A 57,671-nucleotide genomic window follows, 5' to 3' on the forward strand; every position below is an offset into this window, starting at 1 on the left:
CCCCGACGGGCAACTGGTCGTCCGCACCCCCTCAGGCGTCTCCCGCACCACCCGCCCACCCGGCTGGTGCCACGACCCCGAACCCGACCCACCCTGGCTCGACGAGCAAGCCCCACCCGACCCGCTGAGCCACTGAGCTGCTGCGCCGCTGCGCCGCCGGAACCACCGCGACCGGATGCGTTCCCAAGCAGCGCGACGGCGAGGACAGTGGACGGCGCAGCCGCGTCGCCCGGGCCCCGCCCGCTCGCCAGAGGAGCCGTCGCATGTACGCGCGTTCCACCACCATCGCCGGCATCCCCGAGCAGGTCGAGCGGGGCATCGTCTACATCCGGACCCGCGTCCTCCCCGCGGTCATGGGCATGGACGGCTTCATCGGTCTCTCCATGCTCGCCGACCGGAACTCCGGTCGGTGCATCGTCACCAGCGCCTGGGAGGACACCACCGCGCTGCACCGCAGCGCCCCCCAGGTGAAGGCCATGCGGGCCCGCGCCAGCGACATCCTCGGCGGCCCGGCGGTGGTGGACGAGTGGTCGATCGCCGTCCTGCACCGCAAGCACCCCGCGCCCGAGAACGCCTGCGCCCGCGTCACCTGGACCCAGGGCGACCCGGAGCGGCTCGACCGGATGACCGATGCCTTCGGCGTGAGCATGGTCCCGCGGCTCGAGGAGCTCCCGGGTTTCTGCTCGGTCAGCGTCCTCGTCGACCCGGCGAGCGGCCGCGCCACCACCGCCGTCACCTACGACTCCCGCGACGAGATGCAGGCCGCGCTCGACCGCGCCACCGGCCTCCGCGAAGAGTTCACCGCCCAGACGGGCGCCGAGGTGGTCGGGGTCGCCACCTTCGACCTCGTCGTGGCCGAGCTGCGGGTCCCCGAGACGGTCTGATCCGCGACGGTCAGCCCGGCCCCAGGGGCCGCACCGGCGCCGTCACCGACCGGGAACCGCCCGGCCACGTCGGGAGCAGCAGCATCTTCACCCCCGCGCCCCCGGTGACGACGACGTGCACGTCGGACGGTGACGCCGCCACGCGCAGCTCCTCCTCAGCCGAGTACTGCGGCAGCCCCGCACGGAAAGCCAGCGCCGGCGCCGACCCCTGCAGCAGCGCGCTGCCCTGCTCGAAGAGGAACTCCGCCATCCACTCGTACCCCCACCCGTGCACCGCCAGCAGCTCGGCCGGCTCCGGCGGCAGCAGCAGGAACTGCTCCCCCAGCGCGGCACGCCGCGGATCACCCGACGCCAGCGCGACCCCCGCCATCGCCGCCGCAGCCGGCCCCAGCACCGACGGCGGCTCCCGGTAACCTTCCCCGGGCAGCGCCTCCACCACGCTCCCGACGCCGATGACCGTCACCGCGTCGACATCCACCCCGAGCCCCCGGCGCTGCGCCAGCGACGGCAGCGGGCGCGCCGCCTCCGCGGTGCAGCAGGTGTACTTCGCCGGCTGCCCGATCGTCGCCATGTCGGTCAGCCCGGCCGTCGCTCCCCCGATGCCCGCCAGCGCCATCGACACCGCCCGCCCGATGCAGGCGTTCGCCCGGTTCCCGGTCCCCAGCCCGCCGGCACCCGACGTCATGCCCAGCCGCCTCGCCACCGGGCCGTGCACGAGCACCGCGACCGCCGGCGCACCCGTCGTCGTCGACAGCCCCAGCAGGTTGAACGGCTCCTCCAGGGCCGCCCGGCAGGCGGCGACCACCACCGGCAGCTCCCCGGGCCGGCACCCCGCGAGCACGGCGTACCAGGCCACCGACCGCACGGTCAGCGGGCCGAACAGCGGCGGCACGAGCCCGAGCTCCTCGTCGGGCGCCGTGACGCCGCCCAGCATCGCCCCGAGCCCGGCCGCGGTCGGCGGCACGACCGGCAGCCCGTCCCCGTGCCCCGCGGCCAGCAGGTCGGCCAGGACCGCACCCGGATCGGCATCGGCCTCGACCAACGGCAGCCCGCCCGGGTTCACGGTAGGTCCGGGGTCGGGAGATCCGGGTTCACGGGCGGACCGGCACCGCGCGCGTCACCGCCGCCGTCGCGCCGAACGAGGGGATCCACGCCGAGTGCTTCCCGGCCCCGCCCGCGACCAGGATGTGCAGCATGTCGGGGCCCGTGCTGACCGTGTAGAACTCCCCGTCCGGCTTCACGCCCCAGTCCTCGAACTGGCGCCGGTTCTCCTCCGACACCTTCGACACCGGCACCCGCGCCTGCTCCCACAACCGCTCGCGCAGCGACTCCGCGGTCCACCCGTCGCGGTGCAGCGTCGCGGCGTGCTCCGGGCCGAGCACCAGGAAGTGGGGCCCTTTCACGTACAGGTTGTTCGATCCCGTCTGCGCCATCGTGCCGGCGATCGTCATCAGCAGCCCCTCCCCGGTCGCGCTCCCGTGGTCGTTGATGTTGTGAGGCCCCTCGCACGCCGCCACCGTCACCGTCGACTCCCCCGGCGCGAACCCGCGCCGCACCGAGAACGGCTCGAACGGGCTCTCCTCCTCGTTTTCCCCGAAGCACCACGTGTACTTCGCCGGCCCACCCTGGGTCGACCGGTCCATCGAACCGGGTCGCGCACCGCCGACGTGCGTCGTCAGCAGCTGCACCGCCCGGCCGATCACCGCGTTGGCCCGGGTGCCCTGCCCGAAGCAGTTGGTGCCGCAGTTGACGCCCAGCGACCTCCGCACCGGCCCGTTCACGATCACCAGGGGCGCGCACGGGTGGGTCGTGGCCAGCACGCCGTGCAGGTTGTACTCGGGCGCCAGCAGCGCCCGCACCGCGGCGAGCACCACCGGCAGGTCGGCCGGCCGGCACCCGGCCATGACGGCGTTGGCCGCGAAGCTCTCCCGCGTCGGTACCAGCCCGGACGGCGGCACCGGCCCGAGTTCCAGCTCGATCCCGTCGAGCGCCTCGAGCGCCGCCGCCACCCGCTCCGGTGTCGGCGGCACCGTCGGCAGCCCGTCGCCCCAGCCGCGCTCCTCCGCGACCTCGTGCCAGCGCTCCTCGGTCACCCCGGGGAGCTCGACGACCTGCGTCTCGCTCACTGCCCCTCCCGCGCGGCGTCGGCCAGGGGCAGCAGCGCACCGGCCGCGACCTCGATCCGCTCCGCGAGCTCCTGCTCGTTCAGCCCACCCACCGGGTGCGGCACCACGATCACCCGAGGCGTCACCCGCCGGGCCTTCGCCTGCGCCTCGACCAGCGGCAGGAACGTCGAGGTCACCAGCAGCGGTGCCACGACGCCACGCTTCTCCAGTTCCACCGAGTCGTGGAGACTCCACGACGAGCACGAGCCCTAATCACCGACCGCCACCAGCACCACCTTGTAGCGCTGCGCCAGCCAGTCGATCACGTCCTTGTCGGCCGCCGCCGAGGCGTTGGGCTTGCTGGCGAACCCCAGCTCCGGCAGCGCCCAGTGCTCCTGCAGCCGGCCGCCCACCCCGCGCAGCAGCTCGGTCGCGTTCGGCTTGGAGTTGGAGAACAGCGCCACCTCGGTCCAGTCCGCGCTGCCGCCCACCGCCACCGCACCTTCGGCCTCGGCCGCCGGCACGCCGTAGGTCGGGTCGACGACGCGCAGCCCGCGCCCGGCCGCCGGCCCCTCCGGCGGCGAACCCGCCGCGGCCCGGAGTGCCGCGACCGCCGCCTCCCCTGCCGCCGCGCCGTCGTCGACCGCGGCCGCCACCGACTGCACCGCACCCGACCGCGCGTCCCCGGCCACCAGCACCACCGTCCCGGCGGTGGCGCGCACCCCGTCGGCCGGCAGCCGGCCCGCGGCGTCGGCGGGCACCTCCTCGACCAGCCCGCCCGGCCCCCGGCGTCCCACGTACGGGAAGAGCCCGTCCACGGCGAACTCCCGTGATCCACCGGGCGTCGCGACGACGACGCCCGCGAGCACGCCCTCGCCCCGCAGCGCGGTCACCCGCACCCCGGTCAGCACCTCCACCCGCTCCGCGGCGGCCAGCCGGCGGGCTCGCCCGGCGTCCCACCGCGGCTCGCCCGGCACCAGGAGGATGACCGCGGACGCCACCTCCGCGACCTCCAACGCCTCCTCGGCCGTCCACTCGTCGTCGCCCACCACCGCCACCGCGCGGCCGCGGAACAGCGGGCCGTCGCACCCGGCGCAGGTGGAGATCCCGCGGCCGACGAGCTGCTCCTCGCCGGGCAGGCCCAGCCGCCCCGGCCCCAGCCCGGTCGCGACGACGACCGCCCCCGCGGTCACCGCGCCCTCGCTCGTCTCCAGCCGCGCCGGCGTGCCGGGCCGCACCCGCGTCACCTCGGCGAACGCCATCGTCACCCCGGCCGCCTCGGCCTCAGCGACCAGTCGCGACAGCACCGCCGCCGACTCCACGACCTCCCCCGGTCGCGGGTGGTCGTGCACGGAGGTGAGGTTGACCAGCTGCCCGCCCGGGGCCATCCGGTCGTAGGCCACCACCCGCAGCCCGGCCCCGGCAGCCACCCGCGCCGCGGTCAGCCCCGCGGCACCGGCGCCGACGACGGCGACGTCCCAGTCGGTGCTCATGCGCTCACCAGCCCCGTCGAGATCGTCGGCCAGAGCTCGTCGGCACCGGCGTCGGCCAGCCGCCGCCCGAGCTCCCGGCCCCACGACCGCTCGCTGCCGAACTCGTCCCGCCACGACCACAGCCGGCGGCTGAGCTGGCCGAGCTCGTACTCCTTCGTCATGCCGATCGCGCCGTGCGCCTGGTGCGCGGCGCGGGCCGCCACGGTCGCCGCCTCGCCGGTCACCACCGCGGCCGCGGCGACGTCGGAGAAGACCGGGTCCGGCCGCGCGTTGCGGGCCGCCACCTCGACGGCCATGCGTGCCAGCTCCGCCTCCTCGGCGATCGTCACCAGGTGCGCCTGCACCGCCTGGAAGCGGGCCACCGGCCGGCCGAACTGCTGCCGCTCGCCGGTGTACCGGACGGTCAGCTCGCCCACCCGCTGCAGCGCCCCCGAGATCAGCGCCGCCCGGGCGAGCGCCCCGCGCAGCCGCAGCGCGTCGGGATCGACCCCGGCCGGCGCCGGTGCGACCGCCTCGTCGGCCAGCGGTGCGTCGTCCCAGGTGAGGGTGTCCCGGGGTTCCGCGGCCAGGTTGCGGCCGGGCTCCACCTGCGCGGCCGCCGTCGGCGCGGACACCACGTGCCGCTCCCCGCCGACCGACGCCAAGAGCACGACCCGGGTGCTCCGGCCGCCCCAGGGCACCCGCTGCACCCGCGCGGTCAGCCGCCACCGCCCCGGCCCGCCGGAGAGCTCGACCACGTCACCGGGTCGGCCGACCGCCACCGACGCCGGCCCCTCCGGCAGCTCCAGCCCGGCGGCCGCCAGCGCCCAGCCGGCCAGCAGCCCGCTCTCGCCCAGCGGCACCGGCGCGGCGAACCGGCCGGCCACGGCCAGCAGCGCGCACGCGTCGGCGACGTCGCCGCCCGGGCCGCCGGCCTCCTCCGGCACCGACACGTAGGGGAAGCCCGCCTCGTCCAGCGCCGACCACAGCCGGTCGCTCCAGCCGCTCGTCTCGGCCGCGACCACGTCGTCGGGGGTGCACAGGTCGCGCATCAGCCCCGCGGCCACCTCGGTCAGCATCGTGCTGTGCTCGCTCATGCCAGCCCCTTCGCGGCCACGGACCGCAGGATCTCGGTGGTACCCCCGCGCAGCGTGTACGACGGCGAGGTCAGCACGGCCTCGGCCAGCAGCCGCTGGAACAGCGTGCCCGTCCCCTGGTCGACCTCGGTCTCGGCGGCGCCCCGCAGCGCCTCGACCAGGTCCTGCTCGAACCGGGTGCCGACCTCCTTGACCAGAGCCGCCTCGACCACCGGCACCTGCCCGGCGTCCAGCGCGCGGGCCACCGAGAGCGACAGCCCCCGGATCGCCCACGCCCGCGCGGCCAGCCGCCCGATCACCACCGCCTCGTCGTCGGCGACCGCCTTTCCGGCCCCCTCGCGCACGAACTCCCGCAGCACCGGGAACGTCGACAGCCACCGGTCGGGTCCGCTGCGCTCGTAGGCCAGCTCGCTGGTCACCTGCTGCCAGCCCGAGCCGATCTCACCCAGGACCATGTCGTCGGCGACGAAGACGTCCTCGAGGGCGACCTCGTTGAAGTGGTGCGACCCGTCGAGGTACGGGATCGGCGAGACGGTCACGCCGTCGGCCCGCAGGTCGACGATCAGCTGCGACAACCCGGCGTGCTTGCGCCCCTCCTCCATGGGGGAGGTCCGGCACAGCACGGCGAAGTAGTGGTTGCGGTGCGCCTCGCTGGTCCACACCTTGGTGCCGGTGACCCGCCAGCCGCCGTCCACCCGGGTGGCGCGGGTGCGCACCGAGGCGAGGTCGGAGCCGGAGTCGGGCTCGCTCATCCCGAGCGAGAAGTAGATCTCCCCCGCCGCGATCCCCGGCAGGAAGCGGCGGCGCTGCTCCTCGGTGCCGAAGTGCAGCAGCGTCGGGCCGGTCTGGCGGTCGGCCACGAAGTGCGCCCCGATCGGGGCGCCGGCGGCGAGCAGCTCCTCGGCGACGACGAAGCGCTCCACCGCGCTGCGGCCGTGCCCGCCGTACTCGGGCGGGATCGCCATGCCCACCCACCCGCGGGCGGCGAGCTTGCGGGAGAAGCCGGGGTCGTAGCGGCCGGCGAAGCCGAGCGCCGGCCGGTGGTCGGCGGGCAGCTCCGCGGCCAGGAAGTCGCGCACCTCGGCGCGCAACGACTCCTCGGCGGGGGTGAGGGTGGTGGCACCGAACTGCATGGCCGGTCTCCTCCGGTCGGGGGTGCCCGCCGGGCCGCCGAGGTGCGGCGGCCCGGCAGGGTGTGCTCAGGCGGTCTCGCGCCGCCGCTGGGACCACATCTGCGTGGCCCGCTCGAAGTGCAGCGCGGCCTCCCAGCCGATCCCGGGCGGGCCGGACTCGGTGCGGAACGAGCGCGCCGCCTCGCGGGCGAGCTCCGGGTCCTTGGCGGCCCGGCCGGCGAGCTCCATCGCCAGGTCCTCGACCTGCTCGTCGGGCACCGCCTTCCACGCCATGCCGATCTCCGCGGCGCGGACCCCGTCGATCTCCTCGCTGAACAGACCCATGGCGGCGGTCGCCTCGCGGCCCGCGGTGCGGGAGCTGATGGTGAAGTAGCCACCGCCCGGGTGCAGGCCGATGCGCAGGAAGCCGGCCAGCAGCCGCGCGGTCTCCGACACGATCCGCAGGTCGGTGGAGAGGGCGAGGTTGATGCCGGCGCCCACGGCGGCACCGCGGACGGCGGCGATCGTCGGCACCTGCAGCAGGCCGACCCGGCGGAACGCCTGGTAGACCGCGCCCAGCTCCTTGTAGGTCTTGTCCTCGGCCTGGTCGGAGCCAGGCGTCCAGCGGCGGCGGTCGGCGCCCGAGCAGAACACGCCGTCCTTGCCGCGCACGACCGCGGCACCGATGGCGGGGTCGCGGTCCACCTCGTCGCACAGCTCCGACAGCTGCATGCCCATCTCGGGCGTCAGGCCGTTCTTCACCTCGACGTTGTCGACGGTGAGGACGGCGACGCCGCCCTGCTTCTCCAGGTGTACCTGTCCCACGCGGGAGTCCTGCCTCTCTGTGTGAGTGGTGCTATTCGCCGAGCGGGGCGCGGTGGCCGGTGGTGCGCACCAGCACGTCGACGGCGGTGGCCCCGCCGCCCTGCGCCCCGACGATCAGGGGGTTGACCTCGAACTCGGCCAGCCTGTCACCCCCGGCCACCGCAGCCTGCGACAGGCGCACCACCGCCTCGACGGCGGCGGCTACGTCGGCCGGTGGCGCACCGCGGAAGCCGGCGAGCAGCGGCCAGGCGCGCAGGCTGCGCAGCATCGACCAGGCCCGCTCGGGGGTCACCGGCGCCAGGCCGGAGGCGATGTCGCGGTACAGCTCGGTGGTGATCCCGCCGAGCCCCACGGTGACCACCGGGGGGAAGCCGTCGCGGCCGGCCGTCGCGGCGAGGATCAGCTCGGTGCCGGACGGGATGAGCTCCTGCACCTGCACCCCCTCGACGTCCGGGACGTGGTGCCGGCGGGCCGCCTCGACCAGCTCGGTGAAGACGGCGGCGGCCTCCTCGGCGGGGACGCCGACCCGTACGCCGCCGACCTCGCTCTTGTGCGCCAGGTCGCCGGCGGCCAGCTTGAGCACGCCCGGACCGGGCAGCGCGGCGACGGCCTCGCGGGCCGCCTCGGGCGTGGTCACCAGCGTGGCGGCGGGCTGCGCGATGCCGATGGATCGCAGCAGCTCCGGCCCGTCGACGACGTCGGCGTCCAGCAGCTCGCGGACCCGGGCGGCCGGCACCTCGGGGGCAGGCGGCAGCGCAGGGGCCGCCCCCCGGTGCGCCGGGGGCGCCATGCGCGCGGCGGCGCGGACGACCCCGCCGACCGAGCCGAAGACCGGGATGCCCGCGTCGCGGAGCACCCGCCGGCCCTCGGTGGTGAGCTCCTGGCCGGCGATCCAGCCGACGAGCAGCGGCACCGGCAGCTTGGCGGCGGTGAGCACGAGGTCCTCCGCCAGCCGGGCGCCGGCGTCGCCCACGACCATCGTCACGAACACCGCGATGGCGTCCACCGACGGGTCGTCGGCGACGATCCGGCAGACGTCGCCGAAGGCGTGCGCCCCCCGGTTGAACAGCTGCGCGGTGACGTCGACCGGGTTGGCCAGCGCGCCGAACGCCGGGATCAGCGGGCGCAGCCGGTCCTGGGTGTCGGCGGAGAGCTCGGGCATCTCGAGGCCGACGTCCTCGCACTGGTCGGCCGCGAGGCTCCCGGCACCGCCCGAGGTGGTGACGACGGCGATCCGCCGCCCTTCCGACCGCTTGCCGGTGGACAGCAGCGCCGCCACCGAGAGCAGCTCGTCGATGTCGTGGACGAGCACCACGCCGTGCTCCTCGGAGGTGAGCACGAACGCGACGTCGTCCCCCAGCATGGAGCCGGTGTGGCTGGCCACCGCCCGGCGCCCGGCGCTGGAGCGGCCGGACCGGAGCACCACCAGGTGCCGGCCGGTCTCGCGGGCCCGGCGGGCGAGCGCGGCGTAGGCCTCGCCGTCGTCGGTGGCCTCCACGTAGAGCATGAGGACCCGGATGGCCGGGTCCTCCAGCAGCTCCCGGGAGACCTCCAGCAGGTCCAGGTCGGCCTGGTTGCCGGTGCTCGCCCAGAACGACAGCCCCAGCCCCATGTCGGTGGCGAGGTCGAGCACCGAGCCGCCCACGGCACCGCTCTGCCCGACGTAGGCCACGCCGCTGTCGGAGGTGAGCGGCCGGTCGGCCGCCGCGGTGAAGGTGGCCACCACGCCGGTCGGCGCGTAGAGGAACCCCTGGCAGTTGGGGCCCAGCACCCGCACGCCGGTCTCCCGCGCCACCTCCGCGAGCCGCTGCTGCAGGGCCAGCCCCTCCGGGCCCACCTCCGCGAAGCCGGACGCGTAGACGACGGCGGCCGAGGCACCGACCGCGGCCGCCTGCCGGATCGCGTCCTCCACCCGGTCGGCGGCGACCAGCACGAGCACCAGGTCCACCGGCCCCGGGACGTCGGCGAGCGTCGGGTAGCACTTCTGCCCGACCAGCTCCTCGTAGTTGGGGTTCACCGGGTACAGCGCGCCGGTGTACCCGTGCTCGACCAGGTACCGCAGCGGCCGGGACATGAGGTTCTCGGTGCGGCCGGAGATGCCGAGCAGGGCGATCCCCCGCGGCCGCAGCAGGGCGCCGAACCCACCGGGGCGGGCGTCGGTCGACGAACCGGTCAACGGGATCCGCCTTTCGGGCGGGCGACGGGGTGGGCGCGACCAGCTAAGTTGACACCGACGTCAGTGTCAACAGTGCCCCGAGCGCTCCGGGAAGGAGGCCCCTGGTGCAGCTCCCTGGTCCCGCCGGCCGGCCGGGCACGGCCGCCGAGGCGCCCGCCGCACCGGTCACCGAGCGCGGCCGGGCCATGCGGCTGCGGCTGCTCGACGCGGCCCGGCAGGTCTTCGAGCGGGACGGCTTCCTCGACGCCCGCGTCACCGACATCTCCGCGGCGGCCGGCGTCGCGCACGGCAGCTTCTACACGTACTTCCGCTCCAAGACCGACGTCTTCCGGGCGCTGGTCGCCGCCACGATGGACGACCTCTACGCCTCCCTGGGCAGCGGGGCGGAAGCCGGCAGCGGGGCGGCCGACGGCGGCGCCCGCGACCGCCCCGCGGACCCGGTCGCCGCGATCGAGCGGGCCAACCGCCGGTTCGTCGCGATGTACCGGGAGAACACCGCGCTGATGGCGCTGTTCGAGCAGGTGACCACCTTCGATCCCGAGGTGCGCGCCGTCCGGCAGGGGGCCCGCGAGCGCATGGTCGGCCGGGTCCGGCACAGCATCGAGCGGTACCAGGCCGACGGGCTGGTCGCCGCCGACCTGGACGCCGAGTACAGCGCCCACGCGCTCGTCGCCATGGTGAACGGCCTGGTGCACTACTGGCTGGTGCTCGGCGGCGACTTCCAGCAGGAACGCCTGGTCGAGGCGCTCACCCGGCTGTGGGCGCAGTCCCTGGGGCTCCCCGCCCCCCGCTGAGCGGCCGGCTCGACCGGCGGCGGGTTCCGGCAGCCCGGGCGACCACGGGGAGGGCGACCGCGTCGGGGCCCGGATCGCGGTCGGCCCCGGGTCGAGCCTCGGGCGGGGAGGTCCACCCGGCGATCACCCCGCTGCGGACCTCAGCCGGCGATGCGGGTGGTCAGCGTGCCGATGCCCTCGATGGTCACCTCGATCTGGTCCCCGCGCTGCAGCGACCCGACCCCGGCCGGCGTGCCGGTCAGGACCACGTCGCCGGGCAGCAGCGTCATCGCCTGGCTCACCCAGGAGACGCACTCGGCGACGTCGCGCAGCATGTCCGCGGTCGTCCCGTCCTGCCGCACCTCGCCGTTGACGGTGGACCGGAGCGCCAGCGCGGAGGGGTCGACGTCCGTCTCCACCCACGGCCCCAGCGGGCAGGCCCCGTCGAAGCCCTTGCCGCGGGTCCACTGCCCCTCGCGTTTCTGCACGTCGCGCATCGTGAGGTCGTTGGCCACGGTGTAGCCGAACACCACGCCGGTGACCTCCTCCGCCGTGACCGCCTTGCAGCGCCGGCCGATGACGACCGCGAGCTCGCCCTCGTAGTGCAGGTCGGAGGTGAGCGCCGGGTACTCGACCTCGGCGTCCGGGCCGACGACCGAGGTGGACGGCTTGAGGAACACGATCGGCACCTCGGGCACCTCGTTGCCGAGCTCCTTGGCGTGCTCGGCGTAGTTCCGCCCGAACGCGACGACCTTGCTCGGCTCGACCGGCGCGAGCAGCCGCGCCCCGGCGAGCGGCAGCTGCTCACCGGTGCGGCGCAGGCCGTCGTAGGGCAGCCCCTCGAGGACGTGCAGGACGGCGTCGTCGCCGTCGCCCTCCACGACGGCGTAGGCGGGGTCGCCATCGGTGGCCTGGTAGCGGGCGATGCGCATCAGATTGCCTTGACCAGGCCGCCGTCGACGAGCAGGTTCTGCCCGGTCAGGTAGGTGTTCGCGCCGGAGACGAGGAAGGCCGCCACCCGGCCGAACTCCTCGGCCTCCCCGTAGCGGCCCAGCGGGATCGCCTTCTCCGACTGCGCCCGCACCTCCTCGATCGAGAGGCCGGTCTTCTCCGCCCGGTTGGCGTCCAGGGCGGCGACCCGGTCGGTGGCGATGCGGCCGGGGCCGACGGTGTTGACCAGGACCCCCTCGCGGGCGAACTCGATGGCCAGCGACTTGGCCAGGCCGACCACGGCGACCCGGTAGGTGTTGGACAGCAGCAGGTTCTCGATCGGCTGCTTGACCGACGACGACGTGACGACGGCGATGCGCCCCCAGCTCTGCTCCCGCATGTGCGGCAGCACGCCCCTGATCAGCCGCACCGTGCTCATCAGGTTGAGGTCGTGCGCCTGGTACCACTTCGCGTCGTCGACAGCGTCGAACCCGCCGGGCGGGGGGCCGCCGGCGTTGGCGACGAGGACGTCCACGCCCCCGAGGCGGCGCCGGGCCTCCTCCAGCAGCCGCTCGACGTCGGCGGCGTCCGAGACGTCGGCCGGGCAGTGCTCGACCTGCGCCCCGGTGGCCTCGGCGATCTCGGCCGCCGTCTTCGCCAGCTGCTCCTCACCGCGGCTGGAGATCATCACCCGCGCGCCCTCGGCGGCCAGCTGGGTGGCGGTCGCCCGCCCGAGCCCCTTGCTGGCCGCGGTCACGAGCGCGGTCCTACCGGTCAGCTGCAGATCCATCGGTCACTCCACGGGGTTCGAGAGGTCACGGAAGCCGGCGATCGAGCAACCGGCGGTGTCGCCGGGCCGGATGTGCACGGCACCGGGGGTGCCGGTCGAGATGATGTCGCCGGGCAGGAGGGTCATCACCCGCGAGTGGAAGGCCACCAGCCACCACGGCCGGAAGGTCATGTTGGAGACGACGTTGCGCCGGTGCACCTCGCCGTTGTGGACGGTCGCGACCTCGAGCGCGTCGACGTCGGGCACCTCGTCGACGGTGACCAGCTCCGGACCGAAGCTGAAGAACGTGTCGAAGCTCTTCGACCGGGTCAGGTACCGCGGGTTCTTCTCGAGGATGTCCTCGGCGGTCATGTCCACGATCGTGGTGAACCCCGCGACGACGCCCGGCGCGTCGGCCTCGTCGACGTCCTTGCACTCCCGGCCGATGACGACGCCGAGCTCGCCCTCGGCCGTGGTCCGCTGCGACTGCGGCGGGATCCGGATCGCGTCGCCCGGGCCGATGATCGCGGTGTCGGGCTTGAGGAAGCTCGCCGGCTCCGTCGACGGAGCCTTCTCGGACAGGTCTGCGGCGTGCTCGACGTAGTTCAGCCCGATGCCCCAGATCTTGCGGGGCCGCCGGTAGAGCGGCGCGTAGGCGAGCTGGTCCTGCGGGATGGTGAGCTCGTCGAGCACGCCGGCCGGGGCACCGCCCACCCACTCCCGCAGCGGCTCCACCTGGCCCTGCTCCAGGAGCTCCTGCACCGTGCCTGGCCAGGTGGTGCCCAGGGCCTCGTTCACGGCGGTGAGGAGCACGGCACCGGAGGGCCGGACGAGCGCCGCCGGCTCGGCGCCGTCGATGCGCAGGGAGGTCAGTCGCACTGGGGGATCCCGTCTTTCGGGGTGGCCGCCGGTCAGAGACCGACGGCCGCGATCAGGTCGTCGAGCTCGGCGAGGGTGACGTCGTCGACCGGCGGGGCCGGGAAGCGGGCGTGCGGCGAGCTGATCGCCCCCCGCCGGGCGAACACCTGCTTGCGGATCGTCACCCCGCCGACGCCCAGCTGGGCCTCGTAGCGGATCAGCGGCAGGTGCCGGAAGAAGTAGGCCTGGGCCTCCGCGCGCTCGCCGGCGACGAACTTCTCGTAGGTGCCCACCAGGACCTGCGGGAAGCCGAACCCGGTCATGATCCCGTCGGCGCCGCGCAGCAGCTCCTCGTACAGGTAGACCCCGCCGAGGCCACCGAAGATGCCCACCGGCGAGGTGACCGCCTTCCGCACCGCGGTGATCTTCGGCAGCGTCGGCGTCTCCTCGAGCTTGAGGTAGCGGCACCCCTCGATCTCCTCGAGCAGCCGCACCAGGAAGGGGGCCGGCATGGTGACCCCGGTGTTCACCGGCTCGTCCTGCACCACCACCGGCACCGACACCGCCTCGGCCACCCGGCGGAAGTGCTCGAAGACCAGGTCCAGGTTCCTGGTGTTGTCCGGGGGCGCGAGCATGACCGCCGCGGCGCCGGCGTCCTCGGCCCGGCGCGCGTAGTCCAGCGCCATGTGCGTCGCGCGGGCCGACACCCCGGCCACCACGGGCACCCGCCCGGCGGTCGCGCCGACGTAGCGCCGGAGCACCCGCTCCCGCTCCTCGTCCAGGAGCTTGGCGGCCTCCCCCATGATCCCGAGGATCGTCAGGCCGTGGGCCCCGGCGCCGAGGTAGTCCTCGACGAGGGAGTCGATGCTCCCCTCGTCCACCGCGCCGTCGTCGGTGAACGGGGTGAGGGTGATCGGCAGGACCCCGCGCAGCGAGGTCACCGCCGAGCACCCCGCGCGGACGCGCCCTGCGACGGGCTGCAACACTCGGTGATCGACATCACAAGGTCACCGTAACGGTTCCTCGGGCGATGCTCAGGGCGGGTCCCACCGAAGTGGGCCCAGATCGGAGGATCCATGTCTTCGGCTCGCTTCGCCGTCGTCGGCGGCGGCATCATCGGGGCGGCCGTGGCCCGGCGGCTGCTCCAGCTGCGGCCCGACGCCCAGGTCACCCTCCTGGAGAAGGAGGACCGCCTCGCGGCCCACCAGACCGGGCGCAACAGCGGCGTGGTGCACGCGGGCCTGTACTACGAGCCGGGCTCGCTCAAGGCCGTCCTCTGCCGCCGCGGCGTGGCGCTGCTCAAGGAGTTCTGCGCCGAGCACGGCCTGGGTTACGACGAGATCGGCAAGGTCCTGGTCGCCCTCGACGACACCGAGCAGCACCGGCTCGGCGCGATCGCCGAGCGGGCCCGCGCCAACGGGGTCCCCGGCATCCGCATCATCGGCCGGGACGAGCTCGCCGAGCTCGAGCCGCACGTCACCGGCGTCGGCGCCCTGCACTCCCCCAGCACGGCGATCGTCGACTACGCGGGCATCACCCGGCAGCTGGCGGCCGACGCCCAGGCCCGCGGGGCCACCATCCGCACCGGCTTCGCCGTCACCGACCTGCGGCACACCACCGGCGGGCCGGGCGAGGAGGTCGTCGTCCGCGGGGGCACGGGCGAGGAGGTCGTCGCCGACCACGTGGTCCTCTGCGCCGGGCTGCAGGTCGACCGGCTGGCGCAGCAGGCCGGCGACGTGGCGGCGCCGCGCATCGTGCCCTTCCGCGGGGAGTACTTCGCGCTCGTCCCCGGGAAGCGGGAGCTGGTCAACGGCCTCGTCTACCCGGTGCCCGACCCGCGGTACCCGTTCCTCGGGGTCCACCTGACCCCGCGGTTCGACGGCGAGGTGCTGGTCGGCCCGAACGCCGTCCTGGCGCTGGCCCGCGAGGGCTACCGCCGCCGCGACGTCGACCTCCGCGAGCTGGCCGAGACCGCCCGGTACGCCGGGTTCCGCCGGTTCGCCCGGCAGCACTGGCGCACCGGCGTCGCGGAGATGTACGGGTCGCTGAGCAAGCGGGCCTTCACCCGGGCCGCCCAGCGCTACGTGCCCGATCTGACCGTCGCCGACCTGGTGCCCGCCGACGCCGGGATCCGCGCCCAGGCCCTCGAGACCGACGGCAGCCTCGTCGACGACTTCCGCATCACCCGCACCGGCGCGGTGGTCGCCGTGCGCAACGCGCCCTCGCCGGCGGCGACCTCGTCCCTGGCCATCGCCGAGCACATCGTCGACGACCTGCTCGACCGCCGCTCCGGCGCGTGAGCGCGGCCCGGTGGGCGTGACCTCGGCGCGCCGGCGGCGGGACCGCGGCCCGGCGAGCTCGGCCGCGGCCGCGGCCGCCGCGGTGACCGTGACGACGGTGGGCGTGCTGCCCATCTACATGGTCGGCGTGCTGTGGGTGCAGATCCGGGAGGAACTGGGGTTCGGGCCCTCCCTCCTCGGCGTCCTGGTCGCCTGCTTCTTCCTCGTGTCGGCGGTCTCGGCGCTCACCGCCGGCGTCGTGGTGCGCCGCTTCGGCACCTCGCCGGTGGTGCGGCTCTCCGCCCTCGTGGGCGGCCTGTCGATGCTGGCCGTCGCCCTGGCCGCGCAGCACACCGCCGTGCTGGTCGGCGCGCTGGTCGTCGCGGGCTGGGGCAACGGCATCGGCCAACCGGCGAGCAACGACCTGATCGCCCGGGCGGTGACCCCGGGCCGCCACGGGCTGGCCTACGGCACCAAGCAGGCGGCGATCCCGCTGTCGACCATGCTCGCCGGGGTCGCCGTCCCGCTCGTCGCCATCCCGCTGGGCTGGCGCACCGCCTTCGTGATCGGCAGCGTGCTGGCCGTGCTGGTGCTGCTCGGCGTCCCCGGGGGCGCGCGGCTGCCGGCCCGCGACGCCGCCCAGACCTCGGAGGCGGCCGGCCCGTTCCACCGGGCCGCCCTGGTCGTGCTCGCCGTCGGGCTCATGCTGGGCGCGGCCACGGGCAACGCGCTCGGCTCCTTCTTCGTCGCCACCGCCGTCGACTCCGGCATCGCCCCGGCGACCGCGGGTGTGCTCGCCGCGGTGGCCAGCGGCGTCGGCGCGGCGGCGCGGGTGGCGTTCGGCTGGCTGGCCGACCGGGTGCGCACCCGGTGGCTGCTGGTCGTCGCCGCGCAGATGTCGATCGGCGGGCTCGCCTACGCCCTGCTCGGCACCGGCGTCGAGGTCCTGGTGGCCGCGGGCGCCGTGATCGGCTACTGCACCGGCTGGGCCTGGGCGGGGCTCTCCACCTACTCGGTGGCCCGCATGCACCCGGGCATGGCCGCCCGCGCCACCTCCATCACCCAGGGCGGGATGGGCGCCGGGGCGGCGCTCGGGCCGCTGGCGTTCGGCGTCGTCGTCGCCTCGACCTCCTACGCGGTCGCCTGGTACGCCACCGCCGCCCTCTCGGCGGTGGCGGGCGCGGTGGTCGTGCAGGGCCGCCGCATGCTGCTGCGGGACCGGCCGGAGCTCGTGGCGGCCCAGCGGCTGCGCCGGCAGGCCCGCCACGGCTGAGCCGGTTCACCCAGGCGGGTCGGTGGGCAGACGCGACAGGACGTCGAGGGCATCGGCCAGCGACCCCGGCACCTCGCCGGGTTCGTGGCCGGCCGCCGCCAGGCCGCGCGCGGTCAGCTCGTGGCGGGCCAGCAGCCCGCCGGAGAGCAGCGGCGGCACCCCTGTCCCGGCGACGGTGTCCCGGGCCATCCGCACCTCGACCTGGCGCCGCCCGGCGTGCCCGACGTGGGTGGTCACCAGCATCGTGGCGAAGTCGCGGGTCGGGTAGCGGTCCAGCGTCTCCTCGACCATGGCGATCAGCGGCTCGACGACGCCGAGCTCCCGGGCGGCCAGCAGCGCCTCCACCCAGAGCCCCTCCATGCCCTTGACGACGACGCTGCGCAGCATCTTCAGCGCCGCGGCCGCCCCGACCTCGCCGCCGACGACGCCGGCCTGCAGCCCCACCCCGCGCAGCAGCTCCGCCGCCCGCGCCGCCTGCGGGCCGGCCAGCGAGATGGGGATCGCCGCGCCGTCGAGCCGGATGCCGCCGCCGGTCATCACGCCGTCGACCACCCGGTCGCCGCCGAGGGCCTCGGCCACGGCGCGCTTCTCGCCCGGCGCGGTGGAGTTGAGGTCGACGTAGAGCAGGTCGTCCCGGGTGCCGACGGCGCACTCCACCGCAGCCGCCACCGCGGTCGCCGGGGTGACCAGGGACAGGACGACGTCGCGGTCGGCGAGGGCCGCGAGGTCCTCGGCCGCCCCGGCCCCGGCGGCCTCGATCGCCGCGCGCGCCGCCGGGCCCCGGTCAGGGTCCCGCAGGACGCGGTCGTGCACCAGCAGGTCGGCCCCCGCCGCGGCGACGGCCCCGCCGATGACCCGGCCGGCCTCACCGAACCCGATCAGGCCCCAGCGCGGGCTCACCGCGCGCTCCGTCCACCGGCCGGGATCTCGGCCAGCGCGGCGGTGACCCAGGAGCGGTCCAGCGTGCCCGTGGCGATCTGCCGGAACATCTCCTCCTCGGCGGCCAGCCGCTCCTCCCCGGCCGCCACCACCTCGGCGGCCCGCTCCTGCGGCACCACCACGACGCCGTCGCCGTCGCCCACGACCAGGTCGCCGTCGCGCACCACGGCCCCGCCGGCCTGCACCGGGCCGCGCAGCTCCCCCGGGCCGTCCTTGTAGGGCCCGAGGTGGTTGATGCCCCGGGCGAAGACCGGCACCGGGCCCTCGGCCAGGCCCTCCCGGTCACGGACGGCGCCGTCCACCACGAGCGCCGCCAGCCCGCGGGCGGCGGCGTAGCGCGCCATGATCTCGCCCAGCACCGCCCGGTCCAGCGCACCGCCGCCGTCGACGACGAGCACGTCGCCCGGCTCGGCGAGGTCGAGCGCCCGGTGCACCACCAGGTTGTCGCCCGGGCGGGTGCGCACGGTGAACGCGGGCCCGGCGACGCGCGGCCACGCGGCGCCCGGCACCCAGTGCAGGCCCGTCGCGCCCTGGGCGCGCTCCATGCTGTCGGACAGGATGCTGGTCGGCAGCGCGCGGGCCCGCGCGAGCAGCGCGGGGTCGGGGCGGGGGCCCGGCGGGTGCAGCCGGCAGGTGCTCATCGGGGTGCTCCTCTCGTGGTGCGCCCGGGCGCCGGACGGGGCCGGTCCGGGTGCGCCGATCAGGTCGGGGAGTGCAGGTCGGGCACGGCCGCCGGCCGCCACGGGTGCCGCAGCGACGTCACGGGCAGGCCTCGGGAGCGGCGGACCGTGCGGCGCGCCGAGCGGACCGTCAGCGCCGCCGCGAGGCTCAGCACCGCCGCCGTCGACCACGCCGCCCGGTAGGAGAAGGCCTGCGCGACCACCCCGAACAGGAGCGGCCCGCTGGCCGCACCGAGGGAGAGGCCGGTCTGCACGAAGCCGGTCACCGAGGCCGCCGCCGTCCGGTTGTCGCGGATCACCGCGAAGTGGAACAGGCCGGTCCAGGCCCAGCCGAGCAGGTACGCGCCGAAGGACCCGGCGACGAACAGCGGCGCGAGGCCGGTGGCCAGCAGCAGGTAGGCGACCGACCCGCCGGCCATGAGGTTGGCGATGAAGAGGTAACGGCTGCGGTCGGGGTACCGGTCGGCGAGCCACCCGAACCAGATCCGCGCGCCGAGCCCGAGCACCGAGCAGGCCGCGAACAGCAGCCCGGCGGCGCCCGGGCGCAGGCCCGCGGCGACGGCGGAGTCGACCAGGAACACCCCGGTGGAGGTCGCCGCCGCCGAGCCGAGGAAGCCGCCGACGGTGAGGACGACCAGCCCCCGCCGCGGGATGCCCTTGTCCGGCCCCCGGTCGGCGGCCGCGGGGGCGCGGGAACGGGCGTCCCGGCCGGTGACGACCGCCCACAGGAGCAGGCCCAGCGCCAGGCCGATCGCGGCGAGCACCGCCCACCGCCAGCCCAGCACCAGGGCGATGCCGGGCACGGCCAGGCCCCCGAGCAGCGTCGCCGCGGGGATCGACGACTGCTTGATCCCGAAGGCCAGCCCCAGCCGGGCCTCGGTGACCAGCTCGGAGATGCCCAGGTTGGCCGACGGCTGGGCGACGGCGTTGCCGAGGCCGCCGATCGCCAGCCCGGCCATCAACCAGGCCGCGGACTGGGCCAGCGCGATGACGCTCAGCGAGGCGATCGACAGCAGCGCCGCGAGCGCGGTGCCCCGGCGGGCGCCCAGCCGCTGCACCAGCCGGCCGCCCGGCCTGGCCAGGGAGCCGGAGACGGCGAAGAGCGTGGCGGCGGCGAGGCCGAAGACGCCGAGCCCGACCCCGAGATCGGCCCGGATCTGCACGGCCAGGGCGCCGACGAGGAAGGCCGGCAGCACGCCGAGCACGGAGACCGAGACGCCCTGGACGACGGCGCGGCCGGAGGCGACCGGGCCGGCGGTGGTCGCGGCCGACCCGGACGGGGCGGCGTCGGTCCCCTCAGCCACGGGCGGCGGCCCCCAGGGGCCGGCCCAGCCGGTCGCCGAGAGCGACGAGCGCCGCGTGCGTCTCCCGGTCCAGCGGCACGCCCTCCGCCCTCCGGCGCGCGCGCTCGGCCGCCGCCCGCTGGCCCGGGGTGCGCACCGGCAGCTCCTCGTCGACGGGCGGCAGCCCCCGCAGCTCGGCCAGCATCCGCTGCACCTCCCCCCGCATGCGGGCGGGGTCGCCCAGCCGCGCCGGGTCGAGGACGACGACGAGGTGGCTGGTGCCCGGCGGCCGGGGCTCGGACCGGAACGTCAGGTTGCCGACCTCGGGGCCGAGCGGGCCGCCGGCGAGCACCGCCGTCAGCACCTCGACCAGCAGACCCAGGCCGTACCCCTTGTGGCTGGAGCGCTCGCGGTCGCTGCCGAGCGGCAGCAGGGCGCCCTTGCCCGGGAACACCGCCGCGGGGTCGGTCGTCGGCCGACCGTCGGCGGTCAGGCCCCAGCCGAGCGGCACCGGCATCCCCTGCCGCAGCGCGATCTCGAACTTGCCGCCGGCCACCGCGGAGGTGGCCATGTCGAAGACCATCGGCTCCTCGCCGGCGACCGGCACGCCGAGCGCGAGCGGGTTGGTGCCGAAGTACGGCCGGCCGGTTCCCGTCGGGGCGACGATGGGGCCGGTGTTCGTGGCCACCAGCCCGACCAGGCCCTGCGTGGCGACGTCGTGCACGTAGGAGCCGCTCGCGCCGTGGTGGCTGCTGCGGCGCACGTTGACCCAGCCGACGCCGTACCGCCGCGCCCGCTGCACCGCCTCCTCCAGGGCCAGCGTCGTGACCGGGTGGCCGAGCAGCCCCTGCCCGTCGACGAGGGCGACGGCCCCGCCGTCGGAGTGCACCGCCGGCTCACCGTCCGCGGCGATGGCCCCGTTGCCGATCATGGTCACGTAGGCGGGCAGCCGGGCGATGCCGTGCGAGTCGATGCCCGAGAGGTCGGCGTAGCCGAGCACGTGCGCCAAGTCCCGGGCGTGCGCCGGCCGCACGCCGACGGACTCCAGGACGTCGACCGTCCAGTGCTCCAGCACCTCGGCCGGCACCCGCACGTCCGGATCGGCGCGCACCTCCACCGGCCCGCCCGCGCCGCCGGGTGCGGTGGCGTCGAACGCGGTGAGCACGGCGTCGGCGACCTCGTCGGTGGAGGCCGGCGCCGTCCCGGCGGGGGCCAGGTCGTAGGTCCAGGGACCGTGCCGCAGGACCGTCTGCGTCGCGTCGCGCAGCCGGTCGCCCAGCGCCCGGGTCGCGTCGAAGTGCTGGAGCAGCGCGACGAGGGCGAGGAACCCGCCGAGCGGGTCCACCTGGCGCAACGCCGCCCGCCGCGGCGCAGAGCCGTGCGCCGGCTCGAACAGCCCCTGGCAGCGCCCCTGCGCCGGCGGGCCCGGGTGGACGGAGGCCGATCCGCAGAGCGCCGGGGAGCCGGCCCGCCCGGCGGCGAGATCGCTGAGGATGTCGCCGAGCAGCCCCTCGGTGACGATGACCGCGGGCACCTCGGCGCCCGACCCCAGCTCGAAGGCGGCGCGGTCGACGTACCGGTGCTCGACGGGGACGCCGCGGCGGCCGGCGACCTCGGTGGCGACCTGCCGCCAGAGCCGGCCGGTGGCGTAGAGGTTCGCCTTGTCCACCGACACCAGGCGCCCGGCCGCGGTGCCGCCGTCCCGCTGCAGCAGCCGGTCGATGCCGAGCTCGACCACCTCGGTGATGCGCCCCGGGGTCAGCCGCAGCACGTCCGCGGCCTCGCCGCCGTCCTCGGAGTACGTGCGGTCGGCCGGCCCGGTGCCGTAGGAGCCGCCGATGAGGTTGCGGACGACGGTGAGGTCGCCGCCCTCGCCGAGCGGGATCTCGCGCACCGAGATGCGCAGGTCGTAGCGGGCCCGCAGCCGGTGCAGCGCCACCTCGGGCCGGGGGCAGACCTCGGGCGGGACGCCGGGGTCCTCCCCCACGGCGCCGAGCAGGATGGCGTCGGCGTCGTCGCAGGCGGCGAGCGTCTCCTGGGGCAGCACCTCACCGGTGGCGGCGGCGGCCCGCGCCCCGACCGGCCACGGCCCGGTGACCTCCACCAGGCCCTCGTCGGCCAGCCGGCGCAGCAGCCGGGCCGGCCCCTCGAGCACCTCCGCGCCGACGCCGTCCCCCGGCAGCAGCGCGACCCGGATCACCGCCGCACCAGCCGTCGGCCGACCGTGGTCAGGATCTGCTCGGCGTCGGCCTCCCCCACCGACCGCTCGAGGTCGGCGAGCCAGCCCGGCAGGGCCTGCTCCATCGTCGGGTGGTGCGCGTGCCCGAGGTCGCCGCCGAAGGCCAGCAGGTCGTGCGGGTAGACCTCGCCGAGCGTGGTCGAGGGCGGGCCGTCGGTGGTCAGGATGTCGGGCAGGATGCCGAGCTCCAGCACCACGCCCAGCCTGGCCAGCTCCGGCGCCGCGTCGTCGTCCCACTCGAGGAACGGCATGCGCGGGTGGTTGAACAGCATCCGGGTCACCCCCGCCGCCCTCGCCGCGCGGAACAGCGCGAGGGTCTGCGTGCAGGTGAGGTGGCCCGAGGCCAGCACCAGGTCGTAGGCGGCGACGACGTCGAGCACGTCCTGCCACGCGGGCAGCAGCGCCCCCGCGTCGTCCACGACGTCCACCTGCCGGAACACCATGCCCCGGTGCACCGACCGCGCCGGGCTGGACGGTGAGGAGATGTGCGCCGGGGCCGACACCGTCGGCATCCACACCACCCGGCCCCCGAGCCGCGCCGCCACCTCGACCGCGTCCGGGTTGGCGCCCCCGACCGGCGAGTTGAGCACGATGCCGCCGTACACCTCGACGCCGGCCGCCTCACCGCGCTGGGCGGCGAACACCGCCCGCTCGACGGTCGAGCCCTCGTGCGCCTTGAGCACCGCCAGGTCGACGCCGACCGACCCGTGCGCGCCGACGACCTCGTGGTCGAAGCCGTGCCGCTCCACCAGACTGGGCGCCCCGTGCACGTGCAGGTCGGCGACCCCGGAGATCATGCCGCCCCCGGACGGCCCGGTCCGCACGCGTCAGCGCTCCCGGGGCCGGTCGGTACCCGACGCGGTCGCGCCGGCCGTCGTCCCGGTCCGGTCCCCGGCGTCGTCGGACGACCCGCCACCGCGCCCGGGGACCATCCCCTTGACCTTGCCGGCGACGTCGTCGCCCGCCCGGCGGCGCATGACCAGGTGCACCACGGTGCCGAGCAGGCCGCACGCCAGCCCGATCCCGATCCACAGCGGCTCCATGACCAGCAGGGCGATGGCCGCGCCCAGGAAGAGCAGCCGCTCGGGCCAACCGGCCGGCCCGATCAGCCACTTGCCGGTGACCACCGCCAACGCGCCCACCGCGAGCGACGAGGCGACGAACGCGGTGGCGACCGTGCTCGCGCCGCCCTCGAAGAGCAGGCCGACGCCGTTGGGCGAGAGCACGAAGATGAACGGCACCAGGAAGGCCGGCAGCGTGTACTTCCAGGTGAGCCACATCGTCGGCACCGGTTTGCCACCGGTGATCGCCGCGGCCGCGAACGGCGAGAGCGCCGTCGGCGGGGAGACCTCGCTGAGCACCGCGTAGTAGAAGATGAACATCGCCGCCGCGAACGGCTCGACGCCGACCTGCTGCAGCGCCGGCGAGATGATCACGAACGAGATGATGAAGCTCGCCGTGACCGGCACCGCCAGGCCGAGCAGGATCACCACGACGGCCGAGAACAGCGCGGTGAGCACCAGGCTGCCGCCGGCGAAGTCGACGATGATGCCCGCCAGCCGCAGGGCCAGACCGGTGAGGGTCATGACGCCGACGATGACGCCGGCGACGGCCATGACCGGGATGACCGAGAGGGCGCCGACCGCGCCCTGGCTGAGCGCGTGCCAGATCCGCTTCGGCGTCATCCAGTGCTCCCGGTCCAGCCAGCTGAGCAGGAAGGCCAGCGCCGTGGCGTACACGACGGCGCGGAAGGGGGTGTAGCCCATGGCCAGGAAGACGACGATCGCGGCCAGCGAGCTGAAGTGGTACCCGAACCGGAGGAGCAGCCGCCACGCCGACTTCTCCTCCACCTCGACCTGGTGGGTGCCGTGCCGGCGGGCGTCGAACTCGATCGCGAGCACGATGCCGAGGTAGTACAGGATCGTCGGGATCGTCGCCCAGATCAGCACCTCCAGGTAGGAGACGTTGAGCAGCTCGGCGATGATGAACGCCGCCGCGCCCAGGGTCGGCGGCGACATGATCGCGCCGATGCCGGCCGCGGCCAGCACGCCGCCGCCGGCCTCCGCCGGGTAGCCGGCCTTGCGCAGCAGCGGCCAGCCGAAGCCACCGAGGGTCACCGTCGTCGCCACGCCCGAGCCCGACACCGTGCCGAGCAGGAAGCCCGAGAGCGTGACGGTGCGGCCGGGGCCGGCGGCCGACTGGCCGAAGGCGGCGAACGACAGGTCGATGAAGAACTTCGTCGCGCCGGAGGCGGCCAGGACGGCGCCGTAGATGGTGAACAGGATGATGTAGGTCGCGGCGACCTCCAGCGGCACGCCGAAGATGCCCTGGGTGCCCATCACGTTGTGGCCGATGAGCCGCGGCCACTGGAAGTCGGCGGTCGTGAACGGGCTCGGCATCGCCGACCCGAAGTACGCCATGGCCAGGAAGCCGAGGACCACGAGCGGCACCAGCAGGCCGACGGTGCGCCGGGCGGCCTCCAGGATCAGGACGACCAGCAGGGTGCCCACGACCAGGTCCATGTCCGTCGGGACGATCGCCCGGCGGAAGAAGCCCTGCCAGTCCCAGACCATGTAGATGCCCGGCACCAGCGACACGAGCGCCAGCAGCCAGTCCAGGACGTTGGGGCGGTCGGGGTGCCCCTCGGCCTTCGCCCTGTCCGACCGGGCCCAGCCGCGGTAGGTCAGGAAGGTCAGGAAGAGGCCCACGCTGAGGAACAGCGGCAGGTACACCTGCCGCGGCATCGGGTTGAACACCCAGTAGAGGGCGTAGAGCGAGAGCCCGACACCCACCACCGCCACCACGTAGCCGGGGATCCCGCTCAGGTGGCGCGCCGGCTTCTCGGCCTCGAACTCGGCGAGGAGCGCCTCCTCGTCGATGGCCTCCTCGTCGACGTCGCGACGCCGGTCCCCGGTCTTGTCGATGGTCGAGGCGTCGACGTCCCCGCGCTCGGCACCCGGGCTCGCCGGGGGTGCGCCGGGGACGTCGCCCGGCGGGTCGTCGGCCACGCGGGTGGCGCCGCCGGTCGTCCCCGGCTCGGCCTGCCGGTGCGTGAGGCGTCGGAGATTCATCGGTTCTCCTCGATGTCGAGAATCACGGTGGGGTCGTCGGTGACGACGAGCTGCCAGATCGGGACCGGTTCGGCGCCGGGCACGTGGAGCGTCCGCTCCCCCAGGTCGGTGGCGGCGATGTTCAGCTCGTCGAACACCGCGGGCCGGCCCGGGTCGGGCGGGACCACGTACGCCATCCGGTCGCCGGGCGGGGCCGGACGGGGCGCACCGGGCACGGCGTAGTACTCCTCGAGGACCGCGACCTGCTCCGCGGCCAGTTGGACCAGCTCGAACCTGCCGTCGGGGAGCACGCGGTAGCGCTCCTCGGCGAGGGTCCGGTAGATGCTGTTGCGGTAGGCGACGGAGAACGCGTCCCCGTCGAGCGGGACCCGCGCGACCACCACGCCGTCCGGGGCCCGCACGGTGACCGCCCGGACCACGTCCCCCGCCCCGGCGCGCCCGCCCTCCGCCGTCACGACGGCGACCGCGACCCCGGCCCCCGTCACGGCGACGAGCGCCGCGACGACGGCGAGGAGGAGGTGACGCGCCGCGAGCGGGCGTCGGGAGGGCCCGGGGCCGCCGGGGCCGGAGGGATCTCCGGCACCCGGCAGCGCACGGGTCGGGCTCTCGGTCAGCCGACCGAGTCGAAGTAGGTCTGCGCGCCGGGGCAGGTCTCGATGAACTCGACCTCGTCGGCGGTCTCCGCGTTCAGCTCCTCGGCCGCGGGGTGCACGGTGAGCAGCTGCTCCTGGTTCTCGAAGATCGTGCGGGTGATCGCCTCCTGCAGGGCCTCGTCCATGTCGGTGCGCACCACCAGGATGTTGGGCGACACCACGTTGGGGACGGCCTCGTCCTGGCCCTCGTAGGTCCCGGCCGGGATGTCCTCGGCGAAGTAGTAGTCGCCGTACTGCTCGGCCAGCGGCTCGGCGTACTCACCGGTGGGGATCAGCACCAGGTCGTCGGTGCTCGCCAGGTCGACGATCGCACCCGTCGGCAGGCCACCGGACCAGGCGCCTGCGTCGACGGTGCCGTCCTGGATCGCCGCCACCGTCTCGGCGACGCCCAGCTGGACGCGCTCGATGTCGTTCTGCGGGTCGATCCCGGCGGCCTCCATGATCCGGTCGGCGGTGACCTCGGAGGCCGAGCCGACGGCGCCGGGCGACACGCGCTTGCCCGCGAGGTCCTCGATCGAGGTGATCCCCGTGTCGGCCGTCGTGAAGAAGTGGACGAAGTTGTTGTAGGTGTTGCCCAGCGAGCAGATGTCCAGCGGCTCGCTGAAGGTGTTCTCGCCGTTCGCCGCGTCCGAGACCACGTCGCCGAGGGCCAGGGCCATCTGCGCCTGGTCGGTGTCCAGCAGCTGCATGTTGTCCACGGAGGCATTGGTCTCCTGGACGGTGACCGTCAGGCCGGGGATCTCGGAGGTCAGCAGGTTGGCCATCCCGCCGCCGTACGGGTAGTAGACGCCGCCGGTGCCGCCGGTGGCGAAGGTCAGCTGCTCGTTGAACGACTGACCGTCACCCCCACCGTCGCCGGAGGCCGTGTCGTCCGCCGAGTCGCCGCCGCAGGCCGTGAGCGCGAGCGAGGTGGCCACCCCCAGGGAGAGGAGCAGGCGGGACCGCGTGCCGGGGCGTGAACCAGGAGTCGGGAGCATCGTGTGCCTTCCTGTCGGTGCCGGCCCGGCGGCGGCCGGGTCACCGGATGCGGGACCACCCGCACGCCGGACCACCCGCTGCCGGAGGAGGCGTCAGCAACATGCTGTTAATGAGATCACAGGAGTGAAGCAGCTCACATTCCGGGCTGTCTACTGTTTACAGTGTCTCGGAACGATGACTTTTCCGAGCGTCGCGTGGAGGCCGGCCGATGTCCGACGCAACCCCGATCGCGGCCCTGCCCCTGCGCGAGCACGTGTACGAACGCCTCCAGGAGCTGCTGATCAGCCGGTCGCTGGCGCCCGGTGACCACCTCGTCGAGGAGCGGCTCGCCGCGCAGCTCGGGGTCAGCCGCGGGCCGGTGCGGGAGGCGCTGCAGCGGCTGCACCGGGACGGCTGGATCACCCTGCGGCCCCGGCACGGCGCCTTCGTCAACAAGCCCACCCGGCAGCAGGTGCACGAGTTCTTCGAGGCCCGCCAGCTGGTCGAGCGGGAGGCGGCCCACCTGGCGGCCGTGCGCCGCAGCCCCGAGGACGCCGCGGAGCTGCTGGAGATCTGCGACCGCGCGGACGCCGACTGGCGGCGCGGGGTCCCCTCGCAGGAGATGGCCGCGCACACGGCGCGCTTCCACCGCGCCGTGCTGGTGCACGCCCGCAACCACCTCCTGCTCCAGTTCGGCGAGCAGCTCTCCCACCGCAGCCGCTGGTTCTTCGCCCCCCTGGTCTCCTCCATCGCGCCGCGCGCCTGGCACGAGCACCGCCAGGTGGCCGAGCTGATCGCCGCCGGCGAGGCCGATCGCGCGGCCGAGGCGATGAACCGGCACGTCGCGCTGTCGCGGAACTCCTACCTGGAGATCCACCCCGACGGCGACGTGCACGAGACCGGCCTGGTCCCGGTGACGGCCACCGGGACGCAGGCAGCCGACCCCGGTCGGTGACCCTCCAGCCCCTCCCACGGAAGAAGGCCCCCATGGCAACCAGCCCCGTCGTCCTCGTGACCGGCGCCTCCAGCGGCATCGGCCGCGCCTGCGTCGACGCGTTCCTCGCCCAGGGGGCGCGGGTGGTCGCCGCGGCGCGGCGCACCGACCGGCTCGAGGAGCTGCGGTCCCGGCACGGGGACGCCGTCCTCCCGGTGGCGCTGGACGTCCGCGACCGGGCGCAGGTCGACGAGGTGCTCGGCTCGCTGCCCGACGACTGGTCGCCGATCGACGTGCTGGTCAACAACGCCGGCCTGGCGCGGGGGAAGACACCGCTGCACAAGGACGACCCGGACGACTGGGACCAGATGCTCGACACCAACGTGCGCGGGCTGCTCAACGTCTCGGGCGCCGTCCTGCCCGGCATGGTCGAGCGCGGCTCGGGCCACGTGATCAACATCGGATCCAACGCCGGGCGCGAGGTCTACCCGGGCGGCACCGTCTACTGCGCCACCAAGGCCGCGGTCGAGCGGATCACCCGGGGCATGCGCATGGACGTGCTGGGCAGCGGCGTCAAGATCAGCGAGGTCGACCCCGGCATGGTCGAGACCGAGTTCTCCGAGGTCCGCTTCCACGGCGACAAGGAGGCCGCGGCCGCGGTGTACGAGGGCGTCACACCGCTGGCGGCCGCCGACATCGCGAACGTCGTCACCTGGGTCGCCAACCAGCCGCCGCACGTGGTCATCGCCGACGTCCTCGTCTACCCGCTCGACCAGGCCGGCTCCGGCAAGATCGCCCGCCGGAAGTGAGCCCGCGCTGAGCCGGGGCGTGCGCACCGCGCCGGTCGTGCGCCGCCGGGACTTCCCCGGCTGGCGCATGGTCTGGGCGCTCGCCGTCACCGAGACGGTCTCCTACGGCGTCCTGTACTACTCCTTCGCCGTGTTCCTCGTGCCGATGCGCGAGGAGCTGGACGCCTCGACCGCCCAGCTCTCGGGGGCGCTGACGCTGTCGCTCGCGCTGAGCGGGCTGGGCGCGGTCGTCGTCGGGCGGTGGCTGGACCGGTGGGGTGCGCGGTGGGTGATGACCACCGGCAGCCTGCTGGGCGGCGCCTCGGTGCTCGCGTGGTCGCAGGCACAGGACCTCCTGCAGCTGTACCTGGCGTTCGCGGGTATCGGGCTGGCCAGCGCCGCGGTGCTGTACGAGCCGGCTTACGCGGTCATCAACACCTGGTTCCGGCGTGACCGGCCGCGCGCGCTGCTGACGCTGACGGTGGTCGCCGGGTTCGCCTCGACGATCTTCCTGCCCACCTCCCAGCTCCTCATCGACGGCGTGGGCTGGCGGCCGGCGCTGGTCGTCCTCGCCGCCGTCGTGGCGGCGTGCGCGCTGCCGCACGCGCTGGTGCTGCGCCGGTCCCCGGCCGACCTGGGCCTGCTGCCCGACGGTCGTCCGCACGACGACGCACCGCTCGCCGCCGCGCCCGCCGCCGGCGACGTCGACCTGTCGCCGTACCGCGGCCCGGGCGCCGCCTACCGGCGGCCGGCGGTTCGCTGGCTGACCCTGGCCGCGGCCCTGCAGATGGTGGCCAACGCCGCCGTGGCCGTCTTCCTCGTCGCGTACCTGCTCGAGGCCGGCGCACCGGCCGGCCTGGCCGCGGTGGCGGCCGGCGGGCTGGGCGCGCTGTCGGTGACCGGGCGGGTCGTCCTCACGGTGCTCGCCGCACGGCTGGGGATCGGGCACGTGACCGCGGCGATGGTCCTCGGCCAGGCGGTCGGCGTCGCGGCGCTGTTCGTGCTCCCCCAGCCGGCGGCCACCGTGGTGTTCGTGCTGCTGTTCGGGGTCGGCTTCGGCGTGCTCAACATCGCCCGGCCCGCGCTGCTGGGGCAGTTCGTGCCCCAGCCGGTGTTCGCGGCGGTGTCGGGCCAGCAGGCGCTGGCGGTCCAGTTCGGCCGCGTGGTGGCGCCCGTCGCCGTGGGGGCGCTGATCACGGCCGTGGGCTACGGGGCGGGGTTCACCGCCATCGCCGGCTGCGTGCTGGCCGCCGCCGTCCTGCTCGTCCTGGCCGACCGCGCGGCCGGTGCGTCCTCGTAGGGGCAGCGGGTCAGGCGGGTGGGCCGGCGTGCGGCTCGCCGGCGGGGTGGTGCGGCCGGCCGGTCGCCGCCCGGATCGCGTCGTCGTCGAGCCCGACCGACCGCAGCACCGGGCCGGAGTGCTCCCCGAGCGCTGGGGCGCCGGGCAGGTGCGGCGCGCCGCTGCGGGAGAAGGTCCACGGCAGGCGGGCGTGCACCAGCGGCCCCTCGGTGGGGTGCTCGACGTCCTCGAACAGGCCCACCGCCGCGAGGTGCTCGTCGGCGAACAGATCCTCGATCGTGTGCACCGGCATCGCGGGGATCGCGTGCGCGCGCAGGAGCCCGATCCACTCGCCCGTCGTCCGCCGGCCGAGCGCCTCCTCCACCAGCGCGTACAGCTCGTCGATCCGCTTCGTGCGCCCCCGGATGCTGTGCAGCTCGGGGTCGTCGGCGAGGTCCGGGCGGTCGATCAGCCGGAAGAAGGTGCGCCACTGGCCGTCGGTGTAGAGCAGCACCGAGATCGTGCCGTCGGCGGTGCGGTACGGCTTCCGGTAGGGCGAGGCGGTGCGCGCGTACCCGGTGCCGCCGGTCCGGCCGGCGTGGACCCGCTGCCCCTGCTGCTCCATGAGCAGGAAGGTCGCCATCGACTCGAACATCGGGACCTCGACGGCCTGGCCCTCGCCCGAGACGTCGCGCTCGTGCAGCGCGGCGAGGATCGCGGCCAGCGCCATGATGCCGACGGTCTTGTCCACCACCTGGGTCCTCACGTACTGCGGCTCGGCCGCGCCGCCCTGCACCGCCGCGATCCCCGACACTCCCTGGACGACGTCGTCGTAGGCGGGTTCGTCGCGGTAGGGGCCGGCCGAGCCGTAGCCGACGGCGTGGCAGTAGACCAAACGCGGGTTGCGCTCCCGCACCGTGCCCGGGTCGATGCGCAGCTTGCGCATCGCCGCCGGCCGCATGTTGTGCAGGAACACGTCGGCGGTGTCGACCAGCCGGTCGAGGGCGTCCCGGCCGGCCGCCGTCGTCAGGTCGAGGACGACGGACTCCTTGCCCCGGTTGAACGTGAGGAACGCCGGGCCCAGGCCCGAGTGCCGCTCGTCGGCGACGTACCGGATGATGTCGCCCTCGGGCGGCTCGACCTTGACCACCCGGGCGCCCATCTGCGCCATGAGCTCGGCGCAGTAGGGCCCGAGGAAGGTCGAGGTCAGGTCCAGGACGGTGACGTCGACCAGCGGCCCCGGCCCGGCGGACACCGCTCAGACCGCGCGGGTCAGCGCCGGCCAGAGCTGGTCGGGCCCACCGGCGAGCAGGCCCGAGGCCAGCACCCGCGACCACACCAGCTCGCTCCCGGCCTCGTCCCGCCACGACCACAGCCGCCGCGTCAGGTGGTGCAGCTTGTGCTCCTGGGTGAAGCCGATCGCGCCGTGCACCTGGTGCGCCAGCCGGGCCACCACCTCGACGGCGGCCCCGGCCCGCACCTTCGCCGCGGCGGCGGCGAGCACGACGTTCTCGTGCCGGTCCAGCGACTGGACGGCGGCGTCGGTCAGCGCCGTCACCGCCGTGACCTCGCCGGCCATCTCCGCGAGCTCCATCTGGATCGCCTGGAACTTGCCCAGCGGCCGGCCGAACTGGTGCCGCTCCCCCGCGTACTGCACGGTCCAGGCCAGCACCCGCTCCAGCGCGGCGGCCAGCTGCACCGACCGCCCCAGCGCGTAGCGGGCCCGCACCTCGCCCGCCTGCGCCTCCGTCAGCAGCGCACCGGGGGCGCCGACCTGGTCGAGCACCAGCGACCCGCGCGGCTCACCGGCCAGGTTGAACGCGTCGCCCGCCGGCAGGGACGAGGCGTCGACCAGCGCCAGCACCGCCCCCTCCATCCCCGCCGGGGCGGGCGCCAGGACGACGACGTGCCGCGCCGCGCCCGCCCACGCCACGTCGGCGACGGTGCCCGAGAGGGTGAACCGCCCCGGCCCGTCCCCGTTGTCGACCGGGTGCACGGTCACCGCGTCGGCGACCGCGAACGTCGTCGGCTGCTCCGGCGAGGGCAGCTCCAGCTCCGCCGCCAGCAGCGCGGGACCCGCCACGAGCAGCTGCTCGGCCACCGGCACCGCCCCGGCACCGGCTGCGAGGGTGCGCACGATCGCCACCGCGTCGGCCAGCTCACCGCCCGAGCCACCGGCCTCCTCGGGCAGGCCCACCCCGGTCAGCCCGGCGTCGGCCAGCGCTGACCACAGCCCGGCGTCCCAGCGGCGGTCGGCGGTGAGCACGAACGGCTCGAAGCCGCTCAGGATGTCCTTGACGGTCTCGACCACCAGGTCCTGGTCCGACATCAGCCCTGCCCCCCGCTCGACTCCGCGCTCGCTCGTCCCTCGCTCGCTGTCGTCATCGCAGCCCCAGTCCACGTGCCACGATCCCGCGCAGGATCTCGTTGGTCCCGCCGCGCAGCGTGAAGCCCGGCTGGTGCAGCTGCGCCTCGGCCAGCGCGCGCGCCAGCGGGTCCGGCGAGTCCAGCGACGGCGTCACGTCGACCACCTTGCGGATCTCCTCGACGACGTCCGCCTCGAACGTCGTCCCGACGTCCTTGACCAGCGCCGCGGGGATGTTGGGCAGCTCCCCGCGGTCCAGCGCCGCGGCGATCCGCAGCGACATCTGCCGCAGCGCCAGCAGCCGCGCGGAGAGCCGGCCCAGCGCGGCCAGCTGCGCGGCGTCGCCGGTCTCGGCCACCCGGCGCCCGAACTCGGCGACGAGCGGGTAGGTCGAGAGGAACCGTTCGGGGCCCGAGCGCTCGAAGGCCAGCTCCGCCGTCACCTGGTGCCAGCCGTTGCCCTCCTCGCCCAGCAGCATGTCGCCGGGGACGACGACGTCCTCGAAGACCACCTCGTTGAAGTGGTGACCGCCGTCGAGGATGCGGATCGGGTTGATGGAGATGCCGGGCAGCGAGAGGTCGACCAGCAGCTGCGACATGCCGGCGTGCCGGCTCGACGGGTCGGCCGGCGAGGTGCGCACCAGCACGATGCCGTAGTGCGAGTGGTGCGCGTTCGAGGTCCACACCTTGGCGCCGTTGACCACCCAGTCGCCGTTCCCGTTGCGGGTGGCCCTCGTGCGGATCGAGGCGAGGTCCGAGCCGGAGTCCGGCTCGCTCATCCCGATGACGAAGAAGCACTCGCCGGCGACGATGCGCGGCAGGATCTCCTGCCGCTGCTTCTCGGTGCCGTAGGTGAGCAGGTTCGGTCCGGACTGCCGGTCGGCGATCCAGTGCGCGGCCACCGGGGCGCCCGCGGCCAGCAGCTCCTCGGTGACGGCGTAGCGCTCCATCGCCGAGCGCTCGTGCCCCCCGTACTTCTTCGGCCAGGTCATGCCGAGCCAGCCGCGCTCGCCCAGCTTCCTGGAGAACGCCGGGTCGACGCCGGACAGCCAGGTGTCGACGTGCGTCTGGAACGTCCCGGCGGCGAGCTCGGCGGCGAGGAACTCGCGCACCTCCGCCCGCACCTGCTCGGCTGCCTCGGACCGCGGTGCGGGCGCCAGTGTCAACGAGTTGCTCATGCGACTCCCTCGGATGTGGCCGTGCTGGATCTCGTTCTACCCGCCGGCCGGGGACCGCGCGCAGGCGGCCCCGATCCGCTGCCCGCTTCAGAGGTTCCCGCGCATGAGAGGGATCCCATCTCCAGGCGCACGTCCCCGAGCGCCGGGGCGTCGTCCCGGTCGGCGACCGTGACGGCAGCCGATACCGTCTCCCCGTCGGCCCAGGCCCGCACGCGGAGCGTCTCCCCCGGGTACACGACCCCTGCGAACCTCGCGCCGAACCTGCGAACCGCGTCAGGGTCGTTCCCGCACATGCTGCCGACCAGCGCGGCGCACGTCATCCCGTAGGTGCACAGGCCGTGGAGGATCGGGCGCGGGAAACCGGCACGTCTCGCGTAGTCCGGATCGGAGTGCAGCGGGTTGCGGTCGCCGGACAGCCGGTACAGCAGCGCCTGCGCCGGGTCGGTCGGGAGGAACAGCTCGACGTCGGGCCGGCGCACCGGCGAAGGGGCGGCCACGCTCGTGCCGCGGGGTCCCCCGAACCCGCCGGCGCCCCGGACGAACATGCCGCTGCGCGCTTCCACCAGCAGCCGCCCGTCCGCCGCACGGATCTGCAACTCCTCGACGAGGACGGCATCGGCGCCCTTGTCCCAGACCTCGGCGATCCCGGTGCTGGACGTGCCGTGACCCTCGGTCGGCAGTCGAGCGGTCACCCCCACTTCCTGAAAAGCGTGCAGCACGGTCGCCGGATTCACCTCGACGCCGGGGTAGTCGTACCGCGGTGGTCCCGTCGCGCCCAGCCGCGGCAGCAGCGTCCAGAATGAGGGCAGTACCCGCAGGCCCGGTCCCTCGGTGACATAGCCGAGGACATCGCGATCGGTCGGGTCGTCGCGGCCGAGCCCGAGCCCCAGGTGGTAAAGGAGCACGTCGCGATCGGTCCAGCGCACCGCCCGCTCGCGCGGCGGTGCAGCCACCGCGACGGCGGGGTCGATCACGACGAGGTGGAGCCGGACGGGGGAATCTGGACGAACTCGACGTCCAGTCCCTGCTCGGCGTACCGCCGGCGCAGGGCAGCCTTGTCGATCTTGCCGACACTGGTGCGCGGGAGCTCGGGCACCCGGCTCCACCGCTCGGGTACCTGCCATCGGCTGACACGACCGGCCAGGTGGCGGGCCAGGACGGCCGGGTCGGAGTCGTCCGCGCCCTCGACCAGGCTGACGATCGCCAGGGGCCGCTCGCCCCACCGCTCGTCCTCGACCCCGATGACCGCGGCCTCGGCCACCGCGGGATCATCGGCGAGGGCCTCCTCCAGTTCCATCGATGAGATCCACTCGCCGCCCGACTTGATGACGTCCTTCGTGCGGTCCCGCAGGTGCAGCACCCCCTCCGGCGAGATGGTGCCGACGTCGCCGGTACGAAGCCACCCGTCGTGGAACCGGGAGCCGTCCGGCTGCCGGTGGTACGCGCCGGTGATCCACGGCCCGCGGGTCTCCACCTCGCCCATGGCCTCGCCGTCCCGCGGGAGCACCTCGTCATCCGGCCCGACGATGCGCGCCTGGGTGCCGCAGACGAAGCGGCCCTGGGTCAGACGCAGCGCCCAGGCGGCGTGGGGGTCGGCGATACCGTCGGGCTTGGCGATGGTGCCGATCGGCGACATCTCCGTCATGCCCCAGCCGTGAAGCAGTCGGACGCCGAACTCCTTCTCGTAGGCCTCCATCAGCGACCGCGGGCACACGCTCCCACCCACCACCACGTCGCGCAGGGAGGACAGGTCCGTGCCGTGCTTGCGGGCGTAGGCCAGCATGTCCGACCAAATGGTCGGCACGCCGGCGCTGACCGTCGGTCGCTCCTGCTGGATCAGCCGGGCCAGATGTTCGGGCTGCACGTACCGCCCCGGCAGGACCATCGAGGTGCCGACCATCAGCGCTGCGAACGGTAGGTTCCACGAGTTGGCGTGGAACATCGGGACGATGACCAGCCCCTTGTCCGCGACGGAGAGGGCCAGGTAGTCGCCCATGCACAGCTGCATGGAGACCAGGTACACCGAGCGGTGGCTGTAGACCACGCCCTTCGGGTCGCCGGTCGTGCCACTCGTGTAGCACATCAGCGCTGCTGAGGTCTCCGGGAGCTCGGGCCAGTCGTAGGTCGTCGGCCTCCCCGCGGTCAGCTCGTCGTAGCGGTGCACGGTCACCCCGCAGCCGTCGAGCCCTGCGGCGTCCTCCGGCCCGCCCACGACCACGACGTGCTCGACAGTGGGCATCTGCGGCAGCAGGTCGCGCAGCGTCGCCACCAGCGACGCGTCAACCACGAGCACCCGGTCGCCCGCGTGCCGCGAGGTGTAGGCGATCTGCTCGGGGGTGTACCGCACGTTCAGGGTGTGCAGCACCGCGCCCATCGCCGGCACGGCGAGGTAGCACTCGAAGTGCTCGCGGATGTTCCACATGAGGGTGGCAACCGGCTCGCCGATCTCGACCCCGAGGACGTCGGCAAGCCCGTGCGCGAGCTGTGCCGCACGGGTACCCACCTCCGCGAAAGAGGCGCGGCTGGTGCGCTCGCCGTCGTAGGTGATCAGCTCCTGGCCGCCGTACACGGTGGTGCCGTATCGGACGATCGTGGCGATGGACAGCTGCGTCTCCTGCATCGTGCTCTGCAGCTGCACCCGCGTCCGCCCAGGCGTCGGCGTCGTGGTCATCGTCGAGCTCCTCACTGTTCCCTGGGGGGCCAGTCGTCCAGCATGTGCAGCCCCCGCCCCTGGTGGGCGCCGCCGTCCACCTGCAGCAGCTGGCCAGTGATCATGCGGCCTGCGGGGCTGGCCAGGAAGGCCACGAGCTCGGCGACGTCGCCCGAGGGCGTGGCCCGCCCGGCGGGCACCGCCTCGGGGACGACGCTACGGCGCATCGTCTCCGCGACGACCTCCGGGAGCTCCGGGGTCAGCACCGCGCCCGGCCCGATGCAGTTGGCCCGGATGCCCTCGTGCGCCCACTCGAGGGCGATGGTGCGCGTGAACGCCAGCACCCCCGCGCGGGCGGCCAGCGAGTGCCCCAACCCGACGCTCCCACGGTCGACGCCGGACAGCGAGATGTTGATGATCGCCCCGCCCCGCCTCGCCAGGAACGGGTGCGCAGCCGAGGTCACCGTGAACACCGCGTTGAGGTTGAGATCGACCACCGAGCGCCAGCCGTTGTCCGAGAGGTCGGCGACCGCCGCGTAGAACTGCCCCCCGGCGTTGTTCACCAGCACGTCCAGGCCGTCGGCGCCCACCTCGTCCACCGCAGCGCGCACCGCGGCCGCCTCGCGGACGTCGACCGAGCGCCAGCAGAACGAGCCGGGCAGGCCCGCGGCCAGCTGCTCGGTACCGGCGAGTTTCTCGGCCCGCCGCCCGAAGCCGATCACGTCGGCGCCCAGCGCGAGCAGCCGCAGCGCGATGTCGCGGCCGATCCCGGTGCCGGCGCCCGTGATCAGCGCGAGCCGGCCGGCGAGCACGCCGCTGGCGAGAACGGCCACGGCGTCCTGCGCCCAGTCGGCGGAACGCTGCGGCGGGTGGGGCGCCAGCGTCACCCGAACGCCTCGTGCCCGTATGCGGTCGCGACCGGCTCCAGCGGTGCCAGCTGCCCGTCGCGCGCGGCCTGGCCGATCGCCCGGGCGATGGAGAGCCGCTGGATCTCCGAGCTCCCCTCGTAGATCTCCGAGATGCGCTGGTCCCGGTAGATCCGTTCCACCGGGTTGGGCTTGCAGTAGCCGTCACCGCCGAACACCTGGACCGCCAGATCGACGGCCTCGTGCGCGACCTCGGTCGCGTACAGCTTGGCCATCGACGCCATAGCGCGGGTGCGCGGCGAGTCGGGACCGGCGTGCGCCGCCTCCCAGGTCAGCATCCGGGCTGCCGACAGCTTGGTCGCGACATCGGCCAGCCGGAACGAGATGCCCTGGTTCTCCATGATCGCCCGGCCGAAGGTCCGCCGCCGCACCGCCTCGGTGCTGGCGTGCTCGAAAGCGGCCGTGGCCAGTCCGATGCCCTGGGCGGCGATCATGACACGGCCGGAGTTCAGCGTGGCCAGCGCGATGCGCAGCCCCTCGCCCAGCTCGCCCACCTGGCGCTCCGCGGGCACCCAGGTGTCCAGCCGCAGGTTCGACGTCCGGCTGCCGCGCAGACCCATCCGGTCGGCGAACTTGTCCACGACGGAGCCCTCGTCATCCAGGCTGGTCATGAAGGCGGTGATCCCCCGGCTGCCTGCGTCGGGATCGGTGCGGACGAAGGCGATGTAGTGCTTCGAGGCGCCACCGTTGCCGATGAAGATCTTCTCGCCGCTGAGGTGCCACCCCTCCCCCTCGCGGACCGCGGACGCCTGGATCGCCGACGGATCACTGCCGGCACCCCGCTCGGTGAGCGCGAAGCTCACGGCCCGACCGTCGACGATCTCCCGCAGGTAGTACTCCTTCTGCTCGTCGGAGCCGGCGCCGGCGAGGGAACCCGCTCCCATCGCGTAGATCGCGAAGATGGCGCCCGTGGAGGCACACCCGCGGGTGAGCTCGGCCATGACCGCCACGCCGGTGGCCAGCGAGGCGCCCTGCCCGCCGTGCTCACGCGGGATCATCAGCCCGGAGAGGCCGCTGGCCACGAGCTGCTCGACGTTCTCCCACGGATAGCGCTGCTCCCGGTCGATCTCGGCCGCGCGCGGCACGAAGTGCTCGCGGTTGAGGTCCTCGGCGACGGCGACCCAGCGCTTCGCCTCCTCGTCGAGGGGCGGCTGCCACAGCACGGTCATAGGTTCTCCTTGCTCGATGGGGCTGGGGGGGGAACGGCGTCGGCCGGCCTCGGTGGTGTGCCGAGGGGGGTGTCGCGGTACAGGTCACGGGCGATCAGGTCGCGCTGGATCTCCGAGGCGCCCTCGAAGATGCGCGCTGCGCGCACCTCCCGGTAGAGGCCCTCGAGCAGGTGGCCGGCCTCGAGCCCGGAAGCACCGTGGAACTGGATCGCGGCGTCGACCACGGCCGAGGCCGTCTCGGTGGCGAACACCTTGGCCATCGCCGCTTTCGTGGTCACCCGGGGATCGCCGTCCTCGTAGGCCTGCGCCGCCGAGTGCACGAGCAGCCGGGAAGCCTCGATACGGGTGGCAGCGTCGGCGAGGGCGTGCGCGACCGCTTGGTTCGCGCCGATGAGGCGTCCGAACGCACTGCGACGGGAGGTGCGGGCGACGGCTGCGTCGAGAGCCGCCGACGCCATCCCGATCGCCGCCGCGCCGACACTGGGGCGGAAAAGGTCGAAGGTGCGCATCGCCACCCGGAATCCTCGATCCACCTCACCGAGCACGTCTTGCGGACCGACGTGGACCCCGTCGAACGAGAGCCGGCCGATCGGGTGCGGGGCGACGAAGCCGATGGCCTCGCCGGTGAGCCCCTCCCGGTCGGCGGGCACCAGGAAGGCGGTGACACCTCGTGCACGGGCACCTTGGGCGGTGCGGGCGAACGTGATGTAGAAGTCGGCGTCGGGCGCGTTGGTGATCCACTGCTTGGTGCCCGTCAGCCGCCAGCCGTCGCGGTCCGGGTCCGCGCGCAACTCCAGGGCCGCGGCATCGGAGCCCACGTCCGGCTCGGTGAGCGCGAATGCGGCCACAGCCGTGCCCTCCCGCATCGGGCCCAGCCACCGGTCGAGGTGGTGCGACTGCCCGGACTGCAGCACCGGGTAGCCGCCGATGCCCTGCATCGACACCGCGACGTCGGCCTCCGGGCAGGCGTAACCGAGGGCCTCGCGGATCGCGCAGACGGTCCGCGCACCGGCCTGCGCTCGCTCGCCGGACGGGAAGAGCAGGTCCAGGACCCCGCCGTCGGCGATCGCCTTCAGCAGGGTGCGGTCGACCCGCCCGGTGTGCCCGGCGGCCGAGATCGGCGCCAGAGTGCGTACCGCGACCTCGCGGACCTGGTCGTACACCGCGTCCGGAGCAGGCCCCAGGGGGGTCATCGTGCGGCCCCCCGGGTCGCGCCGAGCAGGGCCTCTCGCAGACCGCGTCGGCTCACCTTGCCGATCTCGTTGCGCGGCAGGGCGTCGACGAAGGCGAGCCGGCGTGGCACCTTGGGCCCGGCCAGCTCGCGTCGGCAGTGTGCCAGCAGGTCGGCCTCGAGGGCCGCCGGCTCCGTCACCTCCGGCCGGGGTTCCACCACGGCGGTGACCCGCTCGCCCCACTCGTCGTCCGGCAGGCCGACGACGGCGGCGTCGGCGACGAGCGGGTGCGCGAGCAGCACACCCTCCACCTCAGCCGGGTAGACGTTCACGCCTCCGCTGATGATCAGGTCGGAACGGCGGTCGCCGATGAACAGCCAGCCGTCCTCGTCCAGGTGGCCGACGTCGCCGACGGTGAACCACTCGCCGTCCCAGGCAGCGGCGGTCTTGCCCTCGTCGCCGCGGTAGTGGAACCGGGTGCCGTTGCTGATCCAGATGGTGCCCTCGTGGCCCGACGGCAGCTCGCTGCGCTGGTCGTCGGTGATCCGCACCCGGGCACCCGGCCACGGGCGGCCGACGCTGCCCGGGTGGTCCTCGAACTCCTCCGGACGCACCATCGTGCCGCCACCCTCGGTGGAGCCGTAGTACTCCCAGAGCACGGGCCCGAACCACTCGATCATCCGCCGCTTGACGTGCACCGGGCACGGGGCTGCGGCGTGCAGCACCTGGCGCAGGGAGGACGTGTCGTAGCGGGCGCGCCGCTCCTCCGGCAGCTGCAGCATCCGGTGGAAGACGGTCGGCACGATGTGCGTGCTCGTCACGCGGTACCGGGCGATCAGCTCCAGCATGGTTTCCGGGTCGAACCGCCGCATGAGCACGACGGTGTGGCCGAGGTGCAGGGAGACCAGCGCCCAGATCCCGGGGCCACGGTGGTACAGGGGACCGGTCACCAGGTGCACCCCGTCGAAGGGCACGAAGTCGAAGCCGGTGGCGAACGTGGGCACCCAGCCGTCGGCGTCCTCCTCCGGCGACAGGTCGGTGGCCGGGACGACGACGCCCTTCGGGGATCCCGTGGTGCCCGCCGTGTAATACATGTACCGACCGGCCACCCGGCCCTCGGGGCGTCCGGTGGGCATGTCCACCAGCAGCTCGGCCAGCGGTCGCGCACCCTGGGCGGCAGGCAGCCCGACGACGCGTTCGCCGGGCAGGCCGCAGTCGGCGGCGGCCGGCACCGCTGCGGCGGCGCTGTCGTCGTCGACGAAGACCAGACGGGCTCCGCTGTCGCCGATCACGTGGGCGAACTCGCGCCGCGTCTGGTGGACCCCGGTGGGCACCAGGTAGACGCCGATCTGCCCGGCCGCGAGCTCGAGCGCGAGGTAGTCGGCGCTGTTGCGACTCGCGACGACGATGCTCTCGGCCCGCCCCGCACCCGCAGCGCGCAGGGCGTGGGAAAGCTGGTTCACCCGCTCCCCGAACTCGCCGGCCGCCCACTGGCGCCCGTCGACGTCGACGACCGCGATGCGGTCCGGGGCGCGCTCGGCGCCACCCCAGAACCAGCCGGCGTCGCTGCCCGGTTGCTGCGCTGCGTACTCGGGCGCCAGTGGCATCCGTCCTCCCCCGCTCGTGATCGCCGCGATGGCCCGGTCCGTCCTTGACCGGGGCAACATACTAGGTAGGATGTCAGCGACGTCACAGATGGTCAAGGCCGATCCGAGGGCCGCCTCCCAGGCGCCACGGTCCCGCCGGGCCACCGCAGAGGAAGGAGCTCCGGGTGCCGGACGCGCACGCCGACGACGAGCCGGTCATCCGCTGGGAGCAGGACGCGGACGGTGTCGTGACGCTCACGATGGACGACCCGCAGCAGACGGTGAACACGCTCAACGATCGCTTCACCGCCGCGCTGGCCCGCTGCGTCCAACGGCTTGAGGACGAGCAGCCCACCGTGCGTGGGGTGGTGCTGCGCTCGGGCAAGCGCTCCTTCCTGGCCGGAGGGGACCTGCGCCGGCTCGTCGCCATCGATGCGAGCGCCCGCGACGCCTTCCTGTGCGACCTCGAGCTGCGCAAGTCGCGCACGCGCCGGCTGGAGCGGTTCCCGTTCCCCGTCGTCGCCGTGCTCGATGGGCCCGCCATGGGCGGCGGGCTGGAGCTCGCGCTCTCCTGCCATCGCCGTATCGCCGTGGATGATCCCCGCGTCCTGGTCGGCCTGCCGGAGGTCACCCTGGGGCTGCTGCCGGGAGGCGGTGGCGTGGTCCGGCTCACTGCTCTGCTCGGCCCCGGCGCCGCGATGCCGCTGCTGCTCAGCGGCCGCCGCCTGACCGCAGCGGAAGCCGCCGGTCTCGGGATCGTCGACGAGCTCACCGCCGGTACCGAGGACGCCATCGCCCGGGCCCGTGCCTGGATCCTGGCCACCCCCGTCGGCGAGGTCGCGCAGCCGTGGGATCGCGGCGCCGATGCCACCGCCGGACCCCCCGCCGCAGTGGTCCCGGACAGCAACCCGGCCCGCGCGCGCATCCGGCGGCTGGTGGCCGACGCGCCCCGGCTGACCGTCGAGGAACGGCTGACCGCCGAGAGCGAGGGGCTGGCCGACCTGGTCGTGACAGCGGAGGCCAAGGCGACGATCCAGGTGGTCTTCTTCGACAGCGTGCTCCTCCGCAACCGCTACCGCGCCGCCCACGTGGCGCAGGTGCGACCGCTGGCCCTGGCGGTGCCCGCCGGCCATCCGGGCATCCAGGCGCCGGTCGCGGTGATACCGGCCGCCGAGGCCGACGCGCACGACGGCGTGGTTGCCGACGCGGTGGTGGAGAAGGTGCCTGCCGAACGGACCCGTCCGGCCGTGGCGGTGTCGGCCGACCGCATCGGCGACGGTGGGACGGTGGCCGAGGTGTGGCCGGGTGGCACCACGACACCGGAGGTGCTAGCGGGGCTCGCCGCCGCCGGCGTGCTGCCGCTGCTGCGCGGCGCCGGCGACCGGCCCCTCGCCGACGAGGTGCGCGACCGCGCCGTCGCGGCGGCGGCCAGTGAGCCCAGCGGAGCAGCCGCGCTGGCGTGGCTCGGGTTCGGGGCCCCCGTCAGCCCGGACGACGGCGATCCCGGCGAGACGGCCGCCGCAGCCCTCCGGTTGCTCGACCGGGTGGCCGCCGACCTCGCGGGGGCCGGTCTGCTGGCCTGCGCGGAGGACCTCGACGTGTCGTCGGTGCGGGCCGGCGGCTTCCCCCCGTGGACCGGAGGTGCCGCCCGCCGGGCCGCCACTGCGGCGGTGGCCGGGTGATCGCCGCCCTCGCGGGGCTGCGCGTCGTCGAGTTGGCCGGGCTGGGACCGGCGCCGTTCTGCGGCACACTGCTGGCCGACCTGGGGGCGGACGTGGTCCGCGTCGACAGGGCCACCCCGGGTCCACCGGCGGCCGGCGTACCCGACGACCCACGCACGGACTACCTCGGGCGCAGCCGCCGGTCGGTCGCCGTCGACCTCAAGCAGCCCGCCGGGAGGGAGGTGGTCCTCGCGCTCGCCGAGCGCGCGGACGTGCTGATCGAGGGCTTCCGCCCCGGGGTCGTCGAGCGCCTGGGGGTGGGGCCGGCCGACGCGCTGGCCCGCAATCCGCGCCTGGTCTACGGACGGATGACCGGGTGGGGGCAGGACGGTCCCTACGCCGGGACAGCGGGGCACGATCTCACCTACCTCGCGGTCACCGGCGCCCTGCACGCGATCGGTCGCGCCGATCAGCCCCCTCCCCCGCCGTTGAACGTGATCGGCGACTTCGGCGGAGGTGGTGCCTTCCTCACCATCGGCGTGCTGGCCGCGGTGCTGCGCGCCCGCGAGACCGGCCACGGGCAGGTCGTCGACGCCTCGATCGTCGACGGCACGGCCGCCCTGCTCGGCATGGTGCGCGGCTTCCACGCCGGCGGGGAATGGCTGGACCGGCGCCAGACGAACACCCTCGACGGAGGCGCGCCGTACTACGGGGTCTACCGCTGCTCGGACGGCCGCGACGTCGCCGTCGGCGCCATCGAGCCGCGATTCTGGGCCACCCTGCTCGCATGCCTCGGCGTCGCCGACGACCCGGTGCTCGCCGAGCGCGACGACCGGGCCGCGTGGCCCCGGGTCCGGGCCCGCCTCGCCGAGGTGCTGGCCACCCGGCCACGCGACCACTGGGTTGAGGCGTGCTCGGGTACCGACGCGTGCCTGGCCCCGGTGCTCTCCCTGGAGGAGTCGCTCGAGGATCCGCACGCTCGGGCCCGCGGCGCGTTCGCCGACGTCGAAGGCGTGCTCCAGCCGGCTCCCGCACCGCGGCTCAGCGCCAGCCCCTGCCGGCCGCCGTATCGCGCGCCCCGGGCGGGCCAGCACACCCGGGAGGTGCTCGCCGAGCTCGGGCTCGAGTGCACCCGGATCGACGAACTGATCGCGGCGGGAGCTGCCCGCCCGAGCGACGAGACGGCCGACACGGTCGGTGGAGGGGCGTACTGATGGAGATCTCCGGTCAGGTGGCACTGGTCAGCGGCGGGGCGTCGGGCCTCGGGCTGGCCACCGTCGAACGGCTGCTGGACCGCGGCGCACGGGTGGTGGTCCTCGACCTCCCCGGCTCGTCGGGCGCGGAGGTGTGCGACCGGCTGGGGCCAGGGGCGGTGTTCGTGCCCGGCGACGTCACCGACGCCGACGACGTCGCCCGAGCCGTGGCCGCGACCGAGGACCTGGGCGCCCTGCGGGTGCTGGTGCACACCGCCGGGGTCGGCGGCCCGCTCCGGATCGTCGACCGCGAGGGGCAGCCTGGCAGCCTGGAGGCCTTCGAGCGGGTGCTCCGGATCAACGTCGTCGGCACCTACAACGTCCTCCGACACGCCGCCGCCTGCATGGCCCGCCAGGAGCCGCTCGGCGAGGAGCGCGGGGTGTGCCTGCTCACCGCCTCGATCGCCGCGTACGACGGGCGGATCGGCCAGGTGCACTACGCCGCGTCCAAGGGCGGCGTGGTCAGCATGACCCTGCCGGCCGCCCGCGATCTGTCCGGCAAGCAGATCCGGGTCGTCACCATCGCCCCCGGCGTCGTCGACACCCCGCTGCTCGGCAAGCTCAGCGACGAGGTCCGCGCCGGCCTGGCCGCCGACGTACCCCACCCCCGCCGCCTGGCCACCGCGGACGAGTACGCCGCGCTGGCCCTGCACGTGGTCGACAACCCGATGCTCAACGGAGAGGTGATCCGTCTCGACGGCGCCCTCCGGATGAGCCCCCGCTGATCCCAGGAGTTCCGCATGCGTGAAGCAGTGATCGTCGACGCCGTCCGTACCCCGATCGGCCGCCGCGGCGGCGCCCTCGCCGGCCACCACCCGGTGGACCTCGGCGCGCAGGTCCTGCGGTCGCTCGTCGAGCGCACCGGCCTAGACCCCGCCCTGGTCGAGGACGTGGTCTGGGGGTGCGTGACCTCCATAGGCGAGCAGTCGTCGAACGTGGGTCGTTGGTCGGCCCTCGCCGCGGGCTGGCCGGACACCGTGCCCGGCACGACCATCGACCGAGCCTGCGGCTCTTCCCAGCAGGCGCTGGCGTTCGCGGCCGCGGGGGTGCTCTCCGGCCAGTACGACATCGCCGTCGCCGGCGGCGTGGAGTCGATGTCGCGGGTGCCGATGGGCGCTACCCGCAGCAGCGGGCACGGGCAGGCGCGGGGTCCGCGGATCGGCGACCGCTACGGTGACACGGACTTCTCGCAGGGGACGGCGGCCGAGATGGTGGCCCGCAAGTGGGGCCTGTCGCGGCAGCAGCTCGACGAGCACAGCCTGGAGTCCCACGCGCGTGCCGCGCGCGCCCGGGACGAGGGCCGCTTCGATGGCCAGCTCGTGCCGGTGGCCGGCCCCGACGGGGCGCCGGTGACCGCGGACGAGGGCATCCGCGAGGGCAGCACGGTCGAGTCGATGGCGAAGCTGCGCACCGTCTTCGACGAGGACGGCGTGGTCACCGCCGGTAACTCCTCGCAAATCTCCGACGGCGCCTCCGCGGTGCTGGTTATGACGCCGGAGCGGGCCGCACATCTCGGCTGTCGGCCGCTGGCGCGATTCCACAGCTTCGCCCTGACCGCCGTGGATCCCGTCCTCATGCTCACCGGCCCGATCAGCGCCACCGAGCAGGTGCTCGCCCGGTCGGGACTCGCCATCGGGGACATCGGCACCTTCGAGGTCAACGAGGCGTTCGCCTCGGTCACCCTGGCGTGGCTCGCCGAGACCGGCGTCGACCCGGCGCTGCTCAACCCCGACGGCGGCGCGATCGCGCTCGGCCACCCGCTCGGCTGCTCGGGCACCCGGCTGGCCACCACGATGGTGCACCGCATGGCGGCCACCGGCACCCGCTACGGGCTGCAGACCATGTGCGAGGCCGGCGGCATGGCCAACGCGATGATCATCGAGCTGCTCGACGGCGCCGCCGTCTGACCACCCGCGCCGGGGCGGCCGGGTCCACCGGCCCGTCCGTCCCGGCGCGCCGCGCAGTCGGCCGCCGCTCTTCAGCGGCCGCGCCACTCCGGCACGCGTCGTCCGAGGAACGCGGCGATGCCCTCCCGGGCGTCCGCCGACCGGTGCACGCGGGCCAGCGCGGCGTCCGACGCGGCCCAGCCGGCTCGGTCGCCCTCCTCGTCCAGCGTGGCCAGCGCTCCCATCGTCTCGCGAACCGCGAGCGGCGAGGACCGGCAGATCGCGGCCGCCAGCGCCAGCGCCTCCGCCGCCGCCTGCCCGGCCGGCACCACGCGGTTGACCAGACCCAGCGCGTGCGCACGGGCCGCGTCGAGCTCCGTACCGGCGACCAGCAGCTCGGTGGCTACCGCCCTGGGCAGCGCACGGCGGGCCCGGAAGAGCGCGCCCGACGAGGCGACCAGCCCGCGCCGGGTCTCCGGCAACGCGAACCGCGCCGAGTCCGACGCCACGACCAGGTCGCAGGCCAGCGCCAGCTCGAACCCGCCGCCGAAGGCCGGACCCTCGACCGCGGCGATCAGGGGCGTGCTCCGCCGGCGGCGCACCAGCCCGTACTCCCCGCCGCGCTCGGTGGCCGGACTGGCGCCTTCACCGAGGTCGGTACCGGCGGAGAAGACGAGCGGTGTCCCGGTGAGCACTCCGGCCCACAGGTCCGGGTCGTCCTCGAGCAGGTCGAACGCTTCGCTCAACCCGTGCGCCACGGAGCCGTCGATGGCGTTCCGCTTGGCGTCCCGCTCGATGCGGACCACCAGCACCCGCCCCTGCACCTCGGTGACGACCGAGGACTGCCCGCTCACCGTGTGACCTAGGTCCGCGACCCGACCGGCGCGACGGAAGCCGTCGGCTCCCTCGCTGCGGCCGGCGTGGAGGGCTCCGTGTCCGGTGGTCGACGCCGAGACTGTCGGCGGACCCGTTCCAGGATGGCCGCCAACCCGTCCGGCTCGAAGAGCAGCACGAGAATGACCGCAAAACCGTAGATGTACTGGGCCAGGTATCCGGGGTCCATCGACACGAACGGCAGGACGTCGCCGCCGTACTGGTTGAGCATTTGCGGGAGGGCGAAGACGAACACCGCTCCGGCCACGCCGCCACCGACGGAACCCAGCCCACCGATGACGATCGCAGCCAGGTAGTTGAGCGCCAGGGTCAACGTGAACGTCTCCGGCACGACGTGCGAGACCGACAGCGCCAGGAGGACGCCGCCGAGACCTGCGTAGATCGATGACAGGACGAAGGCCGTGGCCTTGGTCCGCCGCACGTCGATCCCGGCCACCGCCGCGGACACCTCGCCGTCCCGTACCGCCTCGAACGCCCGGCCCATGCGGCCGGCCAGGACGCGCCGGGCGAACACGTAGGCCAGCACCGCGAGCACGAGGCCGAGGAACCAGAGCCGGTGGTACGAGGTGAACTCGACACCGGCGACGTACAGGAACGGCTCGTCGTCGCCGAACGAGAAGCCGAAGACGGAGAAGGTCTCGACGTCACGGCCGTTGAACCCTCCGGTGACCGAGGGGATCTTGGTCAGCGCGAACGTGCCGATGAAGATCAGCGACACTGAGGCGACGCCGAGGGACAGTCCCTTCAGCCGGGAAGCGACGGGGCTGAACAGCAGCCCGGCCAGACCCGCGGTGAGGCAGGCGAGGACCATGGCCAGCAGCGGGGGCAGCTGCCACCCGCCGAGTTCCCCCTCGGGCGAGCCCGCGTAATGGCTGTAGGCGTACGCGCCGATCGCCACGAAGACGGCGTGACCGAGGCTCAGCTGCCCGGCGCTGCCCGACAGCAGGTTGAGCCCGATCACCGCGATGACGCTCGCGAACACGAACGTGCCGGTCTGCAGCAACGCCACGTCCGCGACGAAGGGCAGCAGCACGAGCAGCAGGACGAGTGCGAGGCGGAAGGCTCGACCGGACCGCGTCCAGGTCTGGGGAACGGCGACGGGGCGCGGGCCCCTGCGCGCCGCGGTGAGGTCAGACACGGACGGCCTCCTTGGCGCCGAACAGGCCGGCGGGACGCACGAGCAGCACGAGCAGCATCAGGATCCAGGGGGTGACGGGACCGAGGCCGCTGCCCAGGAAGCTCAACGACTGGCCGTAGCCGGTCACCAACGTCTCGGCGATGCCGACGACCAGCCCGCCGACCAGTGCTCCCCCGGCCGAGCTCATCCCGCCGATGATCGCGGCGGGGAAGGCGGCCAGCGCGGTCTGTGCGACGCCGAAGCCGAAGCCGGGCGTGGGGAACGAGACCAGGAAGACGCCGGCGACGACGGCGAGCACCCCGGCCAGCACCCACGCCCCGGCCGCGACCCGGCCCAGCCGGACGCCCATGAGGGCGGCGGCCTCCGCGTTCTCCGCGGTGGCCCGGGTGGAGATTCCCCACGACGTCCACTTGAGGGCGGCGAAGAAGCCACCGAGCAGCACCAGGCCGACCAGCAGCGCGAGCAGCCGGGCCAACGGCACGTTCACCGGTCCGACCGACACCACCTCGCTGCCCCACGGTCCGCCCACGTCCAGCACGTTGCTACCGATCCGCCGGGTGAGGTCGGTGAGCAGCACGATGTTGAGCCCGATGGTCATGATGAGCGCGACGTCGTGACCGGCTCCGCGCCGACGCAGCGGCGCGATGAGCAGCCTTTCCACCACGAGGGCGAAGACGGCTGCGGCGACGAGGCCGAGGACCACTGCCGTCAACCAGCCCGTCTCGTCCTTCATAACCGCGATCACGTAGATGCCGAGCAGCAGCATCGATCCGTGCGTGAAGTTCACGACCTCGGTGGCCTGGTAGATCACGACGAAGCCGAGCGCGAGCAGCGCATAGATGGCGCCCAGCGAGACGCCGTTGATCAGGAGCTCCACGAACGTGCTCATCGAGCCACCTCCTCTCGAGGCGTGGGGGTGCTCAGCGGATCGGCGCTCCCGCCGAGGTAGGCGCGGACGACCTCGGGATCGCGCTGGACCTGGGCAGGCGTACCGGAAGCGATGCGACGCCCGAAGTCCAGGACGGTCACCGAGTCGGAGATGCTCATCACCAGTCCCATGTCGTGCTCGACCAGCAGCACGGAGAGCTGCAGATCCCGGCGCAGGTCCCGGATCAGACCGGTGATGTGCCGGGTCTCCTGGCTGTCCATGCCGGCGGCCGGCTCGTCCAGCACCAGGACCTGCGGCTCCATCGCGATGGCGCGAGCGATGTCCACGCGCTTCTGGTCGCCGTAGGCCAGCAGCCCCGCCGGGACGTCGAGCTTGTCGGCCAGTCCCATGAACTCCGCGATCTCGAGTACGCGCTGGGCGTGCCACCGGTGCTCCTGGCGGGCCCACGGAAGCCCGAGCCCCGTGGCGACGACGCCGGACCGGGTCAGGTGGTGGCGGCCGACCATGAGGTAGTCGCGAACCGTCTGCCGCTTGCTCAGCGCGACGTTCTGGAAGGCGCGGGCGACCCCCAGCCCAGCGACCTCGTGCGGCCGCCGGCCGCTGATCACCTCGTCGCCCAGGCGCACTTCGCCGCTGGTGGGGCGGTAGACACCGGAGACGACGTTGAAGCACGTGGACTTGCCGGCCCCGTTGGGGCCGATGACGGCGTGCAGCTCACCGGGTTCCACGGTGAAGGACACCGAGTCCAGGGCGACCAGTCCCGCGAAGCGGACGGTCACGTCGTCGACGACCAGCCGACTGCTGACGGCACGTGGATCAGGCACGGGCCCACCTCGAAAGGTGGCGCTCCGGCTCGGCACCGGCCCCGCAGCCGACCTCACCCAGGTCGACGGCCGCCTCGCCGAGGTACAGCCGGCGCACCTCGTCGGATGCCTGGAGCTCCGCAGAGGTGCCGGAGAGGGTGAGACGGCCGACGTCGAGGACGTATGCGTGGGAAGCGAGTTCGAGGGCCACGGCCACGTTCTGCTCGACGAGGAGCACGGACGTGCCCTGCCGGTTAATCTCCCGCACGACCTGGGCGATCTGCGAGATGATGAGCGGCGCCAGCCCGAGGGAGGGTTCGTCCAGCAGGAGCAGTCGCGGCGTCGTCATCAACGCGCGGCCGATGGCGAGCATCTGCTGCTCGCCCCCGGACAGCAGCCCCGCCCGCTGCTGACGACGTTCCCCGAGGATGGGGAAGAGTTCCTCGACGCGGCGCACCGCCGGCTCGACCGTCCCCCGCGCAGCGGTGACCGCCCCTGCGCGGAGGTTCTCCCCGACCGTCATCCGTGTGAAGATCTTGCGCCCCTCGGGGACCTGGACGAGGCCGGAGCGGACGATCGCGGCGCTGTCGCGACCCACGATGTCCCGCCCGTCCCAGCAGATCCGTCCGCCCGTGATCCTCCCCTTGTGCAGCGGGAGCGTGCCGGAGACGGCTCGGAGCAGCGTGCTCTTGCCCGCCCCGTTGCTCCCCAGCAGCGCGACCACCGAGCCGTCGGGGACCCTGAGCGACACCTCCTTGAGCGTGGGCGCCCCGCGGTACGCGACTGATAGGCGTTCGATATCGAGCACAGGTCCTCCGGCATACGGGGTGTGAGCAGCGGGGCCCGGCGCGCTCGCCGGGCCCCGCGTCGGATCAGCCGAGCTCGAAGCCCGGGGCGCTTTCCCCGAGGAAGGGCTCCTCGGTCAGCAGGATCTCCGAGGCCAGGCCGGCGGAATCCACCTCGTGGATGAAGATCGACCGGGACGGCGTCTCACCCGCGTTCGTGTAGTCCAGCGGGACCAGCAGGCCGAGGGAGTCGACCTCCTCGGTCTCCTGGAACGCCTTCATCACACCCGCCCGGGTCAGGTCCTCGTTCTCGCAGGCGCTCTGCAGGACGCTGGCGAAGGCGGCGGCCGCGCCGAAGCCCCACATGGTGTTCTCGTTGAAGGAGTCGTTCGGGAACTCTTCCCGGAACGTGGAGATCAACTTGGCGACCGTCTCATCGCTGTCGTCCATCTGCCACGGCAGCGCCATGTACAGGTTCTCCTCGAGGTACCCGGCGACCGGGGTGTCGAGCAGACCCGGGTTGAAGCCGCCGCCGTTCACGGTGACCATCGGCACGGTCAGCCCCGCGGCTTCGGCCGCACCGGCGACGCTCGCGGTCATCGTCGGGGTCGAGTTGAGGATGATGGCCTCGACTCCCGCGTTGCGGAAGGCGGTGACGACGCCGGACATGTCGGTCGCCGAGGCCGCCACCTGCTGCGGGACCAGGGTGACGCCCGCGGCCTCGGCCGCAGCCTCCGCACCGGCCAGGACGGCGTCGCCGGACTCACCCTCGAGGTGCACGACGCCGACGGTCCCACCCCCGGGCACGAGCCCCTCGGACAGCAGCCAGTCGATGCTGTTGATGACCCAGTACTCCGCGGCAGGACCGGTGAGCATCATGTGCTCGCTCTCCAGCAGCGCGCTGGACCAGGACACCGGGATGGCGAGCACGTCGTCGGACTCGAAGCGGTCGAACAGCGCGACGTTCATGGGACCGCCGATGATGGCCGGAAAGCCGAGGACCTCGTTGCGCACCTGCGCGTACTGCGTGACGGTCCGCTGCACGTCGTACCCGGTGTCGAGGATCTCGAGCTCGATCTGCCGACTGCAGATGCCGCCCTGCTCGTTGAGGTGGTCGAAGTAGACCTGCTGTGCGTGGGCCAGGCTGACGCCGGCCGTCGCGAAGACGCCGGACATGTCGCTCAGGGTCGCCAGCCTGATGGTGTCCTCGGTGACGCCGACCCCCATGGCCACACCGTCCTCGCCGGCCTCGCTACCGGCGCTGTCACGTGCCTCGGTGCTGCAGGCGCTGAGCGTGACGGCCAGCACCGCAGAAGCGGCGGCGGCACGCGTGGTTCGAGCTCTCAAAGTCACTCCTCCTGAGTTCCGCGGGCCGTCGTCTGTGGCGTCCCGGAGCTACCTACCCGGTAGGATGTGGTCCGTGGCACAGTCTGTCAAGGCGCCACGGGCTGATCCCCGTGCCGCCTCCCGGCACTCGACGGAGACTGTTCGGGGTCGTTGGATGACGTGCCGTCAGCGCGTAGCCGAATGAGAGTGGGTGGCCATGCGGCCAGGAAGTGCACGAACCGATGAGTCCGCCCGCCGCGGCGCCGAGGTGCTCGACGCGAGCGCGAAGGTGTTCGCCCGGCAGGGCTACGAGGGCACCAGCATCGACGACATCGCCGACGAGCTCCAGAACACCAAGGGGCGCGTCTACCACTACTACCGGAGCAAGGCCGAGCTGCTCATCGGCGTGGTGAAGAAGGGGACGTCGGAACTGCTCGAGGAAGTGCGCCCGGTCGCGTCGGATGACTCGGTGAACGCGACCGAGCGGCTGCGTCGGATGGCCCACACCCACGCGATGAAGATGATGACCAGCCACGCCTACCAGTTCGTCACGCTCCGGCACCTCAACCACCGGTTCGACGACGCGCCGGCTCGTGAGCGCGAGGCGTGGAACGCCCTAGGTGAACTGCGCGACGAGTACGAGTCGCTCTTCAGCAGGGTGATCGAGGACGGTCGCGCCTCGGGGGAGTTCGTGGTGGCCGACGTGCGCAACGCCGTGCGCGCGATGCTGGGGGCCCTGAACTGGATCACCGTCTGGTACCGCCCGGACCCGTCCGGCGCGGTCGACCCCGTCGTGGCCGGCAGGATCGCCGACTCGATCACCCGGTTCTGCGTGGCCGGCGTCCGGGAAGAGTTGTGAGCGGCATCCCGCACCTGTTCCGGGAGCTGCGGCTTCGCGACGTCGTGCTGCGCAACCGCGTCGTCGTCTCGCCCATGTGGCAGTACCTCGGCGAGAGGGGGCACCCGACGGACTGGCACCTGATGCACCTCGGCAGGTTCGCCGACGGCGGCGCCGGGCTCGTCTTCCAGGAGGGGACGACGGTCGAGCGGCGCGGGTGCGGCACCCTCGGCGACCTCGGCATCTGGTCCGACGACTTCCTCCCCGGACTGGCCCGCCTCGCCGCGGTGATGCGGACCGGTGGCACCGTGCCCGGCATCCAGCTCATGCATGCCGGCCGCAAGGCCAGGTTCGAGACGCCGATGGCGGGCCGCGGCCCGCTGCAACGCACGCCCGACATCGACGACTGGGACGACTGGGATCCCGTGGCCCCGTCCGCCGTCGCCGTGAGGGAGGACTTCCCCCCGCCCCGCGAGATGACCGCGACCGACATCGAGGAGGTGGTGGCGGCCTTCGCCGCGGCCGCCCGTCGTGCGGACAGGGCCGGCTACGACGTCGTGGACCTCCACGGTGGCCACGGGTACCTGCTGCACCAGTTCCTGTCACCGCTCACCAACCGGCGGACCGACGCCTACGGCGGGGCGGCCTCGAACCGCATGCGCCTCCTGCTCGAGGTGGCGGAGGCCGTCCGGGCGTCCTGGCCCGGAGGGAAGCCGTTGTTCGTCCGGCTGTCCTGCCAGGACGGCGCCGGCTGGACGATCGACGACACCCTCACGTTGACCCGGGAGCTGCTGGCTCGCGGCGTCGACGTGATCGACTGTTCGTCCGGAGGCCTGGTCGGCTCACCCCTGAAGGCCGGGGAGACGCCGTCGTACGGCTACCAGGTCGAGTTGGCGCGGGCGGTCCGCGAGGCCACGGGCGGACGGACCATGGCAGTCGGCCTGATCGTGCACGCCGACCATGCCGACGCGATCGTCCGCGACGGCTGCGCCGACCTGGTCGCGGTCGGCCGCGAGGCGCTGCACAACCCCAACTGGCCGCTCGATGCAGCCCTGCGCCTGGGCGTCGAGGACCCGTACGCGTTGACCGCACCCAACTCCGCGTACTGGTTGCGCCAGCGCGCCAGGTCCGTGCCCGGCCTCGTCCCCTCCACGCTGCGGGGCGCGTCCGCCTGACCTCTGGACCCACGAGCCCGACGCCCTCTGGACGTCGGGCTCGTGGGCGTGCGGAGGTGGCGGCGATTCGCCGCACGAGATGTCCGGACCGAGATCGGCAACGCCCTCCACGGGGTTGACGGCGACGTGACGCAGACTACATCCTACGCGGTATGTTGCCCCAGCCCGGAAGGACGCATCCATGAGCCCCGTTCGATCCAAGGCCCTATGGGCTGCCGCTGTCGTCACCGTGGCTGCCACGGCCTCCGCGTGTGCGAGCACCGCCCAGTCGTCCGGCGAGGATGAGCCCGGTGGGACGTCCTACCCGGACAAGAGCGTGCGCGTGATCGTCAGCTACGACGCCGGGAGCACCACCGACAACATCGCCCGTGCGGTGGCCTCGTGCATGGAGCAGGAGCTCGGCCAGTCGTTCCTGGTGGAGAACCGCCCTGGTGGCAGCGGGATCGTCGGGACCACGGCCCTCGTCGACTCCGAGCCCGACGGTTACACCCTCGGCCTGCAGACCACCAGCACCTCGGTGCTGGCGCCGCTGGCCGCCGAGGACGTCACCTACGACACCTCCGCGTTCGCGCCGATCGGGGTGGCCGCGAGCGTGCCCTACGTCATGTACGTCGACGCCGACTCACCGTTCGCCGACGCCGAGGCGGTGTTCGCCGCCGCCGAGGCCGCGCCGGGCACCGTCGTGGCGGCGACACCGGGTGAGAGCACCCTTCCGGGCTTCATCCTCGGCGCGATGATGCAGAAGAACTACGGGATCCAGTTCGGCCAGGTGCCGATCGCCTCGAACGCGGAAAACCTGCGCGGCATCCAGGCCGGCGACTACCCGGTCGCCTTCACCACCCTGTCGAACGAGATCCTGGCCGCCGCCGAGGCCGGTGACGTCCGCATGCTGGCCACGAGCATGGAGGCGCCGCCGTCCTTCCTGGCCGACGTGCCCACCTTCGCCGAACTCGGCTACGACGACCTGCTGCCCCCGGCCGGCCAGGCGTCGCTGTTCTACCTGAGCGCGCTGGAGGGGACGCCGGACGAGGTGATCGACGCCCTCGCCGGGCCGCTGGAGACCTGCGTGGCCGACGACGCGGTCCGCTCGCAGATCGGCGAGGAGTTCGCCGCGGAGGACGTCGTCGGGCCAGAGGCGTTCCGTCAGCAGTTGGACGAGCTCTCCGAGTCGCTCTCCACCGCGATCGGCTGAGCCGGATGTCCGTGCGGACCACCCCCGCGACGGGCGCCACGACGGAGTCCTCGGCCACGGCGCGCCCGGTCGCGCCCGGCCGGGGCCCCGGGCGCCGGCTGGCGGTCGCCGGCGTCCCGTCCGCCCTCGGCATCGGCGGACTCCTGCTGTCCGCGCAGCTCGGCGTCTGGGACGAGTCGCTCCCTGGCCCCGGGTTCTACCCGTTGCTCGCCAGCGCGCTGATCACCGGCGCGGGCGTCACCCTCTTCCTCCGCCAGAGCGACGCCGAACTGGAGGACGCCACACCCGGCGAGACAGCGCGGGTCGCCCTCGGCATCGGGCTACTGCTGGCCTACGCGGTGCTCTTCCCACTGCTGGGCGTCGTGACGACGTCCTTCGTCATCAGCCTGCTCTGGCTGAAGGTGCTGGCCCGGGAGTCGTGGCGGACGTCGCTGGCGATCGCCGTCGGCGCCACCGCGTTCATCTACGTGCTCTTCGTCCGCCTGCTGCAGCTGCCGCTGCCGCTCGACGCCTTCCTGCCGAGGTGACATGGACGCGCTGAACGGCCTGACGACGGGCCTGTCCGTCGTCGCGGACCCCGCCAACCTGCTCTACATCGTGCTCGGCGTCCTGCTCGGCATGGTCGTCGGCATCCTCCCCGGCCTGGGGCCGACCGCGACCATCGCGATCCTGCTGCCGATCACCTTCTCGCTCGAGCCGGCAACGTCGCTGATGATGCTGGCCGGGGTCTACTACGGATCGATGTACGGCGGCACCATCACGTCGGTCCTGCTGAACCTGCCCGGCGAGGCCGCCTCGGTGGTCACGACGCTGGACGGCTACCAGATGGCCCGCAAGGGTCGTGCCGGCCCGGCCCTGGGCATCGCGGCGATCGGCTCCTTCGTCGGCGGCATCGCGGGCACGCTGGCGCTGCTGCTGGTCGCCGCGCCGCTGGCCGTCGTGGCCGCGAAGTTCGGCTACCCGGAGTTCGCGACGATGGCCCTCCTGGGGTTGCTCTTCGTCACCGCGCTGTCCAGCGGGTCCACGGCCAAGGCGTTCGTGGCGGCGGGCGCCGGTCTCCTCCTGGCCGCCGTGGGGCTGGACCCGGTATCGGGATCGCCGCGGCTCACCTTCGGGTCCACCGAGATGATGGGCGGGATCGACTTCGTCGCACTCGCCATGGGCGTCTTCGGGCTGGGCGAGGTGCTGTACAACCTGCGCCACTCGGGTGAACCGGACGTCCTCACCCGCAAGATCCGGGTGTGGCCGTCGCGGGCGGAGCTCCGCCAGTCGCGCGGCGCCATCGCCCGCGGCACCGGCATCGGCACCGTCCTGGGACTGGTGCCCGGGGCCGGCGGCACCCTGTCGTCCCTGATGTCCTACGCGCTGGAGAAGCGGGTCTCCAAGGACCCCTCCCGGTTCGGCGAGGGTGCCATCGAGGGGGTGGCCGGACCCGAGACGGCCAACAACGCCGGGGCCACGACCAGCTTCGTGCCGCTGCTGACCATCGGCATCCCGTCGAACTCGGTGATGGCCCTCATGTTCGGCGCGCTTTTGATCCAGGGCATCACGCCGGGGCCGACGCTGATCACCGAGCAGCCCGGCGTCTTCTGGGGCGTTATCGCCTCGATGTTCGTCGGGAACCTGATCCTGCTAGTGCTCAACCTGCCGCTGGTCGGCGGGTTCATCCAGCTGCTGCGGGTGCGCATCGGCGTGCTGGGGGCGCTGACCATCCTCGTGTCGATGGTCGGTGTCTACGCCGTCAACGTGCGCAGCTTCGACCTGTTCTTCGTCGTCGTCATGGGCATCGTCGGCTACTGGATGCGGCGCACCGGCTTCCCGGCCGGGCCCCTGGTCCTCGCCTTCGTGCTCGGCGACATCATCGACCAGGCCGTGCGCAGCTCGCTGCTGGTGTCGCGCGGCGACTTCAGCATCTTCGTCACGCGGCCGGTGTCGGCCGCGTTCCTGGGCCTGTGCGTCCTCGTGGTGGTCTGGCAGGTGGTCTCGCGCGTGCGGACCGCCCGCGCGGTACGCGGACACCGGACCGACCACACCGAGACCGCCGTGCCCACCGAGACCGAGGGATACCGATGAACGACGGACGACGCGTCCTGGTGACGGGCGCGAGCAAGGGCATCGGCCGGGCCACCATGCGCCGGCTTCTCGAGGACGGCTACCGGCCGATCGGGGTGGCGCGGTCACGCCCGGACGACCTGGACCCCGCCGAGGAGTTCCACGAGTGCGACCTGATGGATCTGGACGCCACCCGCGAGCTCATCGCCGAGGTCGCGCGTGAGGAGCCGGTGTACGGCCTGGTGAACAACGCCGCCATGTCGCCGACCACCTCGCTCGACGACTGCTCGCTGCAGGACATGGACGCCGCTTACCGGATCAACGTGCTCGCCCCGCTCCTCCTCACCCAGGGAGTGGTGCCGGGCATGCGAACCCTCGGCGGCGGGCGGATCGTGAACATCGGTTCCCGCGCAGCCCTGGGCAAGGTTAACCGCACCGCCTACGCGGCGGCCAAGTCCGGCCTGGTCGGGGCGACGCGCACCTGGGCCCTGGAGTTGGCACCGGACGCCATCACGGTCAACGTGGTAGCGCCAGGGCCGATCGACACCGAGCTCTTCCGAACCGCCTCGGTGCCGGGACACCCGCGCACGGAGGCGTTGCTGGCCGCCGTCCCCCTGCAGCGGGTCGGCGCGCCCGAGGAGGTCGCGCACGTCATCGCCTTCCTGCTCGACGACCTGGCCGGCTTCGTGACCGGGCAGACCGTGCACATCGACGGCGGGCTGACGATCAGCGCGGTCAAGCCGTGACCGAGGCGCAGTTCGACGTCCTCGCCGAGGGTCTGGCCTTCCCGGAGGGGCCGGTGGTGCTGCCGGGTGGGGAGGTCGGCGTCGTGGAGGTGCGCGCCGGAACGGTGACCGCGGTCGCCGACGGCCGGTGCCGGACGCTCGCACGCCCCGGCGGCGGCCCGAACGGGCTGGCATGGGGGCCGGACGGGCTGCTGTACCTCTGCAACAACGGCGGCCTCGGATGGGTGCAGCACGGGGAGGTGCACCGGCCGCACGGCACCGCACCGGACTACGACACCGGCCGTATCGAGACGCTGGACCCGGTCACCGGAGAGGTGCGCCGTCTCTACGACCGGTGCGGGGAGTTCCCTCTGCGCGGACCCAACGACCTGGTGTTCGCGCCGGACGGTTCCCCCAGTGCCGGGGGGTTCTGGTTCAGCGACCTGGGCAAGAACCGGGCACGGGAGCGCGACTTCGGTGGGGTCTACTGGGCGGCCTGGGACGGTTCCCGGATCGTCGAGGCGGCCTATCCCATCCCCGGTGGCGCCAACGGCGTGGGGCTGAGCCCGGACGGATCGGTGCTGTACGCGGCTGAGACCGAGAGCGGCCGGCTCTGGGCCTGGGACGTGCTCG

At 74.0% G+C, this 57,671-nt stretch carries 51 protein-coding genes and 1 pseudogene (1 of these 52 running past the window's edge); 18 read left to right on the plus strand and 34 right to left on the minus strand.

The features are described from left to right. Positions 1–263 precede the first annotated feature (263 nt). Positions 264–884: a hypothetical protein gene (locus ACI79W_RS10485; protein WP_456562020.1), complete on the plus strand. Its 621-nt coding sequence runs from the start codon at positions 264–266 to the stop codon at positions 882–884. 10 nt (positions 885–894) lie between these two features. Here ACI79W_RS10485 and ACI79W_RS10490 read toward each other — a convergent pair whose 3' ends face one another. From ACI79W_RS10490 to ACI79W_RS10520, 7 genes and pseudogenes are all read right to left on the minus strand, one after another. Continuing rightward, a complete protein-coding gene (locus tag ACI79W_RS10490) occupies positions 895–1,947 on the minus strand; it encodes a hypothetical protein (RefSeq protein WP_456562021.1) in 1,053 nt (350 codons plus the stop codon). A gap of 28 nt (positions 1,948–1,975) precedes the next feature. Further along, entirely contained in the window at positions 1,976–3,010 is a 1,035-nt protein-coding gene (locus ACI79W_RS10495) for a hypothetical protein (RefSeq protein ID WP_456562022.1), read from the minus strand. Then, a pseudogene (locus tag ACI79W_RS10500) lies at positions 3,007–4,482 on the minus strand (UGSC family (seleno)protein). The gene ACI79W_RS10495 and the pseudogene ACI79W_RS10500 overlap by 4 nt, the downstream one beginning before the upstream one ends. Continuing rightward, the gene (locus ACI79W_RS10505) at positions 4,479–5,558 is read right to left on the minus strand and encodes an acyl-CoA dehydrogenase family protein (protein WP_456562023.1); all 1,080 of its coding nucleotides are present in this window, start codon (positions 5,556–5,558) and stop codon (positions 4,479–4,481) included. The pseudogene ACI79W_RS10500 and the gene ACI79W_RS10505 overlap by 4 nt, the downstream one beginning before the upstream one ends. Beyond that, positions 5,555–6,691 (minus strand): acyl-CoA dehydrogenase family protein, encoded by a 1,137-nt coding sequence (locus ACI79W_RS10510; protein ID WP_456562024.1) that lies wholly within the window; start codon positions 6,689–6,691, stop codon positions 5,555–5,557. Before ACI79W_RS10510 ends, ACI79W_RS10505 begins: the two co-directional genes overlap by 4 nt. Positions 6,692–6,757: 66 nt before the next feature. Then, positions 6,758–7,495: an enoyl-CoA hydratase/isomerase family protein gene (locus ACI79W_RS10515; RefSeq protein WP_456562025.1), complete on the minus strand. Its 738-nt coding sequence runs from the start codon at positions 7,493–7,495 to the stop codon at positions 6,758–6,760. A gap of 31 nt (positions 7,496–7,526) precedes the next feature. Continuing rightward, a complete protein-coding gene (locus tag ACI79W_RS10520; protein ID WP_456562026.1) occupies positions 7,527–9,671 on the minus strand; it encodes an acetate--CoA ligase family protein in 2,145 nt (714 codons plus the stop codon). Positions 9,672–9,775: 104 nt separating this feature from the next. Here ACI79W_RS10520 and ACI79W_RS10525 point away from each other — a divergent pair, with 104 nt between their 5' ends. After that, positions 9,776–10,465, plus strand: a complete 690-nt coding sequence (locus tag ACI79W_RS10525) for a TetR/AcrR family transcriptional regulator (RefSeq protein WP_456562027.1) — start codon at positions 9,776–9,778, stop codon at positions 10,463–10,465. Between the two features lie 140 nt (positions 10,466–10,605). Here the strand turns inward: ACI79W_RS10525 and ACI79W_RS10530 are convergent, their stop codons facing one another. Genes ACI79W_RS10530 through ACI79W_RS10545 form a run of 4 tightly spaced genes read right to left on the minus strand, consistent with a single transcriptional unit; the run spans position 10,606 to position 13,942 of the window. Then, complete coding sequence (locus ACI79W_RS10530) at positions 10,606–11,376, minus strand: fumarylacetoacetate hydrolase family protein (protein ID WP_456562028.1); 771 nt, start codon at positions 11,374–11,376, stop codon at positions 10,606–10,608. Next, positions 11,376–12,164, minus strand: coding sequence for an SDR family oxidoreductase (locus ACI79W_RS10535; protein ID WP_456562029.1), 789 nt, complete (start codon positions 12,162–12,164; stop codon positions 11,376–11,378). Before ACI79W_RS10535 ends, ACI79W_RS10530 begins: the two co-directional genes overlap by 1 nt. A gap of 3 nt (positions 12,165–12,167) precedes the next feature. After that, on the minus strand, positions 12,168–13,022 hold the full coding sequence (locus ACI79W_RS10540) for a fumarylacetoacetate hydrolase family protein (protein ID WP_456562030.1): 855 nt from the start codon (positions 13,020–13,022) through the stop codon (positions 12,168–12,170). 32 nt (positions 13,023–13,054) lie between these two features. Beyond that, entirely contained in the window at positions 13,055–13,942 is an 888-nt protein-coding gene (locus tag ACI79W_RS10545) for a dihydrodipicolinate synthase family protein (RefSeq protein ID WP_456562031.1), read from the minus strand. 135 nt (positions 13,943–14,077) lie between these two features. On the opposite strand from ACI79W_RS10545, the gene lhgO reads away from it, so the two are divergent. Together lhgO and ACI79W_RS10555 are read left to right on the plus strand one after the other, a co-directional pair. After that, complete coding sequence (lhgO, locus tag ACI79W_RS10550) at positions 14,078–15,301, plus strand: L-2-hydroxyglutarate oxidase (protein WP_456562032.1); 1,224 nt, start codon at positions 14,078–14,080, stop codon at positions 15,299–15,301. 16 nt (positions 15,302–15,317) lie between these two features. Further along, entirely contained in the window at positions 15,318–16,553 is a 1,236-nt protein-coding gene (locus ACI79W_RS10555) for an MFS transporter (protein WP_456562033.1), read from the plus strand. 6 nt (positions 16,554–16,559) lie between these two features. Here the strand turns inward: ACI79W_RS10555 and ACI79W_RS10560 are convergent, their stop codons facing one another. The 8 genes from ACI79W_RS10560 to ACI79W_RS10595 form a co-directional block, all read right to left on the minus strand. Further along, on the minus strand, positions 16,560–17,453 hold the full coding sequence (locus ACI79W_RS10560; protein WP_456562034.1) for a DUF1932 domain-containing protein: 894 nt from the start codon (positions 17,451–17,453) through the stop codon (positions 16,560–16,562). Then, positions 17,450–18,133: an RraA family protein gene (locus tag ACI79W_RS10565; protein ID WP_456562035.1), complete on the minus strand. Its 684-nt coding sequence runs from the start codon at positions 18,131–18,133 to the stop codon at positions 17,450–17,452. The genes ACI79W_RS10560 and ACI79W_RS10565 overlap by 4 nt, the downstream gene beginning before the upstream one ends. 59 nt (positions 18,134–18,192) lie before the next feature. Then, positions 18,193–19,476, minus strand: a complete 1,284-nt coding sequence (locus ACI79W_RS10570; RefSeq protein WP_456562036.1) for an MFS transporter — start codon at positions 19,474–19,476, stop codon at positions 18,193–18,195. Next, a complete protein-coding gene (locus tag ACI79W_RS10575) occupies positions 19,469–21,655 on the minus strand; it encodes an Ldh family oxidoreductase (RefSeq protein ID WP_456562037.1) in 2,187 nt (728 codons plus the stop codon). Before ACI79W_RS10575 ends, ACI79W_RS10570 begins: the two co-directional genes overlap by 8 nt. Beyond that, on the minus strand, positions 21,652–22,518 hold the full coding sequence (locus ACI79W_RS10580) for a DUF6282 family protein (RefSeq protein ID WP_456562038.1): 867 nt from the start codon (positions 22,516–22,518) through the stop codon (positions 21,652–21,654). The genes ACI79W_RS10575 and ACI79W_RS10580 overlap by 4 nt, the downstream gene beginning before the upstream one ends. Positions 22,519–22,521: 3 nt before the next feature. Next, positions 22,522–24,765 (minus strand): TRAP transporter permease, encoded by a 2,244-nt coding sequence (locus tag ACI79W_RS10585; protein ID WP_456562039.1) that lies wholly within the window; start codon positions 24,763–24,765, stop codon positions 22,522–22,524. Beyond that, a complete protein-coding gene (locus tag ACI79W_RS10590) occupies positions 24,762–25,250 on the minus strand; it encodes a hypothetical protein (RefSeq protein ID WP_456562040.1) in 489 nt (162 codons plus the stop codon). Before ACI79W_RS10590 ends, ACI79W_RS10585 begins: the two co-directional genes overlap by 4 nt. 125 nt (positions 25,251–25,375) lie before the next feature. Continuing rightward, positions 25,376–26,335: a TAXI family TRAP transporter solute-binding subunit gene (locus ACI79W_RS10595; protein WP_456562041.1), complete on the minus strand. Its 960-nt coding sequence runs from the start codon at positions 26,333–26,335 to the stop codon at positions 25,376–25,378. 269 nt (positions 26,336–26,604) lie between these two features. On the opposite strand from ACI79W_RS10595, the gene ACI79W_RS10600 reads away from it, so the two are divergent. The 3 genes from ACI79W_RS10600 to ACI79W_RS10610 are packed head-to-tail and all read left to right on the plus strand — an operon-like array spanning position 26,605 to position 29,397. Beyond that, positions 26,605–27,330, plus strand: coding sequence for a GntR family transcriptional regulator (locus ACI79W_RS10600; protein WP_456562042.1), 726 nt, complete (start codon positions 26,605–26,607; stop codon positions 27,328–27,330). 32 nt (positions 27,331–27,362) lie between these two features. After that, positions 27,363–28,118 (plus strand): SDR family NAD(P)-dependent oxidoreductase, encoded by a 756-nt coding sequence (locus tag ACI79W_RS10605; protein WP_456562043.1) that lies wholly within the window; start codon positions 27,363–27,365, stop codon positions 28,116–28,118. Positions 28,119–28,137: 19 nt separating this feature from the next. Next, the gene (locus ACI79W_RS10610) at positions 28,138–29,397 is read left to right on the plus strand and encodes an MFS transporter (RefSeq protein WP_456562044.1); all 1,260 of its coding nucleotides are present in this window, start codon (positions 28,138–28,140) and stop codon (positions 29,395–29,397) included. Between the two features lie 10 nt (positions 29,398–29,407). Here the strand turns inward: ACI79W_RS10610 and ACI79W_RS10615 are convergent, their stop codons facing one another. Genes ACI79W_RS10615 through ACI79W_RS10655 form a run of 9 tightly spaced genes read right to left on the minus strand, consistent with a single transcriptional unit; the run spans position 29,408 to position 40,442 of the window. Further along, positions 29,408–30,631: a CaiB/BaiF CoA transferase family protein gene (locus ACI79W_RS10615; protein ID WP_456562045.1), complete on the minus strand. Its 1,224-nt coding sequence runs from the start codon at positions 30,629–30,631 to the stop codon at positions 29,408–29,410. 3 nt (positions 30,632–30,634) lie between these two features. Beyond that, the gene (locus tag ACI79W_RS10620) at positions 30,635–31,705 is read right to left on the minus strand and encodes an acyl-CoA dehydrogenase family protein (protein WP_456562046.1); all 1,071 of its coding nucleotides are present in this window, start codon (positions 31,703–31,705) and stop codon (positions 30,635–30,637) included. A 52-nt stretch (positions 31,706–31,757) separates the two neighbouring features. Then, the gene (locus tag ACI79W_RS10625; protein WP_456562047.1) at positions 31,758–32,918 is read right to left on the minus strand and encodes an acyl-CoA dehydrogenase family protein; all 1,161 of its coding nucleotides are present in this window, start codon (positions 32,916–32,918) and stop codon (positions 31,758–31,760) included. Continuing rightward, a complete protein-coding gene (locus tag ACI79W_RS10630; protein WP_456562048.1) occupies positions 32,915–33,892 on the minus strand; it encodes a MaoC/PaaZ C-terminal domain-containing protein in 978 nt (325 codons plus the stop codon). Before ACI79W_RS10630 ends, ACI79W_RS10625 begins: the two co-directional genes overlap by 4 nt. Beyond that, positions 33,889–35,589, minus strand: a complete 1,701-nt coding sequence (locus ACI79W_RS10635; RefSeq protein WP_456562049.1) for a long-chain fatty acid--CoA ligase — start codon at positions 35,587–35,589, stop codon at positions 33,889–33,891. The genes ACI79W_RS10630 and ACI79W_RS10635 overlap by 4 nt, the downstream gene beginning before the upstream one ends. Positions 35,590–35,600: 11 nt before the next feature. Further along, positions 35,601–36,455: an SDR family NAD(P)-dependent oxidoreductase gene (locus tag ACI79W_RS10640; RefSeq protein WP_456562050.1), complete on the minus strand. Its 855-nt coding sequence runs from the start codon at positions 36,453–36,455 to the stop codon at positions 35,601–35,603. Further along, entirely contained in the window at positions 36,452–37,663 is a 1,212-nt protein-coding gene (locus ACI79W_RS10645; RefSeq protein ID WP_456562051.1) for an acyl-CoA dehydrogenase family protein, read from the minus strand. Before ACI79W_RS10645 ends, ACI79W_RS10640 begins: the two co-directional genes overlap by 4 nt. Next, the gene (locus ACI79W_RS10650) at positions 37,660–38,856 is read right to left on the minus strand and encodes an acyl-CoA dehydrogenase family protein (protein ID WP_456562052.1); all 1,197 of its coding nucleotides are present in this window, start codon (positions 38,854–38,856) and stop codon (positions 37,660–37,662) included. The genes ACI79W_RS10645 and ACI79W_RS10650 overlap by 4 nt, the downstream gene beginning before the upstream one ends. Next, positions 38,853–40,442, minus strand: coding sequence for an AMP-binding protein (locus ACI79W_RS10655; RefSeq protein ID WP_456562053.1), 1,590 nt, complete (start codon positions 40,440–40,442; stop codon positions 38,853–38,855). Before ACI79W_RS10655 ends, ACI79W_RS10650 begins: the two co-directional genes overlap by 4 nt. A 164-nt stretch (positions 40,443–40,606) precedes the next feature. Here ACI79W_RS10655 and ACI79W_RS10660 point away from each other — a divergent pair, with 164 nt between their 5' ends. Genes ACI79W_RS10660 through ACI79W_RS10675 form a run of 4 tightly spaced genes read left to right on the plus strand, consistent with a single transcriptional unit; the run spans position 40,607 to position 45,242 of the window. Beyond that, entirely contained in the window at positions 40,607–42,103 is a 1,497-nt protein-coding gene (locus ACI79W_RS10660) for an enoyl-CoA hydratase/isomerase family protein (RefSeq protein ID WP_456562054.1), read from the plus strand. Then, positions 42,100–43,296: a CaiB/BaiF CoA transferase family protein gene (locus ACI79W_RS10665; RefSeq protein WP_456562055.1), complete on the plus strand. Its 1,197-nt coding sequence runs from the start codon at positions 42,100–42,102 to the stop codon at positions 43,294–43,296. Before ACI79W_RS10660 ends, ACI79W_RS10665 begins: the two co-directional genes overlap by 4 nt. Continuing rightward, on the plus strand, positions 43,296–44,060 hold the full coding sequence (locus ACI79W_RS10670) for an SDR family NAD(P)-dependent oxidoreductase (RefSeq protein ID WP_456562056.1): 765 nt from the start codon (positions 43,296–43,298) through the stop codon (positions 44,058–44,060). Before ACI79W_RS10665 ends, ACI79W_RS10670 begins: the two co-directional genes overlap by 1 nt. A 15-nt stretch (positions 44,061–44,075) precedes the next feature. Beyond that, entirely contained in the window at positions 44,076–45,242 is a 1,167-nt protein-coding gene (locus ACI79W_RS10675) for a thiolase family protein (RefSeq protein WP_456562057.1), read from the plus strand. 71 nt (positions 45,243–45,313) lie between these two features. Here ACI79W_RS10675 and ACI79W_RS10680 read toward each other — a convergent pair whose 3' ends face one another. The 6 genes from ACI79W_RS10680 to ACI79W_RS10705 all read right to left on the minus strand — a co-directional run bounded on the left by ACI79W_RS10680 (position 45,314) and on the right by ACI79W_RS10705 (position 51,077). Next, positions 45,314–46,075, minus strand: a complete 762-nt coding sequence (locus tag ACI79W_RS10680) for an enoyl-CoA hydratase-related protein (protein WP_456562058.1) — start codon at positions 46,073–46,075, stop codon at positions 45,314–45,316. A gap of 8 nt (positions 46,076–46,083) precedes the next feature. After that, entirely contained in the window at positions 46,084–47,253 is a 1,170-nt protein-coding gene (locus ACI79W_RS10685) for a branched-chain amino acid ABC transporter permease (protein ID WP_456562059.1), read from the minus strand. Then, positions 47,246–48,142 (minus strand): branched-chain amino acid ABC transporter permease, encoded by an 897-nt coding sequence (locus ACI79W_RS10690; protein WP_456562060.1) that lies wholly within the window; start codon positions 48,140–48,142, stop codon positions 47,246–47,248. Before ACI79W_RS10690 ends, ACI79W_RS10685 begins: the two co-directional genes overlap by 8 nt. Continuing rightward, the gene (locus tag ACI79W_RS10695) at positions 48,139–48,966 is read right to left on the minus strand and encodes an ABC transporter ATP-binding protein (protein WP_456562061.1); all 828 of its coding nucleotides are present in this window, start codon (positions 48,964–48,966) and stop codon (positions 48,139–48,141) included. Before ACI79W_RS10695 ends, ACI79W_RS10690 begins: the two co-directional genes overlap by 4 nt. Continuing rightward, positions 48,959–49,753 carry an ABC transporter ATP-binding protein gene (locus ACI79W_RS10700; protein WP_456562062.1) on the minus strand — a complete coding sequence of 265 codons (795 nt, stop codon included), beginning with the start codon at positions 49,751–49,753 and terminating at the stop codon, positions 48,959–48,961. The genes ACI79W_RS10695 and ACI79W_RS10700 overlap by 8 nt, the downstream gene beginning before the upstream one ends. A 64-nt stretch (positions 49,754–49,817) precedes the next feature. Then, a complete protein-coding gene (locus ACI79W_RS10705; protein ID WP_456562063.1) occupies positions 49,818–51,077 on the minus strand; it encodes an ABC transporter substrate-binding protein in 1,260 nt (419 codons plus the stop codon). A gap of 247 nt (positions 51,078–51,324) precedes the next feature. Between ACI79W_RS10705 and ACI79W_RS10710 the strand changes: the two genes are divergently transcribed. The 7 genes from ACI79W_RS10710 to ACI79W_RS10740 all read left to right on the plus strand — a co-directional run. Next, positions 51,325–51,915 carry a TetR family transcriptional regulator gene (locus tag ACI79W_RS10710; protein WP_456562064.1) on the plus strand — a complete coding sequence of 197 codons (591 nt, stop codon included), beginning with the start codon at positions 51,325–51,327 and terminating at the stop codon, positions 51,913–51,915. Further along, positions 51,912–53,069 carry an oxidoreductase gene (locus ACI79W_RS10715; protein ID WP_456562065.1) on the plus strand — a complete coding sequence of 386 codons (1,158 nt, stop codon included), beginning with the start codon at positions 51,912–51,914 and terminating at the stop codon, positions 53,067–53,069. The genes ACI79W_RS10710 and ACI79W_RS10715 overlap by 4 nt, the downstream gene beginning before the upstream one ends. Before the next feature lie 181 nt (positions 53,070–53,250). Further along, the gene (locus ACI79W_RS10720) at positions 53,251–54,261 is read left to right on the plus strand and encodes a tripartite tricarboxylate transporter substrate binding protein (RefSeq protein ID WP_456562066.1); all 1,011 of its coding nucleotides are present in this window, start codon (positions 53,251–53,253) and stop codon (positions 54,259–54,261) included. 5 nt (positions 54,262–54,266) lie between these two features. Next, positions 54,267–54,788, plus strand: a complete 522-nt coding sequence (locus tag ACI79W_RS10725; RefSeq protein WP_456562067.1) for a tripartite tricarboxylate transporter TctB family protein — start codon at positions 54,267–54,269, stop codon at positions 54,786–54,788. Between the two features lies 1 nt (position 54,789). After that, on the plus strand, positions 54,790–56,334 hold the full coding sequence (locus ACI79W_RS10730) for a tripartite tricarboxylate transporter permease (RefSeq protein ID WP_456562068.1): 1,545 nt from the start codon (positions 54,790–54,792) through the stop codon (positions 56,332–56,334). Then, a complete protein-coding gene (locus tag ACI79W_RS10735) occupies positions 56,331–57,059 on the plus strand; it encodes an SDR family oxidoreductase (RefSeq protein ID WP_456562069.1) in 729 nt (242 codons plus the stop codon). Before ACI79W_RS10730 ends, ACI79W_RS10735 begins: the two co-directional genes overlap by 4 nt. Beyond that, positions 57,056–57,671, plus strand: the 5' portion of a protein-coding gene (locus tag ACI79W_RS10740) for an SMP-30/gluconolactonase/LRE family protein (protein WP_456562070.1). The gene runs 338 nt beyond the window's last position; the window shows 616 of its 954 coding nt (coding positions 1–616); its start codon is at positions 57,056–57,058; its stop codon lies off the right edge, out of view. Before ACI79W_RS10735 ends, ACI79W_RS10740 begins: the two co-directional genes overlap by 4 nt.

Source organism: Blastococcus sp. SYSU DS0533 (genome assembly GCF_054050775.1).

What these genes read in the sequence shown, in the direction of transcription:
- ACI79W_RS10485 (WP_456562020.1), top strand. Translation starts at nt 264, where the DNA reads ATGTACGCGCGTTCCACCACCATCGCCGGCATCCCCGAGCAGGTCGAG.
- ACI79W_RS10505 (WP_456562023.1), bottom strand. Translation starts at nt 5,558, where the DNA reads ATGAGCGAGCACAGCACGATGCTGACCGAGGTGGCCGCGGGGCTGATG.
- ACI79W_RS10510 (WP_456562024.1), bottom strand. Translation starts at nt 6,691, where the DNA reads ATGCAGTTCGGTGCCACCACCCTCACCCCCGCCGAGGAGTCGTTGCGC.
- ACI79W_RS10530 (WP_456562028.1), bottom strand. Translation starts at nt 11,376, where the DNA reads ATGCGCATCGCCCGCTACCAGGCCACCGATGGCGACCCCGCCTACGCC.
- ACI79W_RS10535 (WP_456562029.1), bottom strand. Translation starts at nt 12,164, where the DNA reads ATGGATCTGCAGCTGACCGGTAGGACCGCGCTCGTGACCGCGGCCAGC.
- lhgO (WP_456562032.1), top strand. Translation starts at nt 14,078, where the DNA reads ATGTCTTCGGCTCGCTTCGCCGTCGTCGGCGGCGGCATCATCGGGGCG.
- ACI79W_RS10565 (WP_456562035.1), bottom strand. Translation starts at nt 18,133, where the DNA reads ATGAGCACCTGCCGGCTGCACCCGCCGGGCCCCCGCCCCGACCCCGCG.
- ACI79W_RS10585 (WP_456562039.1), bottom strand. Translation starts at nt 24,765, where the DNA reads ATGAATCTCCGACGCCTCACGCACCGGCAGGCCGAGCCGGGGACGACC.
- ACI79W_RS10600 (WP_456562042.1), top strand. Translation starts at nt 26,605, where the DNA reads ATGTCCGACGCAACCCCGATCGCGGCCCTGCCCCTGCGCGAGCACGTG.
- ACI79W_RS10605 (WP_456562043.1), top strand. Translation starts at nt 27,363, where the DNA reads ATGGCAACCAGCCCCGTCGTCCTCGTGACCGGCGCCTCCAGCGGCATC.
- ACI79W_RS10620 (WP_456562046.1), bottom strand. Translation starts at nt 31,705, where the DNA reads ATGTCGGACCAGGACCTGGTGGTCGAGACCGTCAAGGACATCCTGAGC.
- ACI79W_RS10625 (WP_456562047.1), bottom strand. Translation starts at nt 32,918, where the DNA reads ATGAGCAACTCGTTGACACTGGCGCCCGCACCGCGGTCCGAGGCAGCC.
- ACI79W_RS10635 (WP_456562049.1), bottom strand. Translation starts at nt 35,589, where the DNA reads ATGACCACGACGCCGACGCCTGGGCGGACGCGGGTGCAGCTGCAGAGC.
- ACI79W_RS10645 (WP_456562051.1), bottom strand. Translation starts at nt 37,663, where the DNA reads ATGACCGTGCTGTGGCAGCCGCCCCTCGACGAGGAGGCGAAGCGCTGG.
- ACI79W_RS10650 (WP_456562052.1), bottom strand. Translation starts at nt 38,856, where the DNA reads ATGACCCCCCTGGGGCCTGCTCCGGACGCGGTGTACGACCAGGTCCGC.
- ACI79W_RS10655 (WP_456562053.1), bottom strand. Translation starts at nt 40,442, where the DNA reads ATGCCACTGGCGCCCGAGTACGCAGCGCAGCAACCGGGCAGCGACGCC.
- ACI79W_RS10670 (WP_456562056.1), top strand. Translation starts at nt 43,296, where the DNA reads ATGGAGATCTCCGGTCAGGTGGCACTGGTCAGCGGCGGGGCGTCGGGC.
- ACI79W_RS10675 (WP_456562057.1), top strand. Translation starts at nt 44,076, where the DNA reads ATGCGTGAAGCAGTGATCGTCGACGCCGTCCGTACCCCGATCGGCCGC.
- ACI79W_RS10690 (WP_456562060.1), bottom strand. Translation starts at nt 48,142, where the DNA reads ATGAGCACGTTCGTGGAGCTCCTGATCAACGGCGTCTCGCTGGGCGCC.
- ACI79W_RS10720 (WP_456562066.1), top strand. Translation starts at nt 53,251, where the DNA reads ATGAGCCCCGTTCGATCCAAGGCCCTATGGGCTGCCGCTGTCGTCACC.
- ACI79W_RS10725 (WP_456562067.1), top strand. Translation starts at nt 54,267, where the DNA reads ATGTCCGTGCGGACCACCCCCGCGACGGGCGCCACGACGGAGTCCTCG.
- ACI79W_RS10730 (WP_456562068.1), top strand. Translation starts at nt 54,790, where the DNA reads ATGGACGCGCTGAACGGCCTGACGACGGGCCTGTCCGTCGTCGCGGAC.
- ACI79W_RS10735 (WP_456562069.1), top strand. Translation starts at nt 56,331, where the DNA reads ATGAACGACGGACGACGCGTCCTGGTGACGGGCGCGAGCAAGGGCATC.